This window comes from Micromonospora sp. PTRAS2 (assembly GCF_054052245.1).
The window spans coordinates 1-56,472 of record NZ_JBSWBU010000003.1 but is presented as its reverse complement, the minus strand read 5'-3'; the positions used below and the strand labels follow the sequence as shown (position 1 = coordinate 56,472).

The 56,472-nt window shown below is 73.2% G+C and carries 51 protein-coding genes and 1 tRNA gene (1 of these 52 only partly in view); 34 read left to right on the top strand and 18 right to left on the bottom strand.

Annotated elements, in window-relative coordinates; all coding sequences use genetic code 11:
* Positions 1 to 971, bottom strand: the 5' end (the start) of a protein-coding gene (locus ACVMYR_RS11025; protein ID WP_457121767.1) for an MMPL family transporter. 1,252 nt of this gene lie to the left of the window's left edge; 971 of the gene's 2,223 nt are visible here — the first part of the coding sequence; its start codon is at positions 969 to 971; the stop codon falls past the left edge of the window.
* A 39-nt stretch (positions 972 to 1,010) separates the two neighbouring features.
* Positions 1,011 to 1,610: a TetR/AcrR family transcriptional regulator gene (locus ACVMYR_RS11020; protein ID WP_457121766.1), complete on the bottom strand. Its 600-nt coding sequence runs from the start codon at positions 1,608 to 1,610 to the stop codon at positions 1,011 to 1,013.
* A gap of 213 nt (positions 1,611 to 1,823) precedes the next feature.
* Between ACVMYR_RS11020 and ACVMYR_RS11015 the strand changes: the two genes are divergently transcribed.
* Complete coding sequence (locus tag ACVMYR_RS11015) at positions 1,824 to 2,606, top strand: isocitrate lyase/PEP mutase family protein (RefSeq protein WP_091276833.1); 783 nt, start codon at positions 1,824 to 1,826, stop codon at positions 2,604 to 2,606.
* A gap of 77 nt (positions 2,607 to 2,683) precedes the next feature.
* Here the strand turns inward: ACVMYR_RS11015 and ACVMYR_RS11010 are convergent, their stop codons facing one another.
* On the bottom strand, positions 2,684 to 3,850 hold the full coding sequence (locus ACVMYR_RS11010; RefSeq protein WP_457121765.1) for an FAD-dependent oxidoreductase: 1,167 nt from the start codon (positions 3,848 to 3,850) through the stop codon (positions 2,684 to 2,686).
* Between the two features lie 103 nt (positions 3,851 to 3,953).
* The gene (locus ACVMYR_RS11005; protein WP_457121764.1) at positions 3,954 to 4,640 is read right to left on the bottom strand and encodes a TetR/AcrR family transcriptional regulator; all 687 of its coding nucleotides are present in this window, start codon (positions 4,638 to 4,640) and stop codon (positions 3,954 to 3,956) included.
* A 297-nt stretch (positions 4,641 to 4,937) separates the two neighbouring features.
* Between ACVMYR_RS11005 and ACVMYR_RS11000 the strand changes: the two genes are divergently transcribed.
* On the top strand, positions 4,938 to 6,518 hold the full coding sequence (locus tag ACVMYR_RS11000; protein ID WP_457121763.1) for a right-handed parallel beta-helix repeat-containing protein: 1,581 nt from the start codon (positions 4,938 to 4,940) through the stop codon (positions 6,516 to 6,518).
* Between the two features lie 83 nt (positions 6,519 to 6,601).
* Here ACVMYR_RS11000 and ACVMYR_RS10995 read toward each other — a convergent pair.
* The 4 genes from ACVMYR_RS10995 to ACVMYR_RS10980 all read right to left on the bottom strand — a co-directional run bounded on the left by ACVMYR_RS10995 (position 6,602) and on the right by ACVMYR_RS10980 (position 9,144).
* Positions 6,602 to 6,673 (bottom strand) — tRNA-Arg (locus ACVMYR_RS10995).
* Positions 6,674 to 6,738: 65 nt separating this feature from the next.
* The gene (locus ACVMYR_RS10990) at positions 6,739 to 7,431 is read right to left on the bottom strand and encodes a winged helix-turn-helix domain-containing protein (protein ID WP_457122038.1); all 693 of its coding nucleotides are present in this window, start codon (positions 7,429 to 7,431) and stop codon (positions 6,739 to 6,741) included.
* A gap of 191 nt (positions 7,432 to 7,622) precedes the next feature.
* On the bottom strand, positions 7,623 to 8,300 hold the full coding sequence (locus tag ACVMYR_RS10985; protein WP_077938518.1) for a DUF305 domain-containing protein: 678 nt from the start codon (positions 8,298 to 8,300) through the stop codon (positions 7,623 to 7,625).
* A 28-nt stretch (positions 8,301 to 8,328) separates the two neighbouring features.
* Complete coding sequence (locus ACVMYR_RS10980; protein WP_457121762.1) at positions 8,329 to 9,144, bottom strand: DUF3105 domain-containing protein; 816 nt, start codon at positions 9,142 to 9,144, stop codon at positions 8,329 to 8,331.
* 99 nt (positions 9,145 to 9,243) lie between these two features.
* Here ACVMYR_RS10980 and argS point away from each other — a divergent pair, with 99 nt between their 5' ends.
* The 7 genes from argS (at position 9,244) to ACVMYR_RS10945 (ending at position 20,465) form a co-directional block, all read left to right on the top strand.
* Positions 9,244 to 10,908: an arginine--tRNA ligase gene (argS, locus tag ACVMYR_RS10975; protein WP_077938520.1), complete on the top strand. Its 1,665-nt coding sequence runs from the start codon at positions 9,244 to 9,246 to the stop codon at positions 10,906 to 10,908.
* 1 nt (position 10,909) lies between these two features.
* Entirely contained in the window at positions 10,910 to 12,295 is a 1,386-nt protein-coding gene (lysA, locus tag ACVMYR_RS10970; protein ID WP_043966013.1) for a diaminopimelate decarboxylase, read from the top strand.
* A gap of 8 nt (positions 12,296 to 12,303) precedes the next feature.
* Positions 12,304 to 13,611 carry a homoserine dehydrogenase gene (locus ACVMYR_RS10965; protein ID WP_043966014.1) on the top strand — a complete coding sequence of 436 codons (1,308 nt, stop codon included), beginning with the start codon at positions 12,304 to 12,306 and terminating at the stop codon, positions 13,609 to 13,611.
* Positions 13,612 to 13,778: 167 nt separating this feature from the next.
* On the top strand, positions 13,779 to 14,828 hold the full coding sequence (gene thrC / locus ACVMYR_RS10960) for a threonine synthase (protein WP_077938522.1): 1,050 nt from the start codon (positions 13,779 to 13,781) through the stop codon (positions 14,826 to 14,828).
* 159 nt (positions 14,829 to 14,987) lie between these two features.
* Positions 14,988 to 18,233 carry an efflux RND transporter permease subunit gene (locus ACVMYR_RS10955; RefSeq protein WP_457121761.1) on the top strand — a complete coding sequence of 1,082 codons (3,246 nt, stop codon included), beginning with the start codon at positions 14,988 to 14,990 and terminating at the stop codon, positions 18,231 to 18,233.
* A 157-nt stretch (positions 18,234 to 18,390) separates the two neighbouring features.
* Positions 18,391 to 19,212 (top strand): polysaccharide deacetylase family protein, encoded by an 822-nt coding sequence (locus ACVMYR_RS10950; RefSeq protein ID WP_396729944.1) that lies wholly within the window; start codon positions 18,391 to 18,393, stop codon positions 19,210 to 19,212.
* An 11-nt stretch (positions 19,213 to 19,223) separates the two neighbouring features.
* Entirely contained in the window at positions 19,224 to 20,465 is a 1,242-nt protein-coding gene (locus ACVMYR_RS10945) for an MFS transporter (protein ID WP_091276816.1), read from the top strand.
* Here the strand turns inward: ACVMYR_RS10945 and ACVMYR_RS10940 are convergent.
* A complete protein-coding gene (locus ACVMYR_RS10940) occupies positions 20,384 to 20,800 on the bottom strand; it encodes a hypothetical protein (protein ID WP_457121760.1) in 417 nt (138 codons plus the stop codon). The genes ACVMYR_RS10945 and ACVMYR_RS10940 overlap by 82 nt on opposite strands.
* Positions 20,801 to 20,901: 101 nt before the next feature.
* On the opposite strand from ACVMYR_RS10940, the gene thrB reads away from it, so the two are divergent.
* The 4 genes from thrB (at position 20,902) to prfA (ending at position 26,082) form a co-directional block, all read left to right on the top strand.
* Positions 20,902 to 21,855, top strand: a complete 954-nt coding sequence (gene thrB / locus ACVMYR_RS10935; protein WP_457121759.1) for a homoserine kinase — start codon at positions 20,902 to 20,904, stop codon at positions 21,853 to 21,855.
* Between the two features lie 296 nt (positions 21,856 to 22,151).
* Positions 22,152 to 24,293, top strand: a complete 2,142-nt coding sequence (gene rho, locus ACVMYR_RS10930; protein WP_457121758.1) for a transcription termination factor Rho — start codon at positions 22,152 to 22,154, stop codon at positions 24,291 to 24,293.
* 362 nt (positions 24,294 to 24,655) lie between these two features.
* Positions 24,656 to 24,880 (top strand): 50S ribosomal protein L31, encoded by a 225-nt coding sequence (gene rpmE, locus ACVMYR_RS10925; RefSeq protein WP_043966028.1) that lies wholly within the window; start codon positions 24,656 to 24,658, stop codon positions 24,878 to 24,880.
* A gap of 113 nt (positions 24,881 to 24,993) precedes the next feature.
* Positions 24,994 to 26,082, top strand: a complete 1,089-nt coding sequence (prfA, locus tag ACVMYR_RS10920) for a peptide chain release factor 1 (protein WP_077938529.1) — start codon at positions 24,994 to 24,996, stop codon at positions 26,080 to 26,082.
* A 73-nt stretch (positions 26,083 to 26,155) separates the two neighbouring features.
* Here prfA and ACVMYR_RS10915 read toward each other — a convergent pair whose 3' ends face one another.
* A complete protein-coding gene (locus ACVMYR_RS10915) occupies positions 26,156 to 27,706 on the bottom strand; it encodes a GGDEF domain-containing protein (RefSeq protein WP_043966032.1) in 1,551 nt (516 codons plus the stop codon).
* Positions 27,707 to 27,783: 77 nt separating this feature from the next.
* Between ACVMYR_RS10915 and prmC the strand changes: the two genes are divergently transcribed.
* From prmC to ACVMYR_RS10890, 5 genes are all read left to right on the top strand, one after another.
* Positions 27,784 to 28,677 (top strand): peptide chain release factor N(5)-glutamine methyltransferase, encoded by an 894-nt coding sequence (gene prmC / locus ACVMYR_RS10910; protein WP_457121757.1) that lies wholly within the window; start codon positions 27,784 to 27,786, stop codon positions 28,675 to 28,677.
* Between the two features lie 142 nt (positions 28,678 to 28,819).
* On the top strand, positions 28,820 to 29,470 hold the full coding sequence (locus ACVMYR_RS10905) for an L-threonylcarbamoyladenylate synthase (protein ID WP_043966036.1): 651 nt from the start codon (positions 28,820 to 28,822) through the stop codon (positions 29,468 to 29,470).
* Complete coding sequence (locus ACVMYR_RS10900; protein WP_077938531.1) at positions 29,471 to 30,082, top strand: arsenate reductase/protein-tyrosine-phosphatase family protein; 612 nt, start codon at positions 29,471 to 29,473, stop codon at positions 30,080 to 30,082.
* 184 nt (positions 30,083 to 30,266) lie between these two features.
* Entirely contained in the window at positions 30,267 to 32,387 is a 2,121-nt protein-coding gene (locus ACVMYR_RS10895) for a transglycosylase domain-containing protein (RefSeq protein ID WP_077938532.1), read from the top strand.
* An 87-nt stretch (positions 32,388 to 32,474) separates the two neighbouring features.
* On the top strand, positions 32,475 to 33,104 hold the full coding sequence (locus ACVMYR_RS10890) for a dihydrofolate reductase family protein (protein WP_077938533.1): 630 nt from the start codon (positions 32,475 to 32,477) through the stop codon (positions 33,102 to 33,104).
* 106 nt (positions 33,105 to 33,210) lie between these two features.
* Here ACVMYR_RS10890 and ACVMYR_RS10885 read toward each other — a convergent pair whose 3' ends face one another.
* Entirely contained in the window at positions 33,211 to 34,710 is a 1,500-nt protein-coding gene (locus tag ACVMYR_RS10885; RefSeq protein ID WP_457121756.1) for an SDR family oxidoreductase, read from the bottom strand.
* 35 nt (positions 34,711 to 34,745) lie between these two features.
* Here ACVMYR_RS10885 and ACVMYR_RS10880 point away from each other — a divergent pair, with 35 nt between their 5' ends.
* The 13 genes from ACVMYR_RS10880 (at position 34,746) to ACVMYR_RS10820 (ending at position 45,710) form a co-directional block, all read left to right on the top strand.
* A complete protein-coding gene (locus tag ACVMYR_RS10880; protein WP_457121755.1) occupies positions 34,746 to 36,035 on the top strand; it encodes a serine hydroxymethyltransferase in 1,290 nt (429 codons plus the stop codon).
* On the top strand, positions 36,028 to 36,459 hold the full coding sequence (locus ACVMYR_RS10875) for a hypothetical protein (RefSeq protein ID WP_077938536.1): 432 nt from the start codon (positions 36,028 to 36,030) through the stop codon (positions 36,457 to 36,459). Before ACVMYR_RS10880 ends, ACVMYR_RS10875 begins: the two co-directional genes overlap by 8 nt.
* A gap of 181 nt (positions 36,460 to 36,640) precedes the next feature.
* Positions 36,641 to 36,877, top strand: a complete 237-nt coding sequence (locus ACVMYR_RS10870) for an AtpZ/AtpI family protein (protein ID WP_043966604.1) — start codon at positions 36,641 to 36,643, stop codon at positions 36,875 to 36,877.
* 11 nt (positions 36,878 to 36,888) lie between these two features.
* Complete coding sequence (atpB, locus tag ACVMYR_RS10865; protein ID WP_007072697.1) at positions 36,889 to 37,686, top strand: F0F1 ATP synthase subunit A; 798 nt, start codon at positions 36,889 to 36,891, stop codon at positions 37,684 to 37,686.
* Between the two features lie 67 nt (positions 37,687 to 37,753).
* A complete protein-coding gene (locus tag ACVMYR_RS10860) occupies positions 37,754 to 37,987 on the top strand; it encodes an ATP synthase F0 subunit C (protein ID WP_043966050.1) in 234 nt (77 codons plus the stop codon).
* A gap of 30 nt (positions 37,988 to 38,017) precedes the next feature.
* A complete protein-coding gene (locus ACVMYR_RS10855; protein WP_043966052.1) occupies positions 38,018 to 38,557 on the top strand; it encodes a F0F1 ATP synthase subunit B in 540 nt (179 codons plus the stop codon).
* The gene (locus ACVMYR_RS10850) at positions 38,557 to 39,378 is read left to right on the top strand and encodes a F0F1 ATP synthase subunit delta (RefSeq protein ID WP_077938537.1); all 822 of its coding nucleotides are present in this window, start codon (positions 38,557 to 38,559) and stop codon (positions 39,376 to 39,378) included. Before ACVMYR_RS10855 ends, ACVMYR_RS10850 begins: the two co-directional genes overlap by 1 nt.
* Positions 39,379 to 39,481: 103 nt before the next feature.
* Entirely contained in the window at positions 39,482 to 41,122 is a 1,641-nt protein-coding gene (gene atpA, locus ACVMYR_RS10845; RefSeq protein ID WP_077938538.1) for a F0F1 ATP synthase subunit alpha, read from the top strand.
* A gap of 9 nt (positions 41,123 to 41,131) precedes the next feature.
* Complete coding sequence (locus tag ACVMYR_RS10840) at positions 41,132 to 42,061, top strand: F0F1 ATP synthase subunit gamma (RefSeq protein ID WP_077938539.1); 930 nt, start codon at positions 41,132 to 41,134, stop codon at positions 42,059 to 42,061.
* A complete protein-coding gene (gene atpD / locus ACVMYR_RS10835) occupies positions 42,061 to 43,497 on the top strand; it encodes a F0F1 ATP synthase subunit beta (protein ID WP_077938540.1) in 1,437 nt (478 codons plus the stop codon). Before ACVMYR_RS10840 ends, atpD begins: the two co-directional genes overlap by 1 nt.
* Before the next feature lie 213 nt (positions 43,498 to 43,710).
* On the top strand, positions 43,711 to 44,856 hold the full coding sequence (locus ACVMYR_RS10830) for an LCP family protein (RefSeq protein ID WP_457121754.1): 1,146 nt from the start codon (positions 43,711 to 43,713) through the stop codon (positions 44,854 to 44,856).
* A gap of 101 nt (positions 44,857 to 44,957) precedes the next feature.
* Entirely contained in the window at positions 44,958 to 45,242 is a 285-nt protein-coding gene (locus tag ACVMYR_RS10825) for a F0F1 ATP synthase subunit epsilon (RefSeq protein ID WP_077938542.1), read from the top strand.
* Between the two features lie 12 nt (positions 45,243 to 45,254).
* On the top strand, positions 45,255 to 45,710 hold the full coding sequence (locus ACVMYR_RS10820) for a DUF2550 domain-containing protein (protein ID WP_043966062.1): 456 nt from the start codon (positions 45,255 to 45,257) through the stop codon (positions 45,708 to 45,710).
* A gap of 128 nt (positions 45,711 to 45,838) precedes the next feature.
* Here the strand turns inward: ACVMYR_RS10820 and ACVMYR_RS10815 are convergent, their stop codons facing one another.
* Together ACVMYR_RS10815 and ACVMYR_RS10810 are read right to left on the bottom strand one after the other, a co-directional pair.
* A complete protein-coding gene (locus tag ACVMYR_RS10815; RefSeq protein ID WP_396789071.1) occupies positions 45,839 to 46,267 on the bottom strand; it encodes a VOC family protein in 429 nt (142 codons plus the stop codon).
* Positions 46,243 to 46,815: a cob(I)yrinic acid a,c-diamide adenosyltransferase gene (locus tag ACVMYR_RS10810; protein ID WP_091276791.1), complete on the bottom strand. Its 573-nt coding sequence runs from the start codon at positions 46,813 to 46,815 to the stop codon at positions 46,243 to 46,245. The genes ACVMYR_RS10815 and ACVMYR_RS10810 overlap by 25 nt, the downstream gene beginning before the upstream one ends.
* Here ACVMYR_RS10810 and murA point away from each other — a divergent pair.
* Positions 46,814 to 48,250 (top strand): UDP-N-acetylglucosamine 1-carboxyvinyltransferase, encoded by a 1,437-nt coding sequence (gene murA, locus ACVMYR_RS10805; protein WP_043966067.1) that lies wholly within the window; start codon positions 46,814 to 46,816, stop codon positions 48,248 to 48,250. The two genes, ACVMYR_RS10810 and murA, sit on opposite strands and share 2 nt — an antisense overlap.
* Before the next feature lie 204 nt (positions 48,251 to 48,454).
* Complete coding sequence (locus ACVMYR_RS10800) at positions 48,455 to 49,303, top strand: 3-hydroxyacyl-CoA dehydrogenase family protein (protein WP_043966069.1); 849 nt, start codon at positions 48,455 to 48,457, stop codon at positions 49,301 to 49,303.
* A gap of 62 nt (positions 49,304 to 49,365) precedes the next feature.
* Here ACVMYR_RS10800 and ACVMYR_RS10795 read toward each other — a convergent pair whose 3' ends face one another.
* From ACVMYR_RS10795 to ACVMYR_RS10785, 3 genes are all read right to left on the bottom strand, one after another.
* The gene (locus ACVMYR_RS10795; RefSeq protein WP_457121753.1) at positions 49,366 to 50,169 is read right to left on the bottom strand and encodes an alpha/beta hydrolase; all 804 of its coding nucleotides are present in this window, start codon (positions 50,167 to 50,169) and stop codon (positions 49,366 to 49,368) included.
* Between the two features lie 125 nt (positions 50,170 to 50,294).
* Positions 50,295 to 51,143, bottom strand: a complete 849-nt coding sequence (locus tag ACVMYR_RS10790) for an ABC transporter permease (protein ID WP_043966072.1) — start codon at positions 51,141 to 51,143, stop codon at positions 50,295 to 50,297.
* Positions 51,140 to 51,988 (bottom strand): ABC transporter ATP-binding protein, encoded by an 849-nt coding sequence (locus tag ACVMYR_RS10785; protein ID WP_457121752.1) that lies wholly within the window; start codon positions 51,986 to 51,988, stop codon positions 51,140 to 51,142. The genes ACVMYR_RS10790 and ACVMYR_RS10785 overlap by 4 nt, the downstream gene beginning before the upstream one ends.
* A gap of 96 nt (positions 51,989 to 52,084) precedes the next feature.
* Between ACVMYR_RS10785 and ACVMYR_RS10780 the strand changes: the two genes are divergently transcribed.
* Positions 52,085 to 54,091: a protein meaA gene (locus ACVMYR_RS10780; protein WP_457121751.1), complete on the top strand. Its 2,007-nt coding sequence runs from the start codon at positions 52,085 to 52,087 to the stop codon at positions 54,089 to 54,091.
* A 95-nt stretch (positions 54,092 to 54,186) separates the two neighbouring features.
* On the opposite strand, the gene ACVMYR_RS10775 is transcribed toward ACVMYR_RS10780, so the two are convergent.
* Positions 54,187 to 54,483, bottom strand: coding sequence for a DUF1540 domain-containing protein (locus ACVMYR_RS10775; RefSeq protein ID WP_043966077.1), 297 nt, complete (start codon positions 54,481 to 54,483; stop codon positions 54,187 to 54,189).
* A gap of 174 nt (positions 54,484 to 54,657) precedes the next feature.
* Positions 54,658 to 55,329: a polysaccharide deacetylase family protein gene (locus ACVMYR_RS10770; RefSeq protein WP_457121750.1), complete on the bottom strand. Its 672-nt coding sequence runs from the start codon at positions 55,327 to 55,329 to the stop codon at positions 54,658 to 54,660.
* Positions 55,330 to 56,472 lie beyond the last annotated feature (1,143 nt).

Below are 56,472 nucleotides of genomic sequence, written 5' to 3'. Positions count from 1 at the left end.
AGCAGCGCGGGGGCGAGGGTGATGGCGACCAGCACGGCGACGGTCACGGTGCCGGCGGCGGCCAGGCCCATGACGGTGAGGAACGGGATGTCCACCACGGCGAGACCGGCCAGCGCGATGACCACGGTGGCCCCGGCGAACACCACGGCGGAGCCGGCGGTGCCGACGGCGCGGCCGACCGCCTCCTCGGGGGAGAGCCCCTCGATCAGGTGCTGGCGGTGGCGGGAGGTGATGAACAGCGAGTAGTCGATGCCGACCGCGAGGCCGAGCATCAGGGCCAGGATCGGCGCGGTGCTGGTCAGCTCGATGGTGCCGGAGAGCGCGAACAGGCCGGCCATGCCGACGCCGACGCCGATCAGCGCGTTGAGCATGGTCATCCCGGCCGCGACCAGTGACCCGAACGTGATGACCAGGACGATCGCCGCCACGAGGACGCCCAGTGCCTCGGTGGAGCCGACCTCCGGCTCGCCGCCGAGCACCTCGCCGCCCGGGGCGATCTGCCAGCCCTTCGCCTCGGCCTGCGCGCCCACCTTCTCGTACGCGTCGCGCTGGGCGTCGGTGACGTCGTCGGCGCGGCCGGCGAACTGCACCTGGATCAGCGCGTACCGGCCGTTGGGGGAGATCGCCTGGGACTGGTACGGGTCCACCGCGCCGACCACCCCGGGCAGGGTGGCCGCCTCCTGGGTCACCTGCTTGACCAGGGCCTGCCCCTCGGGCGTGGCGAGCTGACCGTCCGCCGGTGCCTTGACGGCGATGGTGCCGGTGGCCCCGCTGGCCGCCGGGAACCGCTCGGCGAGCAGGTCGATCGCGCGCTGGGACTCGGTGCCGGGCATGGTGAAGTTGCTCGCCGTCGGGCCGCGCAGCGTCGCCGCGGCGATGCCGAGGCCGACGAGCACGACGAGCCAGACGACGGCGACGAGCCGCCGGTGGCGTAGTGAGGCCCGGCCGAGCCGGTACAACAGGGTCGCCATCAGATCCTTGTCCTCGATCGTGGGTGGGGTCGTCGTGGGTCAAACCGTGGTGGTGGAGCCGTCCTGGGTGGAGCTGCTGCCGGGCGGCGGCGGGTCGGCCGGGGGCACCAGCGCGCGCCGGACGAGGCCGAGCAACGCCTCGCGCAGCTCGTCGTCGTCGAGGTCGTCGAACTCGCCGCAGGTCTCGGCGATCCCGGCGAGCACGACCAGGGCCGCGACCCGGGCGGCCGGGAGCGGCGAGTGGCCGGCGAACGCCGCGACCAGTCGTTCGGAGATCTGCTGCACGTGCGCGAAGGCCGGCTGCTGGAGCAGCACGGGGAACTCGCCGCGCAGCAGCGCGATCTGCCGGCGGAAGCGCACCGCGAGGTCGACGAAGCCCTCGGCGGCCACCCGCTGGGCCCGGTCGCCGCCGAGCCCCGCGATCCGCTCGTCGAGCTCGACCACCGCCGCCAGCTCCGGGGCCATCAGCTCGCTGAGCAGGGCCTCCTTGTTGGCGAAGTGGTAGAGCACGGTGGCCTTCGAGACGCCGACCTCGCGGGCGATGTCCTGCAGTGAGGTGCCCTTGTAGCCGGTGACGGCGAACCGCCGCCCCGCCGCCGCGAGGATCTCCGCGTGTGTCTCCGGTACCGCCCGTGCCATGCCCGGCCACCTCCCGCCCACCAGCATGCCTGACCGATCGGTCAGACCCTGACCGATCGGTCAGAGGAATCGGGTGGCGTTGGCCACAGCGCTGCCCGCCTTCGCGACAGGACCAGGAGCCGGCCGGGGCCGGACCAGGAACCGGCCGGCAGCGACGCCGGACACGGCCCGCTCGAAGAACCGGTACCGCCCCCCGGGTGCCATGATGCGGGGATGACCGAGAACCCATCGACCTCCGTCGAGCACGCGGACGCGCTGCGCGCCCTGCACAAGTCCGGCGACCCGCTGGTGCTGCCCAACGCCTGGGACGCCGGCTCCGCCCGGGCGGTCGTCGCGGCCGGCTTCGCGGCCGTCGCCACCAGCAGCGCCGCCGTCGCCGAGTCCCTCGGGTACGCCGACGGCGAGGCCACCCCGGTCGAGGAGATGTTCGCCGCCGTCGCCCGGATGGTGCGCGCGGTGCCCGTCCCGGTCACCGCCGACCTGGAGCGGGGGTACGGCCTGAGCCCCGCCGAGCTGGTCGAGCGGATGCTCGCCGCCGGGGTCGTCGGGTGCAACCTGGAGGACTCCGACCCGCGCACCGGCGCGCTGTACGACGCCGAGGAGCAGGCCGACCTGCTGGCCGCCGTGCGGGCGGCGGCCGACGCGGCCGGGGTGCCGCTGGTGCTCAACGCCCGCATCGACCTCTACCTGCGCGGTGCCGGCGACCCGGACGGCCGCACCGCCGAGGCGATCCGTCGGGGGCGGCTCTACCGGGCCGCGGGGGCGGACTGCGTCTACCCGATCTTCCTCGCCGAGCCGGAGCGGATCGCGGAACTCGTGTCAGCCGTGGACGCCCCGGTGAACGTCGGCTTCAAGCCGGGCGGGCCGAGCCTGGCCGAGCTGGCCGGGCTGGGCGTGGCCCGGGTCAGCTTCGGCCCCGGCCCGTACCGGGTCAGTCAGGCGCGGATCGCCGGCCTGCTCGACGCCGTCCGCTCCGGCGCCAACCCGTACGCGTAAGGAAGGGCCCCCTGTTAACGCTTTCGGTATAGGAAGGGCCCCTTCCTAACCGGCCGGCCGACTCGTTCCGGCAGCCGTCAGCGGGCCTCGGCGTACGCGGCGAAGCGGTCGACGAGGCCGTGCGGTGCGTCGTCGCGGAAGCAGATCTCCAGGTTCGCGGCGGCCTCCCGGGCGGCTTCCTCGGCGCGGGGGAACAGCGCCCGCTCGTACGCGGCCAGCGCGGTCTCGACGTCGTCGGGGTGGGCGGCGAGGGCCCGGCCGAGTTCGGCGCCGTCGAGCATGGCGAGGTTGGCGCCCTCCCCGGCGAAGGGCGACATGAGGTGGGCGGCGTCGCCGAGCAGGGTGACGCCGGGCACCCGGTCCCAGCGGTGCCCGACCGGCAGCGCGTGGATGGCACGCGGGACCAGGGGGCCGTCGGCGTCGGCGATCAGTGCCCGCAGCTCGGGCGCCCAGCCGGCGAACTGGTCGAGCAGGAAGGACCGGGCGGGGCCGTCGCCCGGCCGCTCGTGCCCCGGGACCGCGCCGGCGTGGTCGACGCTGGCGAGCCGGTCCTCGGACAGCCGCAGGGCGACGTAGACGTGCAGGCTGCCGTCGGGCTCCCGGTGGGCCAGGAAGCCCTTGCCGGGGCCGAGGGCGAACAGCATGCCGGACCCGACGAGCGTGGCCTGCGCGGGGTGCCGGCGGTCGGCGTCGTGCAGGGTGGCCTCGACGAACGACAACCCGGAGTACGTGGGCGCGGCGGCGGAGACCAGCGGTCGGATCCGGGACCAGGCGCCGTCGGCGCCCACGAGCAGATCGGTGGTGGCGGTCCCGCCGTCGGCGAGGGTCAGCTCGTGCCGCCCGTCGCCGAGGGGGCGGGCGGCCGTGACCCTGCCGCCCCAGCGGACGGTGCCCTCGGGCAGGGAGTCCAGCAGCAGCTGGCGCAGGTGGCCCCGGTTGACCTCGGGGCGGTCGCCGTCGCCCTCGTCGGCCTCGTCCAGGTGCGCGGTGCCGTGCCGGTCGAGCACCCGCACGGCCTGCCCGCCGGGGTGGACGAGGCGCAGGAACTGCTCGTGCAGGCCGGCGGCCCGCAGGGCGACCTGGCCGTTGTGCTGGTGGATGTCGAGCATGCCGCCCTGGGTGCGGGCGTCCGGTGCGGCATCCCGCTCGTAGACGGTGGCGGGGATGCCGTGGACGTGCAGGACGCGGGCGAGCGTGAGGCCGCCCAGTCCGCCGCCGACGATGCCGATCGCTGGTGTGCGCACGGGTCTCCTTCAGGTGTGGGTGCTGCCGGTTCGGGCCGACGAACGAGTTCTTGACGAACGCGTTCGACGCGGGCATGGAAAGCCGCCGTGCGGCCGGGGGAGGTCAGTCGCCGCCCCGGCCGGCGGCGAGGCCGTCGAGCAGGGTGCTGAACGCCCACCGCGCCCGCTGTTCGCCGGTGCCGGAGAACAGCTCGTCGCGGGCGCGGTGCAGGTGGGGGTGGTCGCCCGGATCGGCGTCGCGCACGGCCGACACCTGCTGGCGTACCTCGCCGTCGGCGTCGGCCGACCCGTCCCGGGTGCCCTGTTCGGCGGCCGTGGCCGTGGCGTGCTGCAGCAGCAGGTCGACGCCCCACGCCGCCTGCCGCACGGGGATGCCGCCCGCGTGCAGCAGGCCCAGCACCGCATCGACCAGCCGCAGGTAGTGCGGCCCGGAGGGGCGCAGCACCAGCGCCGACCGGGCCAGGCCCGGATGACCCATCAGGATCCGGGTGTACGCGTCGAGCAGGCCGATCACGTCCTCGCGCCAGCACCCGGCGTCGTCGCCGGACGGCAGCGGAAGGTCCGCGATCAGCGCGTCGAGCAGGGCGGCGTGCATCTCGGCCAGGTTGTCGACGTAGACGTACAGCGACGCCGGGCCGGTGTCGAGCTCCGCCGCCAGCCGGCGCATGGTGACCCGCTCCAGGCCCTCCTCGCGCATGACGCGCAGGGCGACGCTCACCACGCCGTCCCTGCTCAGTGGCGGCTTGGCGGGGCGGTCGCGGCGACTCACGGGAACGCGCCGAGGGCTCATGAACGCGATCGTAACGAACGTGTTCGTCGACTGGCAAGGGCGTCCCCGCGACGGGCCGTCCCGGCCGGTCCGCGACGGTGCGGGCGGTGCGGGCCGGAAGCCTTGCTTTCATTGATGAGCTTTGGCATCCTCCACGTGGAAAGCGCTTTCCAGTTCTGGTGTCTCCGGGCGACGCCGGCACCGGCCACGCCTGCGCCCCGGCCGCACGCTGTCGATCGACGGCGCGCCGGCCGTGCGCCCGGCCGGCCGACCCCGGGCATCCCGTCCCACGACCAGTTCGATCCCCTGGAGACCCCCATGCGCCTCAGCTCCATGATCGCCGCGACCGGCCTGCTGGCCGGCGCGCTCGTCGTGCTACCCCAGGCGGCGCAGGCCGCCCCCGTCCGGTACGAGGCCGAGACCTCCCCGGCGGTGTGCACCGGCACCGTCGACGCGGACTGGGCCGGCTACTCCGGCAGCGGCTTCTGCAACGCCACCAACGCCGTCGGCGCGTACGCCCAGTTCACGGTGACCGCCGCCGCTGCCGGCGCGGCGACGGTGCAGATCCGGTTCGCCAACGGCGCCACGACGGTCCGGTCGGCGGACCTGGTCGTCAACGGCGCGACCGTGCAGAACCTCGCGTTCGAGGGCACCGGCGCCTGGAGTACGTGGGTGACCAGGACGGTGTCGGTGAACCTGACCGCCGGCAGCAACACCGTCCGGCTCACCCCGACCGTCTCGGCCGGCCTGCCCAACGTGGACTACCTCGACGTCGACGCGGGCACCACGACGCCGCCCCCGGCGACGAACGCGCTCTACGTGGCCACCAACGGCGACGACGGCAACCCGGGCACCCTGGCCGCCCCGCTGCGCAGCATCCAGCGCGCGGTCGACCTCGCCCAACCCGGCCACACCATCTACCTGCGCGGCGGCACGTACGCCCCGAGCACCAACCTCCAGCTGCTCAAGAACGGCACGTCGAGCCAGCCGATCACCATGCGCAACTACGGCGCCGAGCGGGTGGTCATCGACGGCGAGAACATGCCGCACACCCCCGCGCCGGTGGGCGGCAGCATCCCCCGCGCCGAGCGGGGCGCGATCCACATCGAGGGCGACTGGTGGCGGCTCGTCGGGCTGGAGATCGTCCACGGCCCGTACGCGGTGTTCGCGCTCGACGTCAACAACGTCGTCTTCGACCGCCTGGTGACCCGGGACAACTACGAGTCGGGCATCCAGATCCAGGGCGCGTCGAGCAACAACCAGGTCGTCAATCTCGACTCGTACGGCAACCGTGACCCCCGTAAGAACGGGGAGAGCGCCGACGGCCTGGCCATCAAGGAGGGCTCCGGCACCGGCAACGTGGTGCGGGGCGCCCGGCTGTGGAACAACTCCGACGACGGGCTGGACTTCTGGATGTTCGAGTCGCCCATCCTGCTGGAGAACAGCCTGGCCTGGGGCAACGGCTTCAACCGCTGGAACCTGCCGGACTACACCGGCGACGGCAACGGCTTCAAGCTGGGCGGCAACGGCGTGGCGGCCAACCACACCGTGCGCAACAGCATGGCGTGGGGCAACGCCGTCGGCGGCTTCATCGACAACAACAACCCCGGCCGGCACACCATCGACCACTGCACCGCGTGGAACAACCCGGGGACCGGCTTCGACTTCAGCCGGTCCAGCAGCACGCTGACGAAGAACCTCGCCGTGGCCAACGGCACCGCCGCGTCGCTGGGCTCGACCTCCACCGGCAGCGGCAACTCGTGGAACATCGGCGGCACCTGGTCGCTGGCCAGCACCGACCCGGGCACGATCACCGGGCCGCGCACCTCCGACGGCTCGATCCCGTCGTCGACCTTCCTGCGCCCGGCCAACGGCGCCGACGTCGGCGCCCGCTTCTAGCCGACAGGAGAAGGCCGCAGACACGACGAAGGCCGCTGACCTGATCGATCCTGGTCAGCGGCCTTCGTGTTGCTCATCCGAGGTGCCCCCGGCAGGATTCGAACCTGCGCCCCCGCCTCCGGAGGGCGGTGCTCTATCCCCTGAGCTACGGGGGCTCAGCGACGGGAGAAGACTAGCAAACGTCCCCACCGAACGCCGAATCGGTATCCGGCCCGGCGGGTCAGGCCGCGATCGCCCGTCCGCAGCTCGGCAACGGGTGCAGCGCGATCCGCCGGGGCAGCCGGCGCGGCCACTCGTTCTTCGGCCAGGAGCCGTCGACGATGACGTGCACCGGGTTCTCCTCGGCCCCGCTGAGCCGCAGCACGAAGTCGCGGGGCAGCGGCGGGTCGACCGACGGGGTGGTGATCATGAAGCGGACCCGGCCCCGGGACGACACGGCGGAGACCACGTCGGCCGCCGGCATCGTGCCGCGCAGCCGCACCCGGCCCAGCCAGTAGACCTCGGCGAGGTGCTCCTGGGCGGCCCGGGTGATCGCCGGGTACTCCAGGCGTACCCAGCGCTCGACCGCGCCGACGCAGAGCCCGCAGGCGCGCTCGCGCGGCTCGCGCGGACCCAACCCCCAGGCCCGCAGGTACGCCCCGACGGCGCCCCCGTCGGCCCTGGGGTCGAAGCGGCGCTGGACGAGCGTGGTGAGGCTCTGCCGCGTCCACAGCTCCTCGTCCAGGCCGAACTCGTCGGGGTGGACGCCGCGCAGGACGTCGATCAGCTCCAGTTCCTGTTCGCGGCTGAGGGCTCCCGGCTCGCCCTGCCGCTGTCCGCGACGGACGGCTGCCACCGTCCCGTCACCGCCGATGGTGTGGCGTCGGCACCAGCTGGTGACCGAACGCCGTGCGTCTCTGAGTGCAACCCCCACGTCCTGCGCAACGAGCCCGAATCGCAACTGGTCACGATATGTGGGTAGAAAACTCTCTCAAGCTGGCCAAAGGGTCGGATGGCTTCTAAACGGACATGGCTGGCTGGCGGAACGTGAGCGGACACGGGAAAGGCCCGCGCCGTCGCCGGGTTCGGCGGGGCGCGGGCCTTCCGGTGCCGGGGCCCGGCGGGTCAGCCCTTCGCGAGCCGGTCGCGCGCGGCCGTGAGGTTGGTCAGGTCGGTCTGCTGCGTGTTCTTCATCGTCTGGGCCACCCGCACGACCTCGGGGTCGTCGCTGGCGTCCAGGATCCCGTCGATCATGTGGACCCCGCCCAGGTGGTGCTGGATCATCAGCTCCAGGAAGAGGACGTCCTTCTCCCGGCCCCGGGGGGTGTCCCGCAGCTTCGCCATCTGCTCCGGGGTGGCCATCCCCGGCATCAGGCCGTTCTTCATCGACGCCGTGCCGTCGGGCATCCACGCCATCCGCGGCTGCGACCCGGTCGGGTCGAGCCCCCAGGAGCGCAGCCACGTCTGCATGGTGCCGATCTCGCCCTGCTGGCCGGTGGCGATGTCGCCGCCGATGCTGACCACCTCGGCGTCGGTGCCCTGCTGGAACGCGATCAGCCCCATCTCCACCGCCTGGGCGTGGTGGGTGGTCATGTCCCGGGCGAAGCCCGCCTCCGCCGAGGCGTCGCCCGGCCGGGTGAGTTTCGGCGTGAGCAGGCCGCCCGCGTACCCGAGGAGGAGGCCGACCACGACGGCGGCGACCACCGCGAGCGTGCCGAACCGGCGCGCGGTCGTCGGCCCGCCGTCGCCATCGGCCGCCGGGGCCTCGGCCGTGTCGGGTTCCGTCGTCGTGGGTGCGGTCATCGGGGTCCTCGTCCCTGGCGGTGTCGGGTCACTGGGTGGGCATCGGGGTGCCGTCACGCGGCGTGGTGCCGGTGGCGGTGATGCCCGGCTCGCCGCAGTTGGCGGTGGGACCCTCGATCGACGCGTTCACCCGCAGCGTCTTGATGAACTCGTCGATCCGGCTGTCGTCGGCGTTGTCGACCTTGAGCTGGTAGCCCCACGCCTGGAGGGAGATCGGCTTGTCCTGCCCCTCGAACGGGCTGAGCATCAGCTTTTCCTGGCCCTCGACCTTGCTCTTGAGCTTGGCCACCTGGTCGGCCGGCAGGTCCGGGCGGTAGGTGATCCACACCGCGCCGTGCTCCAGGCTGTGCACCGCGTGCTCGTTGGCGATCGGGGCGTCGTAGACGTTGCCCATGCAGTTCTGCCAGGTCGCGTTGTGCGGGCCGGCCACCGGCGGGGACTGCGCGTACTTGATCGAGCCCTGCTGGTGGTTGCTGCCCTTGACCAGATCCGGGTCCGTCTTGCGGAAGTTGACGATGCCGCTGATGTCGGCGGCCCGGTCCTCCCACGGCTTGGAGCCCTGGAACGTCGCCCAGGCGCCGAAGCCGATGATGGCGACGGCGAGCACGCCGACCGCGGTGAACAGCGCGATCGGGCCCCACGAACGGCCCTGGCTCACCTTCACCGGTGCGATCGGCTTGCGGGGGCCCTTGCCCTTGCCGCCCGCCGAGGGGCGTGGGGCGTCGCCCGTCGACTTGCCGGCCCCGGCCTTGGCGCCGGCCGCCGGCCGGCCCGCCCCCGGCTTCTTGCCGGTGGTGACCACGGTCGGACGGCGCTCCGGGCCGCCCGGGGTGCTGATGCTCATCGTGCCTCGTCAGGTCGGTCGGTCAGAGTGGGTGGCGGACGGTGTTCACGCGCAGGGTGGCCGCCGAGTGACCGAGTCTACCCCCGATAACATGGTTCGGTGACTCCCGCAGAACTGGCCGAGGTCGTCCTCTCCGCAGCCCACGCAGTCTTCGCCGACCGGGGCCTGGACAGCTCCGCGCTCCCGGGGCGCACCGCCGTCGAGCGACCGCGCAACCCGGAGCACGGCGACTACGCCTCGACGCTCGCCCTCCAGCTGAGCAAGAAGGTGGGCGTGCCGCCGCGCGAGCTGGCCACGGCGCTGGCCGAGCAGCTCGGCCGGGCCCCCGGGGTCAAGTCGGTGGAGATCGCGGGGCCGGGCTTCCTCAACATCCGGCTCGACGCCGCCGCCGCCGGCCAGCTCGCCCGATCGATCGTCGAGGCCGGCCCGGCGTACGGCACCGGCACGGCCCTCGCCGGCCAGAAGATCAACCTGGAGTTCGTCTCGGCCAACCCGACCGGCCCGGTGCACATCGGCGGGGTCCGCTGGGCCGCCGTCGGCGACGCGTTGAGCCGGCTGCTGCGCGCGACCGGCGCCGACGTGGGCACGGAATACTACTTCAACGACGCCGGCTCCCAGATCGACCGGTTCGCCCGGTCCCTGCTGGCCGCCGCGAAGGGCGAGCCCGCCCCGGAGGACGGCTACGGCGGCGCGTACATCGCGGAGATCGCCACCGAGGTCCGCAGCCGCCGGCCCGACGTGCTGGAGCTGGGCGACGCCGCCGCGGAGGAGGTGTTCCGGGCCGAGGGCGTCGCGTTGATGTTCGAGGAGATCAAGTCCTCGCTGCGCGACTTCGGGGTGGAGTTCGACACCTACTTCAACGAGAAGGACCTGCACGACCGGGGCGAGCTGGACCACGCCCTGGCCCGGCTGCGCGAGCAGGGCCACCTCTACGAGGCCGACGGGGCCACCTGGCTGCGCACCACCGACTTCGGCGACGACAAGGACCGGGTGCTGCGCAAGTCCAACGGCGAGTGGACGTACTTCGCCGCCGACTGCGCGTACTACCTCGACAAGCGCGAGCGCGGCTTCGACCGCGTGGTGATCATGCTGGGCGCCGACCACCACGGCTACATCGGCCGGATGAAGGCCATGTCCGCCTGCTTCGGCGACGACCCCGCCGTCAACCTGGAGATCCTGATCGGCCAGCTCGTCAACCTGGTCCGCGACGGGCAGCCGGTGCGGATGAGCAAGCGGGCCGGCACCGTGGTCACCCTGGAGGACCTGGTCGACGCGATCGGCGTCGACGCCTCCCGGTACGTGCTGGCCCGCTACTCCAGCGACTCGCCGATCGACATCGACGTGGAGCTGTGGACCCGGGCGACCCGCGACAACCCGGTCTACTACGTGCAGTACGTGGCGGCGCGCACCGCCAGCGTGGGCCGCAACGCGGCCGAGGTGGGGCTGACCCGGGGCGACGGCGAGGCGTTCCGCCCCGAGCTGCTCTCCCACGACAAGGAGAACGACCTGCTCAAGGCGCTCGCCGAGTTTCCCGCCGTGGTGGCCACCGCCGCCGAGCTGCGGGAGCCGCACCGGGTGGCCCGCTACCTGGAGGAGCTGGCCGGGGCGTACCACCGGTTCTACGACAACTGCCGGATCCTGCCGCGCGGCGAGGAGGAGGTCACCGACCTGCACCGGGCCCGGCTCTGGCTCAATGACGCCACCCGCACGGTGATCGCCAACGGGCTGCGCCTGCTGGGCGTGTCCGCCCCCGAGAGGATGTGACATGCGGGCTCACGAGGCCGGTGCGCTGCACGGCGACATCGGCAGCCGGGGGCCGGCGTGGCTGCGTACCCCGGTCGACGTCAACGCCCTGGTGCCGCCGCTCTGGCCGCGCACGGTGACCCGGGCCGCCGACGGCGCGCTCGCCGTCGGCGGGCTCGGCGTGCGCGAGATCGCGGCCGAGTTCGGCACCCCGGTGTACGTGCTCGACGAGGACGACCTGCGCTCGCGCTGCCGCGACTTCCGGGCGGCCTTCCCCGACGCCGACGTCTACTACGCGGGCAAGGCGTTCCTGTGCCGGGCCGTGGTGCGGATGATCGCCGAGGAGGGGCTCTTCCTCGACGTGTGCACCGGCGGCGAGCTGGCCACCGCGCTGTCGGCCGGGATGCCGGCGGAGCGGATCGGCTTCCACGGCAACAACAAGTCGGTGGCGGAGCTGACCCGGGCGCTGGACGCGGGGGTGGGGCGGATCGTCCTCGACTCGTTCACCGAGATCGACCGGCTCACCGCGCTGGCCCGCGAGCGCGGGGTCCGCCCCGGCGTGCTGATCCGGGTCACCGTCGGCGTGGAGGCGCACACCCACGAGTTCATCGCCACCGCGCACGAGGACCAGAAGTTCGGCTTCTCGCTGGCCGGCGGGGCGGCTGCCGCCGCCGCGTTCAAGGTCATCGACGAGGGCGTGCTGGACCTGCGCGGCCTGCACTCGCACATCGGCTCGCAGATCTTCGACGCCAGCGGGTTCGAGGTCTCCGCCCGTCGGGTGCTCGCCCTGCAGGCGCAGATCCGCGACGCCCGGGGCGTCGAGCTGCCCGAGCTGGACCTGGGCGGCGGCTTCGGCATCGCGTACACGACCCAGGACGACCCGGCGACCCCGCAGGAACTGGCCAAGCGGCTGCGCAAGATCGTCGACGGGGAGTGCGCCGCCGAGCGGCTGGCCGTGCCGCGCCTGTCCATCGAGCCCGGCCGGGCCATCGTCGGCCCGGCGGTGTTCACGCTCTACGAGGTCGGCACGGTCAAGAACGTCGACGGCATCCGCACCTACGTGAGCGTGGACGGGGGGATGAGCGACAACATCCGCACCGCCCTCTACGACGCGTCGTACTCGGCGACGCTGGCCTCCCGGGCCTCGACCGCCGAGCCGCTGCTCGCCCGCGTGGTGGGAAAGCACTGTGAGTCCGGGGACATCGTGGTGAAGGATGAATTCCTGCCCGCTGACGTGCAGGCCGGAGATCTTGTCGCGGTGCCCGGGACGGGTGCCTACTGCCGGAGCATGGCCAGCAACTACAACCACGTGCCCCGCCCCGCGGTGGTGGCGGTGCGCGCCGGCCGGGCGCGACTGATCGTCCGGCGGGAGACGGAAGAGGACCTGCTCGCATTGGATGTCGGATGACCTCACCTGTGCGCTTGGCGCTGCTCGGCTGCGGAACGGTCGGCAGCGAGGTGGTGCGGCTGCTGCACGAGCAGTCGGCCGACCTCGCGGCCCGCATCGGCGCCCCCCTGGAGATCGCCGGCATCGCCGTGCGCCGGCTCGGCCGGGACCGGGGCGACCTGCCGGTCGACGAGGCGCTGTTCACGACCGACCCGCTCGGCCTGATCAAGCGGGACGACGTCGACGTGGTGATCGAGGTCGTCGGCGGCATCGAGCCGGCCCGGGGCTGGCTCGTCGAGGCGCTGCGGGCGGGCAAGAGCGTGGTCACCGCCAACAAGGCGCTGCTCGCCGAGGACGGCCCGGCCCTGCACGACGCGGCGGCCGAGGGCGGTGCCGACCTCTACTACGAGGCGTCGGTCGCCGGGGCCATCCCGCTGCTGCGCCCGCTGCGCGACTCGCTGCACGGCGACCGGGTCAACCGGGTCACCGGCATCGTCAACGGCACCACCAACTTCATCCTCTCCGCGATGGACGCCACCGGGGCCGGCTTCGCCGAGGCCCTGGAGGAGGCCACCGAGCTGGGCTACGCCGAGGCCGACCCGACGGCCGACGTGGAGGGCTTCGACGCGGCGGCCAAGGCGGCGATCCTCGCCTCGCTGGCGTTCCACACCCGGGTCACCGCCGCCGACGTGCACCGCGAGGGGATCACCGAGGTCACCGCCGCCGACGTGGCCAGCGCCAAGGCGATGGGCTGCACGATCAAGCTGCTCTGCATCGCCGCCCGGGGCCGCGACGCCGCCGGCCGGGAGACGGTCAGCGTGCGGGTGCACCCGGCGATGATCCCCCTGACCCACCCGCTGGCCAGCGTCGGCGACGCGTTCAACGCGGTCTTCGTCGAGGCCGAGGCGGCCGGGCAGCTCATGTTCTACGGCCGGGGCGCGGGTGGCGCGCCGACCGCCAGCGCCGTGCTCGGCGACGTGGTGGCGGTGGCCCGCAACCGCCTCGCCGGGGTGCGCGCGCCCAGCGAGTCGGCGTATGCGGATCTCGCGGTGCGGCCGATGGGGGAGGCCCTGACGCGCTACCACATCAGCCTCGACGTGGCCGACCGTCCGGGTGTGCTCGCGGCGGTGGCCGGGGTGTTCGCCCGGCACGACGTGTCCATCGCCACGGTCCGGCAGGGCTCGGCGGACGGCCCGGCCGGCTCCGGCGACGCCGAGCTGGTCATCGTCACCCACGTCGCGCCGGACGCCGCGCTCGCCGCCACCGTGGAGGAACTGCGCGGGCTGGACATCGTGCGGTCGGTGGCGAGCGTGCTGCGGGTCGAGGGCGGGGCCTGACGCGGCTGGTCCGCCGGCCCCCGCTCGGGCGGCGCACCCGCCACGGCGCGCGCGTCCGCGTCTCGCCTGGTGGTTACGCTCAGGTGCGGCGTGCGCCGGTCGGCGAGGCTGGTCCACGCTGGGTGTGCCCGGCCTGTCGGCGGGGCGGTAGAGGTGAGGAGAGCGACATGTGGCGGGGTCTGATCGAGACGTACCGGGACCGGCTGCCCGTCACCGACGCCACCCCGGTCGTCACCCTGCACGAGGGGAACACCCCGCTGCTGCCCGCGCCGGTGCTCTCCGCCCGGCTCGGCTGTGACGTCTACCTCAAGGTCGAGGGGGCCAACCCGACCGGCTCGTTCAAGGACCGGGGCATGACGGTCGCGGTCTCCAAGGCCGTCGAGCACGGCGACAAGGCGATCATCTGCGCCTCGACCGGCAACACGAGCGCCTCCGCCGCCGCGTACGCGGCCCGCGCCGGGATCACCTGCGCGGTGCTGGTGCCGCAGGGCAAGATCGCGCTGGGCAAGCTGGCCCAGGCGCTGGTGCACGGCGCGCGGCTGCTCCAGGTCACCGGCAACTTCGACGACTGCCTGGCGCTGGCCGCCAAGCTCGCCCAGGACTACCCGGTCGCGCTGGTCAACTCGGTCAACCCCGACCGCCTGCAGGGGCAGAAGACGGCCGCGTTCGAGATCGTCGAGGCGCTCGGCGACGCGCCCGACATCCACTGCCTGCCGGTCGGCAACGCCGGCAACATCTCCGCCTACTGGATGGGCTACTCGGAGGACCTGCGCGCCGGCAACGCCACGAAGGCCCCGAAGATGTACGGCTTCCAGGCCGCCGGGGCCGCCCCGATCGTCACCGGTCAGGTGGTGCATGAGCCGTCGACCATCGCCACCGCGATCCGGATCGGCAACCCGGCGAGCTGGACGAAGGCCGTCGACGCCCGGGACGCCTCCGGCGGCCTGATCGCCGCCGTCAGCGACCGGGAGATCCTGGCCGCCTACCGGCTGCTGGCCCGCGAGGTCGGCGCGTTCGTCGAGCTGGGCAGCGCGGCCAGCGTCGCCGGGCTGCTCCAGCAGGCCGCCGCCGGCAAGGTGCCGGCCGGTTCGACGGTCGTCTGCACGGTCACCGGGCACGGCCTGAAGGACCCGGAGTGGGCCATCTCCACGGCTCCCGCACCGATCACCATCGGCAACGACGCCCTCGCCGCCGCCCGCTCCCTCGACCTGGCCTGAGCCCGCGCCGGGCGGCGGCCCGCCCAGGTGCGGCGACGGGCGCGACACGCCGTCGGGGCGGGGCGGCGCGACCCCTGGCCCGGCCGGGATGATTGCGTCGGGCACACTCTTCGTTACCGAGCTGTCCCGCCCTTCTCTTCCCAGGAGTGAGCCACGCCGATGTCGCTGCTCGCCAGATTCAGCCTCGCCAACCGAGGGCTGGTCGCCCTCATCGCGGTGGTCACGACGCTGTTCGGTCTGTTCGCCGTCCCGTCGTTGAAGCAGCAACTCCTGCCGTCGCTGGAGTTCCCGGGCGCGTTCGTCGTGGCGGTCTACCCCGGCGCCGCGCCCGAGATCGTCGAGTCGCAGGTCACCGAGCCGATCGAGAACAGCATCCAGGGCATCCCCGGGCTGGAGAAGGTCACCTCCACCTCCCGCGAGGGCTCGGCCACCGTCCAGGTCGAGTTCACGTTCGGCACCGACCTGGACAACGTGGTCAACAAGATGGAGACCGCGCTGAACCGGATCGACAGCCAGCTCCCCGAGGGCGTCGACCCGCAGGTCCTCACCGGCACCACCGACGACCTCCCGGCCGTGGTGATCGCCGCGTCGGGCGGCGGCGACGAGCGGGCGCTGGCCGACCGGCTGCGCGACACCGTGGTGCCGGAGCTGGAGGGGATCGACGGGGTTCGCACCGTCGCCGTGACCGGCACCCGGGAGCAGGTCGTCACCGTCACCCCGGACCCGGCGAAGCTGGCCGCCGCGAAGCTCGCGCCGACCGCGATCGGCACGGCCCTGAAGACCAACGGCGTCGCCATTCCGGCCGGCGCGGTCAGCGACGGGTCGCGGGCCCTCACCGTCCAGGTGGGTACGCCGATCCGCTCCGTCGACGACCTCAAGGGCATCGTGCTCACCTCGACCGCGCCGAAGGCGGCCCCGGTGAAGCTCGGCGACGTGGCGGCCGTGGAGCAGCAGCTCGCCCCGGCCACCTCGTTCACCCGCACCAACGGCCGGGACAGCCTCGGCATCGCCGTCACGGCCGCACCGGACGGCAACGCCGTCGAGATCTCCCACGAGATCCGCGACCGCCTCGCCGACCTGCGCTCGGCCTCCGGCGCGGACCTGACCGTCGTGTTCGACCAGGCCCCGTTCGTGGAGAAGTCCATCGAGAGCCTCACCACCGAGGGCCTGCTGGGCCTGGTCATGGCGGTCGTGGTGATCCTGGTCTTCCTGCTGTCGGTGCGCTCCACCGTGGTCACCGCCGTGTCGATCCCGCTGTCGGTGCTGGTGGCGCTCATCGCGCTCTGGGCCGGCGACTACTCGCTCAACCTGCTCACCCTCGGCGCGTTGACCATCGCGGTCGGCCGGGTGGTCGACGACTCGATCGTCGTGCTGGAGAACATCAAACGCCACCTGGAATACGGCGAGCCGAAGCGGCAGGCGATCCTCACGGCGGTCCGCGAGGTGGCCGGCGCGGTGACCGCGTCGACGCTGACCACGGTGGCCGTGTTCGCCCCGATCGCGCTGGTCGGCGGCTTCGTCGGGCAGCTCTTCGCGCCGTTCGCGATCACCGTGACGGTGGCCCTGCTCGCCTCGCTGCTGGTCTCGCTCACGGTGATCCCGGTGCTGGCCTACTGGTTCCTCAAGCCCGGGCGGGTCGCCGACGAGGCCGCCCGCCGGGCCGCCGAGGAGAAGGAGCTGCGCAGCCCGCTCCAGCGGGGCTACCTGCCGGTGATCGGGTTCGCCACCCGCAGCCGGGGGACCCGCTGGATCACCGTCGGGCTGGGGCTGGTGGTGCTGCTCGGCACCTTCGTCCTGTCCGGCGCGCTCAAGACCAACTTCCTGGACGACTCCGGCCAGGACACCCTGACCATCACCCAGCAGCTCCCGGCGGGCAGTGGGCTGGCCGCCACGGACCAGGCGGCCCGCCAGGTCGAGTCGGTGCTCGACCGGGCCGAGGGCGTCGAGACGTACCAGGTCAGCGCCGGGGGCAGCGACCAGCCGTGGGCGGGCGGCGGCGGCAACAACGCCGCCACCTTCTCCGTGACGCTCGACGGCGAGACCGACGTGGCCGAGGTGAAGCGGGCGCTGCGCCGCGAGTTCGACTCCCTCGGCGCCTCCGTCGGCGAGCTGAGCTTCGGCGGCGCCGAGGCCGGCGGGTCGACCAACCAGCTCGAGGTCGTCGTGCAGGCGGCCGACACCGAGGTGCTGGCCCGGGCGGCCGAGCAGGCGCGGGCCGCCATGGCCGGCACGGCCGACGTCGAGGACGTCTCGACCAGCCTGGCCGAGCGGGTGCCGCGGGTGGACGTGACCGTGGACCGGCTGGCCGCGGCGAAGGCGGGGCTCACCGAGGCCGCCGTCGGGCAGCTCGTCGCCCAGGTCTACCGGGGCACCCCGCTGGGGCAGGTCACCTTCGACGGCGGCCAGCAGGACGTGGTGCTGCGCTCCGGCGCGCAGCCGCCGCTGACGGTGGAGGAGCTGCGGGCACTGCGGGTCGGCCCGGTCAAGCTGGACGACATCGCCGACATCACCCAGGCCGAGGGGCCGCAGCAGGTGACCCGCATCGACGGGGAGCGCAGCGTCACGGTCACCGGCACGGCGACCGGCGCCAACCTCGGCGCGACCACCGAGGAGCTCCAGCGGAAGCTGGACGACATCGACGTCCCCGGCGCGACCATCAGCATCGGCGGCGTCAGCGCCGACCAGGCGGACGCGTTCGCCGACCTGGGGCTGGCCGTGCTCGCGGCCATCGCGATCGTGTTCCTGATCATGGTGGCGACGTTCCGCAGCCTGACCCAGGCGCTGATCCTGCTGATCTCCGTGCCGTTCGCGGCGACCGGCGCGATCGGCCTGCTGCTGGTCACCGGCACCCCGCTGGGCGTGCCGGCGCTGATCGGCGTGCTCATGCTGGTCGGCATCGTGGTTACCAACGCCATCGTGCTGCTGGATCTGATCAACCAGTACCGGGCGCAGGGCATGGGCGTCGGCGAGGCGGTGGTCGAGGGCGGCCGGCGTCGGTTGCGCCCGATCCTGATGACCGCCGTCGCGACGATCTTCGCGCTGCTGCCGATGGCGTTCGGCCTGACCGGGGAGGGCGGCTTCATCTCCAAGCCGCTGGCGATCGTGGTGATCGGTGGCCTGCTCAGCTCCACCCTGCTCACCCTGATCCTGGTCCCGACCCTGTACACGATGGTGGAGAACACCAAGGAGTCGCTGCGGGCCCGCCGGCAGCGTCGCCGGGGCGTACCGCCGGCGGAGTCCACGGGCGCCGGCCCGGCGCCGGCCGACGAGCCCGTGCCCGCCGCCGCGCCGGCCGCTCCCGCCCGGCCCGCGCCGTCGGCGGCCCTGGTGGACGGCACCGACCAGTTCGAGGTGCTGCGCCTGCCGAAGAGCCGGCAGTCGCCGTTGCCGCCGCCGGCCGAGTAGCCGACGCGACCGCCCACGCCCCCGCCGGGTTCCACTCCGGCGGGGGCGTTCGCGTGTCCGGCCGCGTCGCGCATCCGACCGGGTACGGTGAGTCAGAGGTCGCATACTGACGGTATCGGGTCGCGCCGGGTGACCTGCTGTTGCGCGGGAGCGGGCCATGGCGGACGGCGCTGGCCGGTGGGGGCGACGGACGGTGCTGCGCCGTGCCGGGCTGCTCGCCGGGGGCGCGCTCGTCGGGGCCGGCGCCACGGTGCAGACCACCTGGATCGCCGACCGGCGGCTGCCCCTGGCCGGCGGCCCGGCCAGCGCCACCGTCGGCGGCGACCTGCAGCAGGTCGGCGACGGCGAGGTGTCGGTCGTCTGGGGGGCCCGCACCGGCCAGCGGCTGGTGGCGCTCACCTTCGACGACGGCCCCCGCCCACAGTGGACCCCGATGGTGCTCGACACCCTGGAGCGGTATGCCGTGCCGGCCACGTTCTTCCTGGTCGGGCAGCGCGTCCGGCAGCACGCGGACCTGTTGCGCGGCCGGCTCGGCCGGCACGAGGTGGGCAACCACAGCTGGGCGCACCACGACCTGGCCCGGCACGACGCCGCCGAGGTCCACGACGACCTGAGCCGGGCGCACGACGCGATCGCCGAGGGCGTCGGGGTCGCCCCCCGGCTGCTGCGCCCCCCGTACGGGCACCTCGGCGGGGCGGTGCTGCACGCCGCCGCCCGGCTCGACTACCGGCTCGTGCTGTGGTCGTTCCAGATGGCCGAGGCGCGCTTCCCGGACGACCCGGCCGGGCACGCCCGGCGGATCGTGGCCGGGGTGCGACCGGGCACGATCCTGCTCGCCCACGACGTCGGGGACGCCCGCCGGCTGGTCGCCCTGCGCGGCCTGCCCGACATGATCACCGGGCTGCGGGGCCGGGGGTTCACCTTTGTCACCGTCTCCGAGCTGCTGCGGCAGGCGGGCGCACCGCAGCCCGGCGGGTAGGCTTCCCGTACGTGTCTCCCACCCTCTCGGTCCTGGTCCGCAACCGCAGCTTCCGCAACCTCTTCCTCGCCGAGCTGGTGGTCTTCGGCGCGGACTGGTTCGTCATGGTGCCGCTGCTCGTCCTGCTGCCGAAGCTGACCGGCAGCGGGGTCTGGGGGGCCCTCGTGCTGGCCCTCGACACCGGCGTGGTGGCGCTGCTGCTGCCGTACACGGGGACGATCGCGGACCGGTTCGACCGCAAGAAGATCATGATGGCGGCCAACGTCGCCGCGCTGCTCGGCGTCCTGCTGCTGCTCGGCGTCCGGGGCGCGGGCACGGCCTGGCTGGCGATGGTGGCGATCGCCGTGGTGGCGGTGGCGAAGGCGTTCTACTCGCCGGCCGCCCAGGCCGCCCTGCCCAACGTCCTCGACCCAGAAGACCTGGCCGCCGGCAACGCGATCGCCGGCTCGGCCTGGGGCACCATGACCGTCGTCGGCGCGTCGCTGGGCGGCGTGCTCAGCGCCGCCGCCGGGCCGTACGCCTGCTTCTGGGTCGCCGCCGGCGGCCTGACGCTGGCGGCGGGCCTGGCCGGGCTGATCCGCCGCCCCCTGCAGGCCCCGCGCGACGCGGCCGTGCCGGCGCAGCGCACCTGGGCGGCCATCCGGGAGGCCCTCGGCTACATCGGGCACCGGCCCCGGGTGCTCGGCCTGGTCACGGTGAAGTCGGCGGTCGGCCTGGGCAACGGGGTGCTGACCGTCTTCCCGCTGCTCGCCGGCGTGTACGGGGTGGGCCCGATCGGCGTCGGCCTGCTCTTCGCGGTGCGCGGCGCGGGCGCACTGGTCGGACCGATCCTGATGCGACGGGTGCTGACCAACCGCGCCTGGCTGCTGCCCGGCCTCGCGCTGTCGATGTCGCTGTACGGCCTGGCCTACCTCGGCACGTCGGTGGCGAACTGGTTCCCGCTGGTGCTGGCGCTGGTGTTCGTGGCGCACTTCGCGGGCGGCAGCAACTGGGTGATGTCGAACTACGCCCTGCAGGGCGAGGTGCCGGACCGGCTGCGCGGGCGCGTCTTCGCCACCGACATGATGCTGGCCACCCTCGCGATCTCGGTGAGCCAGCTGGTGGTGGCCGGGGTGGTGGACCTGGTCGACGAGCGGGTGGTGCTGGCCGGCTGCGGCCTGGTCACCCTGGTCTACGCGCTGGGCTGGCGGGTCGCCACCCGGCGGCTGTCGCTGACCGACCCGGTCGCCGAGCCCACCCCGGCGGGGGCGTGAGGGGCGCGCCCGGTCAGCGCCCCGGCGATCACCAGGCCCAGCCCGGCGGGGTGCAGCAGGGAGAAGAGCAGGCCGACCGCCGCGCTGTAGCGGGCCACCGTGCCGGCGGGCAGCGACGACCACGCCGAGGAGTAGAGCCGGGGCAGGGCGACCAGCCAGGCGATGTTGAGCAGCGCGGTGACCAGCAGGATCCCGACGCCGACCAGCAGCAGGGCCCGGGAGGGGCCGCGGAAGCGGTGGCGGCTCACGGCGGCCAGGACGAGGCCGGTCACCAGCACCAGCACGGTGGGCAGTTGCGTGGCCGTCTGCACGGCCGCGTACCCCAGGAATTCCACGCCGTTCCCCTCCCTGTGGACCCGTCGGCCGTCAGGCTAGCGAAGGGGGTCACGTCCCACGGGCCGGGCGGGACGCCGCAGGGCCGCTCCGGCGGCCTAGCATGAGCGTCGTGCCGACGACATTCGTGGCCGGGCCGGTGAAGGTCCGGGTCCCCGCCACCAGCGCCAACCTCGGCCCGGGGTTCGACGCGCTGGGGCTGGCGCTCGGCCTGCACGACGACGTGGCCGCCGAGGTGGTGCCCGACGGTGTCCGGGTCACGGTGTCCGGGCAGGGCGCGGGCGAGCTGCCCGGCGACGAGACGCACCTGGTCGTCCAGGCCATGCGGGCCACCTTCGACGCGCTGGGCGGGCAGCCGCCGGGCCTCGCGGTGGAGTGCGTCAACCGGATCCCGCAGGCCCGCGGGCTGGGCTCCTCGTCGGCCGCCATCGTGGCCGGCGTGCAGCTGGCCCGGGCCCTGGTCGTCGACGGCGCGACCCGGTTGGACGACGCGGGCGCGCTGCGGCTGGCGGCCGAGATCGAGGGGCACCCCGACAACGTCGCGCCCTGCCTGCTCGGCGGCTTCACGATCGCCTGGACGGAGCCGACCGGCGCCCGGGCGGTCTCGCTGGCCGTGGCCGAGGCGGTGCGGCCGATTGTCTTCGTGCCCGCCGAGCGCGGGCTGACCGCCGTGGCCCGCGCCGCGTTGCCGGCGGCGGTCCCGCACGGCGACGCCGCGCTCAACGCCGGCCGGGCGGCGCTGCTGGTGCACGCCCTGACCGCCGAGCCCTCGCTGCTGCTGCCCGCCACGGTCGACCGGCTGCACCAGGACTACCGCGCCGCCGGCATGCCCGACTCGTCGGCCCTGGTGGAAGCGCTGCGTGCGGCCGGTGTGGCCGCCGTGATCAGTGGGGCCGGGCCCACCGTGCTGGCGCTGACCGAGCCCTCGGAACATTTCGCGCCCGGGGCCGGTTGGCAGGTGTGGTCGTTGGGTATAGACAGCCGCGGAGCGCGTGTCGCACGGGGTACACTTGAACACGCCGAGCGGGACCCTGTTGCCGCAGGTCGGAAGAGTTGATTACGCTCTAGACTTAGCACAGCCGCGAAGCATGCGATCCTCCTGCGGGTCGGCGCACCCCCGAAGCTGTCGGCGGTCAGCCCGTCACCCCTGCCTAAGGCCCACGCCGCACCGCAGTTTCCGCAGGTCGCCGCAGACGGCGAGACCTGCTCACCGAGGTTGGTGAGTCGGGGAAACCGACCGGCTGCTGTGTCACAGTCTCCCGCGACGCGTCATGCGAGGCGGGTGCACCGAGGCCGCCCGGCCACCTGCTTGTCGACTCCGGGCAGTCCCGGCCTATCGAGGGAAGGAATCCATTGAGCGACACCACCGACGTGACGTCGGATGTTTCCAACGTCGCTGGCGATGCCACCGCCGCTGCCCCCACCCGTCGTCGGCGTAGCGGCACCGGGCTGTCGGCGATGCTGCTGCCGGAGCTCCAGAGCCTGGCCGCGTCGCTCGGCATCTCCGGCACGGCTCGCATGCGCAAGGGCGAGCTGATCAGCGCGATCTCCGAGCGGCAGGGCGGCGCCGCCGCCGGGACCCCTCGTCCACGGGCCGAGGCCACGGCCGCCGCAGCTCCCGCCCGCGAGGAGGTGCGCGCCGAGGTCACCCAGGCCCCGTCGGGCGCCGACCAGAACCGGGCCCCGGCCGAGCCGGCCGCCGCCCCGGCAGAGAGCCGGACCCGGACCCGGCGCAGCAGGGCCGTCGCAGCGGCCGAGTCCCGGCCCGCCGAGGCCGAGACCCGGCCGGCGGAGACCCGGGCCGAGGAGCCGCCGGCCGCCGCCACTCCCGCCACCGGTGCCGCCGAGCCCGCCGAGCGGGTCGAGGGCCGCCGGGAGCGGGGCGGCCGGGAGCAGGCCGACCGTTCCGAGCGGGCCGAGCGCGGCGACCGTGCCGAGCGCACCGACCGGGCCGAGCGCACCGACCGGGCCGAGCGCACCGACCGGGCCGAGCGCGGCGAGCGGGCCGAGCGCACCGACCGTTCCGAGCGGGTCGACCGCGGCGGTGACCGCAACGAGCGGGGCGAGCGGGCCGACCGTTCCGAGCGGGGCGAGCGCGACCGCAACGACCGGGGCGAGCGGGCCGAGCGCGAGCGGGGCGACCGCAACGAGCGGGCCGACCGTGGCGACCGCAACGACCGCAACGACCGGGGTCAGCGCGCCGAGCGGGACAACGGCGACGACGACGACGAGGGCGGCGGCCGGCGGGGCCGGCGCAGCCGCTTCCGTGACCGCCGCCGGGGCCGTGGCGAGCGCGGTGAGGGCGACGGCGCCGCCGCTGGCGGTGGTGGCGGCGGCGGTCGCGAACCGCAGGTGAGCGAGGACGACGTGCTCGTCCCGGTCGCCGGCATCATCGACGTGCTCGACAACTACGCCTTCGTCCGGACCACCGGCTACCTGGCCGGCCCGAACGACGTCTACGTCTCGATGTCCCAGATCAAGAAGTACGGCCTGCGCCGGGGTGACGCGATCACCGGCGCGGTGCGGGCGGCCCGGGACGGCGAGCAGCGGCGGGACAAGTACAACCCGCTGGTGCGGCTCGACACGATCAACGGGATGGAGCCGGACGAGGCGCGGCGGCGGCCGGAGTTCTACAAGCTCACCCCGCTCTACCCGCAGGAGCGGCTGCGGCTGGAGACCGAGCCGCACATCCTGACGACGCGGGTGATCGACCTGGTCATGCCGCTCGGCAAGGGCCAGCGGGCGCTGATCGTCTCGCCGCCGAAGGCGGGCAAGACGATGGTGCTCCAGGCGATCGCGAACGCCATCACGCACAACAACCCGGAGTGCCACCTGATGGTGGTGCTGGTGGACGAGCGGCCCGAAGAGGTCACCGACATGCAGCGGTCGGTGAAGGGCGAGGTCATCGCGGCCACGTTCGACCGCCCGCCGCAGGACCACACGACGGTGGCGGAGCTGGCGATCGAGCGGGCGAAGCGGCTGGTCGAGCTGGGGCACGACGTGGTCGTGCTGCTCGACTCGGTGACCCGGCTCGGTCGGTCGTACAACCTGGCGGCGCCGGCCTCCGGCCGGATCATGTCGGGTGGTATCGACTCCACCGCGCTCTACCCGCCGAAGCGCTTCCTGGGTGCGGCCCGCAACATCGAGAACGGCGGCTCACTGACCATCCTCGCCACCGCGCTGGTGGAGACCGGTTCCATGGCGGACACGGTCATCTTCGAGGAGTTCAAGGGCACCGGCAACGCCGAGCTGAAGCTCGACCGGAAGATCGCCGACAAGCGCACCTTCCCGGCCGTGGACGTCAGCGCGTCCGGCACGCGCAAGGAGGAGATCCTGCTCGCGCCGGAGGAGCTGGCCATCATCCACAAGCTCCGCAAGGTGCTGCACTCGCTGGACTCGCAGGCGGCGCTCGACCTCCTGCTGGACCGGCTCAAGCAGTCCCGCACCAACATCGAGTTCCTGATGCAGATCGCGAAGTCCACACCGGGCGAGTGATCCGGTAGGCAGTACGCGCGGAAGGGCACGGCCGCTCACGGCCGTGCCCTTCCGCGCGGTGTGCGCCCCGCGCGCCCCGCGCCCCTCCGCGCCCCCCGCGCCCCTGACCGGGTGGTGAGAAGGGGACCCTTCTCTACCGGATGCGTTAACAAGGTGCCCTTCCTTGCACCCGGGGAATGCGGGAGGGGACCGGCACGTTGACGAAGCCGGACCTGCTGTGCGGCCCGCCCGAAGGGCCGGCTCACGCCCATGGCACACTGGTCAATCGGCCACCGGTTCCGGTTCACGCCCGATCCCGACACGCACGCGTCGGGGCCGCACGGGCGACCCGGCGACCACCAAGCGAGAGGACCGAAGGCGACATGAAGCCCAACATCCACCCGGAGTACACGACCACCGAGGTCACCTGCTCCTGCGGCAGCACCTTCACGACCCGCAGCACCGCCAAGGGCGGTTCCATCCACGTCGAGACCTGCAGCGCCTGCCACCCGTTCTACACCGGTAAGCAGCGCGTTCTCGACACGGCCGGCCGGGTCGCCAAGTTCCAGCAGAAGTACGCCAAGGTTCAGGCCAAGAAGGCCAAGTAGCTCCACGATCGGCGCCCGCGTCCGGCTTCCCGCCGGGCGCGGGCGCTGTCCGTATTGCCCCCTTCCGTCCGGATGTCGCCGGCCGGTAGTCGTCGTCGAAGGAGCACCCGAGCATGAGCAGCGAGCGGCTGGCGGCCCTCCTCGACGAGTACGCCCAGCTGGAGAAGCGCCTCGCGGACCCGGCGATCCACGCGGACCAGAGCGTCGCCCGCCGGGTCGGCCGCCGCTACGCCGAGCTGTCGCCCCTGCACAAGGCGGCCGACGAGCTGGAGCAGGCCCGCGCCGACCTGGCCGCGGCCCGGGAGCTGGCCGCCGAGGACCCGTCCTTCGCCGGCGAGGCGGAGTCGATCGCCGCCGGGCTGCCCGCCCTGGAGGAGCGCCTCGCCGAGCTGCTGATCCCGCGCGACCCGCACGACGCCAAGGACGTGATCGTCGAGATCAAGGCCGGCGAGGGCGGCGAGGAGTCCGCCCTGTTCGCCGGGGACCTGCTGCGGATGTACACCCGGTACGCCGAGCGCCGCGGCTGGCTCACCGAGGTCATCGACGCGCAGGACTCCGACCTGGGCGGTGTCAAGGACGTCTCGCTGGCGATCAAGACCAAGGGCGTCCCGGAGGGCGGCAACGGGGTGTGGTCGCGGCTCAAGTGGGAGGGCGGGGTGCACCGGGTGCAGCGCGTACCCGTCACCGAGTCGCAGGGGCGCATCCACACCAGCGCCGCCGGCGTGCTGGTGCTGCCCGAGGCCGAGGACGTCGACGTCACCATCGACCCCAACGACCTGCGGATCGACGTGTTCCGCTCGTCGGGCCCGGGCGGCCAGTCGGTGAACACCACCGACTCGGCGGTGCGGATCACCCACGTGCCGACCGGGATCGTCGTCTCCTGCCAGAACGAGAAGTCGCAGCTGCAGAACCGGGAGCAGGCGATGCGCATCCTGCGGGCGCGGCTGCTGGCCGCCGCCCAGGAGCAGGCCGACGCCGCCGCCTCGGACGCCCGCAAGGCCCAGGTGCGCACCGTGGACCGCTCGGAGCGCATCCGCACGTACAACTTCCCGCAGAACCGGATCACCGACCACCGGATCGGCTACACGGCGTACAACCTCGACCTGGCCCTCGCCGGCGAGCTGGACGGCGTGCTCGACGCCCTGGCCGACGCGGACCGCGCGGCGCGGCTGGCCGGCGACCCGGAGCTGACCCGCCGCTGAGGCGGGCCGGCGGGGCTGCCGCCGCTCGCGGCCCCGGGCCGTGCCGTCGGCGCGGGGCGGCCCGGACAGGGGCTCAGCCGGCGCGGAGGCGGTTCTTCGCGGCGAGCATCTCCCGGTCGGCGGTCTCGAACGCCGCGCCGATCGCGCCGCGCAGCCCCGGGCCGTTGGCCTCGACCTCGGCGAAGCCGATGGTCACCCCGACCGGGGTGCCGGGCACCAGCGCCTCCCAGTCCTCCGTGCGCACCGCCGCCTCGATCCGGCGGGCCACGTCGGCCGCCTCGGCCATGCCCGCGCCGGACAGCACCACCACGAACTCGTCGCCGCCGTAGCGGGCCACGAAGTCGCCCCGGCGCATGACCCGGTTGATCACCCCGGCGATGCGCTGGAGGACCAGGTCGCCCGAGTGGTGGCCGTGGCGGGTGTTGACCGCCTTGAAGCCGTCGAGGTCGCACACCCCGATCACCACCCGCTCCCCGCCGGCCACGACGGCCGCGATGTAGCGCTCCAGCCGGCGGCGGTTGGGCAGGCCGGTCAGCGGGTCGGTGAGCGCCTCGCCCTCGAACCGGGCCGCCTCCCGCCGCATCTCCTCGTGGTCGATCCGGGCGGCGATGCCGTCGATGTAGACGTCCCGCAGCCGGTCGTTGCGCTGGGCGGCGAGGCGGAACGCGTGCCGGTCGGCCCGGTGGGCCGCCGCGTGGTCGCCCGCCCGGGCGTACGCGATGCTGCGCAGCCGGGCCGGCTCCGCCGCGCCGAGGGTCTCGTTGGAGACGCGGGCGGTGTCGAGCCGGGTGATCGCCTCGATCGGGTTGCCCGCCGCGATGGCCAGGCAGACCTGGCCGAGCTGGCGCATGTCCCGGGCACGGGCGCTGTCCGCGCCGTGACCGAGCAGCCGGTTCGGGTCGGCGTCGGGGGCGGCCTCCACCCGGTCGCCGAGGGCGGCCCGGCGGGCGGCGGCGTAGCCGTACGCGGCCAGGCTGCTCGGGCGCAGCTCCTCGGCGCGCCCGCCGCGCAGGAACCGGCCCAGGTCGGCGGCGACGTCCCGCAGCACCCGCAGGCAGCCGTCGCTGTCGCCGTTGTGGTCGAGGGCGACCGCGTTGCGCAGCCGGATGCCGGGCGCGGCGAACGTCTCCTCGGGGATGCCGGCGGCCAGCCCGAGCTGGCGGGCGCGCTCGATCGCGCCGAGCGCGTACCCGTGGAAGCTGAGGTAGGAGTAGGCCATCGCCAGGTCGTGCCAGCCCCAGGCCGTGTCCCGGTCCGGGTCCTCGACCGCGCCCAGCGCCCGGGCCGCCTTCACCAGGTGGGTGACGCACCGGTCGAGCGCCCCCTGGTGGTGGGCGGCGAGCGCGGCCAGCGCGTTGAGGTGCCCGTGCAGGTAGGGCTCGGCGAGGTCCCGTACGGCGGCGGACGCCTCCTCGATGGCCCGCGTGTATTCGGCGGTGCGCCCGAGATTGATCAATGCGGAGAGGCGCTGCACGAGGGCGTCGGCCCGGGCGTACGGGTCGTCCGTGCTGCGGATCACGCCGTCGAGCAGGAGACACGACTCGGCGGAGCGACTCACCTCCTGCAGGGCGCGCGCCCGTGTCAGGACGTCAACCTGGTCGTTGACCCGGTTGAGCCACCCCACGCGCGACCTCCCTGTCGGTGTGTGCACACGGAGGCACCAACTCGTGGCGCGGGCCCGCGACGCTTCATGATTATGTCGTGACCTCCCTTCCGCAACACCCGTCCGAAGGGTCAGAACGCCTCAGGCCCACGGTGGCGGTGGCCCGCGCCGCCCGCGTCCTCGCCGCGGCGGGGATCGATGCCCCGCGCGTCGAGGCCGAGCTGCTCGCCGTCCACGTGCTGGGTGTGCCCCGGGGGCGGCTGGCGCTGGCCGACGGCCTCACCCCCGACCAGCTCGACCGGTACGACGCCCTGGTCGCCCGGCGGGCCGACCGGGAGCCGTTGCAGCACCTCACCGGCTCGGCCGCCTTCCGGCACCTGGAGCTGGCGGTCGGCCCGGGTGTCTTCGTGCCCCGCCCGGAGACGGAACTGCTCGCCGGCTGGGGCGTCGACCAGGCCCGTGCCGGTGGTCCCCTGGTCGTCGACCTGTGCAGCGGCTCGGGGGCGATCGCCCTCGCCGTGGCCCAGGAGGCGCCCGCCGCCCGGGTGGTGGCCGTGGAGCGGTCCCCGGCGGCGCTGGCGTGGCTGCGGCGCAACGCCGCCGACCGGGCCGCCGCCGGGGACCGGCCGGTGGAGGTGGTCGCCGCCGACGTCACCGACCCGGGCCTGCTGAGCGACCTGGAAGGGCGGGTGGACGTGCTGCTGTGCAACCCGCCGTACGTGCCCAGGGCCGTCGAGGTGCCCCCGGAGGTGGCGGCACACGACCCGGACGAGGCGGTCTTCGGCGGGGCGGACGGGCTGGACGTGATCCGCCCGGTGCTCGCCCGGGCCGCGCGGCTGCTCCGCCCCGGCGGGGTGCTCGGCGTCGAGCACGACGACACGCACGGCGCGGCGGTGCCCGCCCTGCTGGTCGCCGACGGCCGGTACGAGGCGGTCGAGGAGCACCGGGACCTGGCCGGGCGGCCCCGGTTCGCCACCGCCCGCCGCTGCTGACCAGCCGCCCGTCGGTGACCCTCCGCCGCCGGTGACCGCCCGCCCGCCGCGCCCCGCCGGAGGCGGCCGCATCCGGACCTGTGGGACCCGCTCACGCCGAGGACGCCGACCGGGCCGGGGCGTGGCAGACTGACTTCTCGTGATGCTCTACGACTGTCGGTCGCTCGCCGACCGGGACCGCGGCATCGCCGCTGCCATCGAGGCCGTCAAGAACGGCGAGTTGGTCGTCCTGCCGACGGACACGGTCTACGGGATCGGCGCGGACGCGTTCACCCCGTACGCGGTGAAGGCGCTCTCGGACGCCAAGGGTGGCACCCGGCAGGCGCCCCCGGTGCTGATCGGGTCCCGGCACACCCTCGACGGCCTGGTCTTCACGCTGCCCCGGTCGGCCCGCGACCTGGTCGAGGCGTTCTGGCCGGGCGCGCTCACGATCATCGTGGAGCACTCGCCGAGCCTGTCGTGGGACCTCGGCGACGAGACCGGCAGCGGCGTGGTCGCGGTGCGGATGCCGCTGCACCCGGTCGCCCTGGAGGTGCTGCGCGAGACCGGCCCGATGGCGGTGGCGTCGGCCAACAAGGTGGGCCAGCCGGCGGCGGTGACCGCCGAGGCGGCCCGGGAGCAGCTCGGCTACACGGTGCGCGCCTACCTGGAGGCGGGGGAGTGCCCCGATCCGGTGCCGAGCACCATCGTCGACCTCACCGGCGAGGCGCCGACGCTGGTGCGGGCCGGGGCGATCCCGGTGGAGCAGTTGCGCGACGTCGTGCCGGACCTCGTCGAGAGCCGGGTGGGCTGAGTGCCGCCGTTCACCGTCCTGCACGTCTGCATGGGAAACATCTGCCGCTCGCCGATGGCGGAGCGGCTGCTGGCGCTGGCCGTCCGCGAGCGGCTGACGCGGCGCGGCGGCGACCCGGCCGACGCCGACGCGCTGCTGCACAGCCACAGCGCCGGCACCGGCGGCTGGCACGCGGGGGAGGAGATGAACCCGCCCGCCGCCCGTCAGGTGACCGCCCGGGGCGGCGACGTGGCCGGCTTCGCCGCCCGCAAGCTGCGTTCCGACCTCATCGACGCGGCCGACCTGGTGCTCACCGCCACCGCCGACCAGCAGGAGTACGTGGTGGCGCTGCGCCCCGACGCCGCGTCCCGCACGTTCGTGCTCGGTGAGTTCGGCCGGCTGCTGGCGGCCGTGGACGCCGCCGGGCTGCCCCCGGCCGACGCCACCGGCGACGCCGTGTACGCCCGGGGCGTGGCCCTGGTCGCCGCCGTGCACGCCGCCCGGGAGGGCGCGACCCCGCTGCACACCGACGACCTCGACGACCCGTGGGGCCGTGGCGACCAGTGCTTCAGCCGCGTCGCCGACGAGATCGAGGAGACCGTCCACCCGCTGGCCGCCGCGCTGCTGCCCTGAGGCGGCTGCGGGGGAGCCTGCGGCCCTGAGGCGGCGCGGCCGTCGTCGGCCAGCCGCCGGCGACGGCGCGTCGCGTGTCTTTCTCGCGAAATTCGTACCCCTTTGGGGAAAAGCGGCGGGGTTCGCCGCCGTCCGGGTCATTCTGAACGGGTCCGCACCTGACCGGCTCCTGCGGGGAGAGCTGATGATCCGGGCCCGTCGTCTCCACAAGCTCATGACCATCGTGCTCGCCGGCGTGCTCGCCGGGCTGGCGCTCGCCGTGGCGGCGCTGCCGGCCGCCCTGGTCTTCGGGATCGGCGTCCGGGGGATCACCGAGCCGTGGTCGGAGCTGCCGGCGTCGCTGCTCACGCCGCCCACGGCGCAACGGTCCACCCTCTACGCCAACGACGGCCGCACCCTGATCACGTCCTTCTACACCGAGGACCGGGTCGACGTGCCGCTGGCCCAGGTGGCGCCGGCCATGCGCCAGGCCGTCGTCGCCGCCGAGGACGTCCGCTTCTACGAGCACAAGGGCGTGGACCCACGCGGTGTCATCCGGGCGTTCACCGCCAACCGGCGCGACGGCGCGCCCCGGCAGGGCGCGTCGACCCTGACCATGCAGTACGTGCGCAACGTGCTCGCCGGCGACCCCAACCTCACCGAGGAGCAGCGGGCCAAGGCCACCGAGGTCACCCTCACCCGCAAGGTCAAGGAAATGCGGTACGCCCTGGCGGTCGAGCGCGAGCTGAGCAAGGACCAGATCCTCGCCGGCTACCTCAACATCGCCTACTTCGGTGCCGGCGCGTACGGGGTGGGCGCCGCCAGCAAGCGCTACTTCTCGAAGTCGCCGGCGAAGCTCACCCTGGCCGAGTCGGCCCTGCTGGCCGGGCTGGTCCGCTCGCCGGACACCGACGACCCGATCAACGGCGACGCCGACGCGGCGCTGGCCCGCCGGGCGTACGTGCTGGACCGGATGGTCGAGACCGGTCAGGTCACCCCCGAGGCGGCCGAGGCGGCGAAGGCCGAGCCGCTCAAGCTGAAGCCCAGCGCCACGCCGAACGACTGCACGGCGGTCCCGCAGGAACACAACGACTGGGGCTTCTTCTGCGACTGGTTCACCCGCTGGTGGAGCGAGCAGCCGGCGTTCGGCGCCACCGCCGACGAGCGGCAGCGCACCCTGCGCCGGGGCGGTTTCCGGATCGTCACCTCGCTCGACCCGGCCGTGCAGCGGACCGCCACCGAGCAGGTGCTCGACGTCTACGACGTCGACGACCCCCGTGCCGCGCCGACCGCCGTGGTGCAGCCCGGCACGGGCCGCGTGCTCGCCCTCGCGGTGAACCGCAACTACAGCGTCGAGGAGAACCCGCAGGGGTGGCGCAACCGGCCGAACACCGTCAACCAGCTCGTCGCCGGGGGCGGGGCCATCACCGGGTACCAGGCCGGGTCGACGTTCAAGATCTTCGCGGTGCTCGCCGCGCTGGAGGCGGGCCTGCCCCTGGACACCCTCTTCGACGCCCCGCCCCGCATCGTCACCCGTTTCCCCGTGACGGGCGGCCCCGCCGACTGCCGGGGCCGCTGGTGCCCGGTCAACGCCGACCCCGTCGGGATGGACGGCTACCGGACCATGTGGGACGCGTTCGGCCGGTCGGTGAACACCTACTTCGCCTGGCTGACCGAGCGGGTCGGCGCGGACCGGGTGGTGGAGATGGCCGAGCGGCTCGGCATCCGGCTGCGCGCCGAGTCCGACGCGAAGATGGCCCGCTACGGCGCGCGGGACTGGGGCCCGTTCACGCTGGGCGTCGCCGCCACCACCCCGCTCGACCTCGCCGGGGCGTACGCGGCGGTGGCCGCCGAGGGGATGTGGTGCGCGCCCACGCCGGTGGTGCGGATCCTCGACGCCGCCGGGCGGGAGGTCGCCGCCGGCCGCCCGGACTGCCGCCAGGTGGTCGACACGGACGTGGCCCGGGGCGCGGCCGACGCGGCCCGGTGCCCCGTCGGCGACCAGTCGATGTACGGCGGCTGCGCCGGCGGCACCGCCCAGGACCTGCGCGGCCGGCTGGGTCGACCGGTGGCCGGCAAGACCGGCAGCTCGGAGGGGAACGGCACGGAGACCGTCGTCGCGTTCACCCCGCAGCTCGCCGTCGCCTCGATCGCCGCGAACCCGGACGATCCCCGCGACGCGGTGGGCCGGGAGGTCCAGGCCCGACTGGTCGACCTGGTGGGCCGCACCCTCTACGACACCCTCCAGGGCCAGCCGGTGCGCGACTTCGTCCCGCCGAGCGAGTCGGTGGCCCGGCACGCCACGGCCCCCCGCGCCGGCAACTGACCGCCCGCCGCCCGGCAACCGATGAGTCTGCCGGTCGCCGCAGGTCTATCGGCCGACCGCGACAACCGGCATCGTCAGGAGTTGAGCATGGGCGTCATCCACCTTGAGCTGTTCGTGACGCTGGACCTCGTCGGGCAGGCACCCGGCGGCCCCGGCGAGGACCCGGAGAGGTTCCCGTTCGGCGGCTGGCAGGCACCCCTGCTGGACGAGGTCACCGGGGCGCAGGTCCTCGCCGCGTACGAGGGCACGGACGCCCTCCTGCTCGGCCGGCGCACGTACGACATCTTTGCCGCGTACTGGCCGCACCAGGCAGGCGGCGCGGACAACGAGATCGCGGCGCTCTTCAACAGCGTCCCGAAGTACGTGGCCTCCCGTGGCCGGCCCGAACTCTCCTGGGCCGGGTCCACCCAGCTCGGCCCGGACCTCGCCGACGCCGTACGCGAGGTCCGGGACCGGCACGAGCACGTGAAGGTCGTCGGGAGCCTCAACCTGGTGCAGACCCTCCTGCGCGAGAAGCTCTTCGACCGGCTCGACCTCTGGGTGTATCCGATCACGCTCGGCGTCGGAAAGAAGGTGTTCGACGGCGGCGCGGTGCCCACCAACGTCACCCTCCTCGAACCGCCGGTGGCCAATCCGAAGGGCACCGTCTACCTGCGCTACGGGCTCGCCGAAGGCACGCCGGCAACGGGCGACATGAGCGCACCCGATCGCGGCTGAAGCAGTCCCCTTGATCGTTTGCTGCCTACCGGCGCGACATGCCGGGCGGGATGCCGGTAGGCGACAAACGATCTTCCTGCGTCGGCCGTACGACGTAGCCCACCGTTCAGCTGCCCACAGCGCGCGAGGGGGCGGCGGCCGCCGACGGGAGGGCTTCCGCGCCGCGGGCGATGTTCCTCGCCATGCCGCCGAAGACGATCGCGTGGAAGGGCAACACCGCGCCCCAGTACGCGTGCCCGGGCAGGCCCCTCGGCAGGAAGACCGCGCGCTGGACGTACCGGCTGGTGCCGTCCCCGGTTGGCTCGGCGCGCATCTCCAGCCAGGCCCGGCCGGGCAGCCGCATCTCGGCGCGCAGCCGCAGCAGTTCGCCCGGGACGATCTCCTCGACCCGCCAGAAGTCCAGCGCCTCGCCGACGCGCAACCGGTGCGGGTCGCGCCGGCCCCGGCGCAGCCCCACCCCGCCGGCCAGCCGGTCCAGCCAGCCGCGCACCGCCCAGGCCAGCGGGAACGAGTACCAGCCGTTCTCGCCGCCGACGCCCTCGATCACCCGCCACAGCGCGTCGGCCGGGGCGCGTACGGCCCGCTCCCGCACGTCCGTGTAGGCGGTGCCGCCGGACCACTTCGGGTCGCTGGGCAGCGGCTCGGCCGGGGCGTCCGGCCCGCTCGCGGTGGACCAGCGGGTCTCCACCTGCGCGTCGCGGACCCGCGCGAGCGCCAGCTCGACCGCCCGGTCGAAGCCGGTCAGCCCGCCGGGCGGGTCCGGCACGTACGCCGCGATGTCGTGCTCGTGGGCGACCGCCTCGTGGACCAGGCTCTCGACCAGCGGCCGGGCGATCGCGTTGGGCACGGGGGTGATCAGGCCGACCCAGTGCGACGACAGCGACGGGGTCAGCGGCCGGACCGGCAGGATGAGCCGCCGGCGCAGCCCGGCGACCCGGGCGTAGCGCTGCATCATGTCGCCGAAGGTGAGCACGTCGGGGCCGCCGATGTCGAACGCCCGGTTGACCTGCGGCGGCAGCGCGGCGCAGCCGACCAGGTAGTGCAGCACGTCCCGCACGGCGATCGGCTGGATCCGGTTGCGCACCCAGCGCGGGGTGACCATGGCGGGCAGCCGCTCGGTGAGGTGGCGCAGCATCTCGAACGACGCCGAGCCGGACCCGATGATGATCGCCGCGCGGAGCACCGCCGTGGGCACCCCGCTGTCGAGCAGGATCCGGCCGACCTCGGCCCGGGACCGCAGGTGCGCCGACGGGAGGCCGTCGTCGCCCTTCGGTTCGGGGCCGCCGAGGTAGACGATCCGGCGTACGCCCGCGGCGCGCGCCGCGTCGGCGAAGGCGACCGCCGCCTCCCGGTCGGCGGCCTCGAAGCCGGCCTGCCCGAGCGAGTGCACCAGGTAGTAGGCGACGTCCACGCCCGCGAACGCGGCCGGCAGGGTCTCCGGCCGGCGCAGGTCGCCCTCGGCGATCTCGGCCCGCGCCGCCCACGGCACGTCGCGCAGCCGACCGGCGTGCCGGGCCAGGCAGCGCACCTGGTGTCCCTCGGCGAGCAGCAGGGGCGCGAGCCGTCCGCCGATGTATCCGGTCGCGCCGGTGACGAGGCATCTCACGGCCTCCAGTGTGCGGCTCCGTAGACTCGTTCGCTGTGGAGAACGCGAGGAGCACCTTCTGGGGGCCGGACTTCGAGCAGCTCAGCGCCACCGATCCGGAGATCGCCGGGGTGGTGCTCGGCGAGCTGGACCGGCTGCGCGGCGGCCTGCAACTGATCGCCAGCGAGAACCTGACCTCCCCGGCGGTGCTGGCGGCGCTCGGCTCGACGCTGACCAACAAGTACGCCGAGGGGTATCCGGGCCGGCGCTACTACGGCGGCTGCGCCGAGGTGGACCGGGCCGAGGAGATCGGCGTCGCCCGGGCGAAGGAGCTGTTCGACGCCGAGCACGCCAACCTCCAGCCGCACTCGGGGGCGAGCGCCAACCTGGCCGCGTACGCCGCGCTGGTGCAGCCGGGGGACACGGTGCTGGCGATGGACCTGCCGCACGGCGGTCACCTGACCCATGGCAGCCGGGTGAACTTCTCGGGCAAGTGGTTCCACACGGTCGGCTACCGCGTGCGTAAGGACACCGAGCTGATCGACTACGACGAGGTGCGGGACCTCGCCCGCGCCCACCGGCCCAAGATGATCATCTGCGGGGCGACGGCGTACCCCCGTCTGATCGACTTCGCCCGGTTTCGGGAGATCGCCGACGAGGTGGGCGCGTACCTGATGGTGGACGCCGCGCACTTCATCGGCCTGGTCGCCGGCCGGGCCGTGCCCTCGCCGGTGCCCCACGCCGACGTCGTCTGCGCCACCACCCACAAGGTGCTGCGCGGCCCGCGCGGCGGCATGATCCTGTGCCGGGAGTCGCTGGCCCAGCGCATCGACAAGGCCGTCTTCCCGTTCACCCAGGGCGGGCCGCTGATGCACGCCGTCGCGGCCAAGGCGGTGGCCCTGCGCGAGGCCGCCCAGCCCGAGTTCCGGGCGTACGCCGCGCAGGTGGTCGCCAACGCCCGCGCGCTCGCCGCCGGGCTCGCGGCCGAGGGGATGCGGCCGGTCTCCGGCGGCACCGACACCCACCTCGCGCTGCTCGACCTGCGCGCCGCCGGGGTGAGCGGGGCCGAGGCCGAGGCGCGCTGCGACGCCGCCGCCGTCACCCTGAACAAGAACGCCATCCCGTACGACCCGCAGCCGCCGATGGTCGCGTCGGGCATCCGGGTGGGCACGCCCAGCGTCACCACGCAGGGCATGGGCGAGGAGGAGATGCGCCGGGTCGCGGCGCTGATCGCCCGCGCGGTGCGCACCGATCCGGGCGAGCCCGGGGGAGCCGAAGCCCTCACCCGCGTCGCCGCCGACGTGGCCGAGCTGGTCGCCGCCTTCCCGGCGTACCCCCGTGGCTGAGCCCGGGGTGGCCGCGGAGCCGGCGGCGGACGACCGGGGCTGGCGGCTGCGCCACCTGCCGGTGCTGGTGGCCGTCTCCGCCGGGGTGGCGGCGCTGGGCGCGGCGGCCGGCGGGGTCCTCGGCGGGGCCGACGCGGCGCTCGGCGTGGCGGCCGGTGTCGCCGTCACCGTGGCCAGCTACGTCCTCACCACCGTGGTTCTGGCCTGGGCGGACGCGCGCAACCCGCAGCTCGTGCTGCCGTTCGGGGTGGGTCTGTACGTCGCGAAGTTCACCCTCCTGGGTGGCGTGATGGTGGCGGTCGCCTCGACGGGCTGGGCGGGGGTCGTCCCGCTGTGCCTCGGCATCGCCGTCGGCGTGGTCGTCTGGACCGGCGCGCACATCTGGTGGCTCAGCACGGTGCACGCGCGCCGGACCAGGGGCTGAGCCCCCAGCGTCCCACGTTTCGGTACGACGCGCGATTGTGTCCGACACCGGTCATTCATTCGGTGGCGCGAGGGGAGTAGCGTGCCCACAGACGACGCGCCCGCCCGACGCCCACACAACCACGGTTGTGCGGGGGGTGAGGCACAGCCTCGTTTCTCCGACTGATATCGTTCGCCCCGTCATGGCTGGTGACCAAACCCCCCGACCCAGCGGCGGCCCGGACGACAACCCGACCGGTGCCGGCCAGGGTTGGACCGCGCTCTCGTATCTCATCGGGGGCATGCTCGTCTGGGGTTTCATCGGCTGGCTGGTCGACCAGTGGCTCGACACCGGCGGCATCGCCACCGGGATCGGCGTCGTGCTCGGCATGGCCGGGGGGATCATCCTGGTCGTCCGCCGACTCGGCACGCCTACTTAGGAAGGGACGCGGTGTTCGGACAGGCGAACGTCCTGGCAGCGGGCCAGGCGGCATTCCCACCCAGCGTGGAGGACTTTTACCTGCCCAGCATCCTGCCCTGGGGTGCGCACGACTCCTACTGGTTCACCAAGATCACGGCCATGGTCTGGATCGCCGTCGGCGTCCTGATCATCTTCTTCCTGGCGACCTACCGGAAGCCGCAGCTGGTGCCGACGAAGAAGCAGTGGCTCGCCGAGTCCATCTACGGCTTCGTCCGCAACAACATCGCCGTCGAGATGATCGGGCATGCGGGGGTGCGGTTCGCGCCGTACTTCACGACGCTGTTCTGCTTCATCCTGCTGACCAACTTCTTCGCGATCGTGCCGCTGTTCCAGATCTCGCCGAACTCGCACATCGCCTTCCCGGCCTTCCTCGCCGTGATCAGCTACGTGATGTTCATCTGGGTGGGCATCCGGCACCACGGGTTCGGCAAGTTCGTCAAGAACTCCCTGATCCCGCCGGCGCCGTGGTACATCCTGCCGCTGCTGATCCCGATCGAGTTCTTCTCGACCTTCCTGGTCCGGCCGTTCTCGCTGGCCGTCCGTCTCTTCGCGAACATGTTCGCCGGCCACATGCTCCTGCTGGTCTTCACGCTCGGCGGGTTCGCGATGCTCAGCGCCAACGCCTGGCTGGCCCCGGTCTCGGTGCTGTCCTGGGTGATGACCATCGCGCTCACCTTCCTCGAGTTCCTGGTCATCTGCCTGCAGGCATACGTCTTCACGGTGCTCACCGCCAGCTACGTCCAGGGCGCGCTCGCCGACGAGCACTGATCCACCTCGTACCACCCGTTGTCGTCCCGCGTGAGAGTCACGCGTGATAACCAGGAGGAACCCACTAATGGACATCTACGCCGCGGTAGAGGGCAGCACCGCCGCCATCGGCTACGGTCTCGCGGCCATCGGCCCGGGCATCGGTGTCGGCCTGGTCTTCGCCGCCTACATCCAGTCGACCGCCCGGCAGCCGGAGTCGTCCCGGATGACCCTGCCGTACGTCTGGATCGGCTTCGCCGTCATCGAGGCGCTCGCGCTGCTCGGCATCGCCTTCGGCTTCATCTGGCAGGGCCAGCTCTAAACCCGCCCCCCTTTGACCGGGAGGTCTCCCATGTACCTGCTCGCCGCAGAGGGTGGTGAGTCGACGCACAACCCGATCATCCCGATCTGGCAGGAGATCGTGGTCGGTGGCATCGCCTTCATCCTGCTCTGCATCGTGCTGATGAAGTTCGTCTTCCCCCGCATGGAGCAGACGTTCCAGGCCCGGGTCGACGCGATCGAGGGTGGCATCAAGCGCGCCGAGGCCGCCCAGGCCGAGGCCAACCAGCTCCTCGAGCAATACCGCGCGCAGCTCGCCGAGGCGCGCACCGACGCCGCGAAGATCCGGGACGACGCTCGGGCCGACGCGGAGGGCATCCGGCAGGACATCCTCGCCAAGGCGCGGGAGGAGTCCGACCGCATCATCGCGGCCGGCAAGGAGCAGCTCGCCGCCGAGCGGGCCACCATCGTGCGCGAGCTGCGCACGGAGGTCGGCACGATCGCGGTCGACCTGGCCAGCAAGATCGTCGGTGAGTCGCTGGCCGACGAGGCCCGCCGCAAGGGCACCGTCGACCGCTTCCTCAGCGACCTCGAGAGCGCGGGGGCCCGCTGATGCAGGCCGCCAGCCGGGAGTCGTACCAGGCCGCGACCGAGCGCCTGGCGGCGTACGCGCGGGGTGCGGAGCCGTCGGCGGTGGCCGCCACCGCCGACGACCTGCTCGCCGTCGCCGGCCTGCTGCGGCGCGAGCCGCGGCTGCGCCGGGCGCTGTCCGACCCGGCCCGGCCGGGCGCGGACCGCGCCGGGCTGCTGGGGGACATGCTCCGGGGCAAGGTCGGCGCGGACGCGCTCGACCTGCTCACCGGGCTGGTCTCCGGCCGGTGGTCGGCGCCGTCGGAGCTGCTCGACGGTGCCGAGCGTCTCGGCGTGGAGGCGCTGCTGGCCAGCGCCGACGCCGCCGGTGACCTGGGCGAGGTCGAGGACGAGCTGTTCCGCTTCGGCCAGGTGGTCGCCGGCCAGCCCGCGCTGTCGGCGGCGCTGTCCGACCCGGTCGGCCCGGCCGAGCGGCGGGCCGAGCTGGCCCGCGAGCTGCTCGCCGGCAAGGCCCGCCCGGTCACCGTCCGCCTCGTCGAGGTGGCGCTGAACGGGTTCGGTGGGCGCTCCTTCACCGGCTCGCTGACCCGGCTGGTCGAGCTGACCGCCGACCGGCGGGACCGGCAGGTCGCGTACGTGACCGTGGCGGCCCCGTTGAGCGACGAGGACGAGCGCCGGCTCGGTGCCCGCCTCTCCGCGATGTACGGTCGGGAGGTCTCCGTCAAGCAGACGGTCGACCCCTCGGTCCTCGGCGGCGTCAGCGTCCGGGTCGGGTCCGACCTGTACGACGGCACCGTCCTGCGCCGCCTCAACGAGACCCGCAACGCGCTCGTGACGCGCTGACCGGCATCCCGCTGGCGCACCGCGAACGCCTGGATTGACAGACGCCATTCGGACCGGTCGGTACTAGGTATCCCCGGGCCCCTGATACTTAAGGAAGCAGAGGATGGCCGAGCTGACCATCTCGACGGAGGAGATCCGCGGCGCGCTGGAGCGCTACGTCTCCTCCTACTCGCCCGACGTCTCCCGCGAGGAGGTCGGCACCGTCGCCGACACCGGCGACGGCATCGCCCACGTCGAGGGCCTGCCCTCGACCATGACCAACGAGCTCCTGGAGTTCGAGGACGGCACGCTCGGCCTGGCGCTGAACCTCGACGTCCGGGAGATCGGCGTCGTCGTTCTCGGTGACTCCGCCAAGCTCGAAGAGGGCCAGCGCGTCAAGCGCACCGGCCGGGTGCTCTCGGTGCCGGTCGGCGACGCCTTCCTCGGCCGCGTGGTCAACCCGCTCGGCCAGCCGATCGACGGCCTCGGCGACATCGCCAACGAGGGCTTCCGCGAGCTGGAGCTCCAGGCCCCGAACGTGATGTCCCGGCAGTCCGTCGACGAGCCGCTGCAGACCGGTATCAAGGCGATCGACGCCATGACCCCGGTCGGCCGGGGCCAGCGGCAGCTGATCATCGGCGACCGCAAGACCGGCAAGACCACGGTCGCGCTGGACACCATCCTCAACCAGCGGGACAACTGGCGCTCCGGCGACCCGAAGAAGCAGGTCCGCTGCATCTACGTCGCCATCGGCCAGAAGGCCTCCACGATCGCCTCGATCAAGGGCATCCTGGAGGAGGCGGGCGCGATGGAGTACACCACCATCGTGGCCTCGCCGGCGTCCGACCCGGCCGGCTTCAAGTACCTGGCGCCCTACACCGGCTCGTCCATCGGTCAGCACTGGATGTACGGCGGCAAGCACGTCCTCATCGTCTTCGACGACCTGAGCAAGCAGGCCGAGGCGTACCGGGCCGTGTCGCTGCTGCTGCGCCGCCCGCCGGGCCGCGAGGCGTACCCGGGTGACGTCTTCTACCTGCACTCCCGCCTGCTGGAGCGCTGCGCGAAGCTCTCCGACGAGCTGGGCGGCGGCTCGATGACCGGCCTGCCGATCATCGAGACGAAGGCCAACGACATCTCGGCCTTCATCCCGACGAACGTCATCTCCATCACCGACGGCCAGATCTTCCTGGAGACGGACCTGTTCAACCAGGGCGTCCGGCCGGCCATCAACGTCGGCACCTCGGTCTCCCGGGTCGGCGGCGCCGCCCAGATGAAGCCGATGAAGAAGGTCGCCGGCTCGCTCCGGCTCAACCTGGCCCAGTTCCGCGAGCTGGAGGCGTTCGCCGCCTTCGCCTCCGACCTGGACAAGGCCTCCCGGGCCCAGCTGGAGCGCGGCTCCCGCCTGGTCGAGCTGCTCAAGCAGCCGAACTACTCGCCGTTCCCGGTGCAGGAGCAGACCGTGTCCGTCTGGGCCGGCACCGAGGGCAAGCTCGACGACATCCCCGTCGGCGAGATCCGCCGGTTCGAGGCCGAGTTCCTCCAGTACCTGCGGCACAAGCACGAGGGCACCCTCGCGGCGATCGCCGACAACAAGTGGAACGACGAGGTGATTTCCTCCCTCGACCAGGCCATCGCGAGCTTCAAGCAGACGTTCCTGGGCAAGGAGGACGCGCCCCGGATCAACGAGGCCCCCGCCGCCCCGCTGGAGGGCGACGAGAACCGCGAGACGGTGACCCGCTACCGCGACAACGCCGAGAAGCAGTAGGGCTGACTCATGGCGGCCCAGGTACGCGTTCTTCGTCAACGGATTCGCTCGGCGAAGGGGATGAAGAAGATCACCAAGGCGATGGAGCTCGTGGCGACGAGCCGGATCGCCAAGGCCCAGGCCCGGGTGCAGGCGTCCCTGCCGTACGCCCAGGCCATCACCGGCGTGCTCACCGCGCTGGCGTCCAACGCCCGGATCGACCACCCGCTGCTCACCCCGCGCGAGCGGGTGCGCCGGGCCGGCGTCCTGCTGGTAACCGCCGACCGGGGCCTGGCCGGCGGTTACAGCTCCAACGCGATCAAGACCGCGCAGTCGCTGATCGCCCGGCTGCGGGACGAGGGCAAGGAGCCCGTGCTCTACGTCATCGGCCGCAAGGGCGTCGGGTTCTACCGGTTCCGGGACTGGCCGATCGAGGCGAACTGGACGGGCTTCTCGGAGCAGCCGACGTTCGCCGACGCCCGCGAGGTCGGTGAGACGCTGATCAAGGCGTTCACCGCCGGCGCGGACGACACGGACGGCTCCGCCGGGCCGGACGGCGTGCGCGGGATCGACGAGCTGCACATCGTCTACACCGAGTTCCACTCCCTGATGACCCAGACCCCGGTGGCGAAGGTCATCGGCCCGATGCAGGTCGAGGACCGGCCCAAGTCCGAGGGCCTGCTCCCGGCGTACGAGTTCGAGCCGGAGGCGGAGGCGCTGCTCGACGCGCTCCTGCCGAAGTACATCAACACGCGGATCTACGCGGCGTTGCTGGAGTCGGCGGCGAGCGAGTCGGCGTCGCGTCGGCGGGCGATGAAGAGCGCCACCGACAACGCCGAAGAGATGATCGAGAAGTACACGCGTGAGATGAACTCGGCCCGCCAGGCCGGGATCACCCAGGAGATCAGCGAGATCGTCGGCGGCGCGAACGCGCTCGCCGCGTCGGGAAGTGAAGTGTGATGACTGCCCCAGTACAGACCAAGACGGCCACCGGTCGCGTGGTCCGGGTCATCGGCCCGGTCGTCGACGCCGAGTTCCCGCGCGACGCCATGCCGACCCTGTTCAACGCCCTGAACGTCGAGGTGAGCCTCTCCGGCGGCGAGAAGACGCTGACCCTGGAGGTCGCCCAGCACCTGGGCGACAACCTGATCCGCGCCATCTCGATGCAGCCGACCGACGGCCTGGTGCGCGGCGCCGAGGTGCGCGACACCGGCTCGCCGATCACCGTGCCGGTGGGCGACACCGTCAAGGGCCACGTCTTCAACGCCATCGGCGAGTGCCTCAACCTCACCGAGGGTGAGTCGCTCAGCCCCGACGACCACTGGGGCATCCACCGCAAGGCCCCGGCCTTCGCGGACCTGGAGCCGAAGACCGAGATGCTGGAGACCGGCATCAAGGTCATCGACCTGCTCGCCCCGTACGTCAAGGGCGGCAAGATCGGCCTGTTCGGCGGCGCGGGCGTGGGCAAGACGGTGCTCATCCAGGAGATGATCACCCGGGTGGCCCGGAACTTCGGTGGTACGTCGGTGTTCGCCGGCGTGGGTGAGCGCACCCGTGAGGGCAACGACCTCATCGCCGAGATGACCGAGTCCGGCGTCATCGACAAGACCGCGCTGGTCTACGGCCAGATGGACGAGCCGCCGGGCACCCGGCTGCGCGTCGCCCTGTCCGCGCTGACCATGGCGGAGTACTTCCGCGACGTGAAGAAGCAGGAGGTGCTGCTCTTCATCGACAACATCTTCCGCTTCACCCAGGCCGGTTCCGAGGTGTCCACCCTGCTGGGCCGGATGCCGAGCGCCGTGGGTTACCAGCCGACCCTGGCCGACGAGATGGGCGAGCTCCAGGAGCGGATCACCTCCGTCCGGGGCCAGGCCATCACCTCGCTCCAGGCGATCTACGTGCCGGCGGACGACTACACCGACCCCGCCCCGGCCACCACGTTCGCCCACCTCGACGCGACCACCAACCTGGAGCGGTCGATCTCCGACAAGGGCATCTACCCGGCCGTGGACCCGCTGGCGTCCTCGTCCCGGATCCTCGCCCCGGAGTTCGTCGGCGCCGAGCACTTCGCGGTGGCCACCGAGGTCAAGCGGATCCTGCAGAAGTACAAGGACCTGCAGGACATCATCGCCATCCTCGGCATCGAGGAGCTCTCCGAGGAAGACAAGATCACCGTGCAGCGCGCGCGGCGCATCGAGCGCTTCCTGTCGCAGAACACCTACGCCGCCGAGCAGTTCACCGGCGTGCCGGGCTCGACGGTTCCGATCGCCGAGACCATCGAGGCGTTCAAGAAGATCAGCGAGGGTGAGTACGACCACTTCCCCGAGCAGGCCTTCTTCATGTGCGGTGGCCTGGAGGACCTGGAGCGCAAGGCCGCGGAGCTGATGAAGAGCTAGACGCACGTCACACTGTCGAGGGCCGTCCCGGAAACATCCGGGGCGGCCCTCGTTCATCTACAGGCCCTATGATCTCCGCTGTCCGGTTGCTGATCGGCGGCTCCGTCGAACGCGAGGTACCGTCGATTCACGCCGTCCCCCGGACGAGTGAACATCGTTGCAACTTTTCGGCTGCGTACGCCCGTCTCCAAGTCGTGGGCGTGACGAACGGAGATGCTCGTGGGTAAGGCCGGCAAGGGCGGCAGGAAGAAACCGTCGGCGTGGTCGCGGGTCCCCCGCTGGGCCCGGGTGTGCACCGTCTTCGGGTCGGTGCTCATGCTGCTCAGCGGCGCGGTGCTGGTCGGCTACGAGGCGCTGATGGCCCGCTACGAGGGCGCGGTGGGCAAGGGCGACCTGTTCGGCGACCAGGCCGCCGGCGCCCAGGAGCGCAAGAGCGACATCAAGGGCCCGCTCAACATCCTGCTGGTCGGCATCGACCCGCGCGACGTGAAGACCCCGCCGCTGGCCGACTCGATCATGGTGCTGCACATCCCGGCCGAGCTGGACCGGGCGTACCTCTTCTCCCTGCCCCGGGACCTGCGGGTCGAGATCCCGAGGTTCAGCAAGGCGGACTTCAACGGCGGCACCGACAAGCTCAACGCCGCCATGTCGTACGGCAGCCGGGTGCCGGGGCAGAATCCCGACGCGGCCCGGGGCTTCGAGCTGCTGGCCAAGACCGTGCAGCAGGTCACCGGGATCGACCGCTTCGACGCGGGCGCGATCATCAACTTCACCGGCTTCCAAAAGATCGTCGACGCGATGGGCGGCGTCGACATGTACATCGAGCGCGAGGTGCGCTCCGAGCACCGCGAGCCGAGCGGGGTGCACCGCAAGGGCAACCCGTACGGCGAGGGCTACATCGGCCCGCAGGCGGTCTACAAGAAGGGCAGCCAGCACCTCAGCGGTTGGCAGGCGCTGGACTACGTCCGGCAGCGGTACCCGAAGAACGGCGTCCCGGACGCCGACTACGGCCGGCAGCGGCACCAGCAGCAGTTCATCAAGGCGATGGTCGACCAGGCGTTCAGCGCCGACGTGGTGACCAACCCGATCAAGCTGGACCGGGTGATCCGGGCCGCCGGGCAGTCGCTGATCTTCAACGGCCGGGGCAGCAGCGTGGTCGACTTCGCGATCGCCCTCAAGGGCATCCGCTCGAACAACGTCGAGCTGATCAAGTTGCCGGGGGAGAACATCGGCACCGGGTCGGCGTACCGGGGGGAGCGGCTGCGGCCCGAGGCCGAGGACTTCTTCACCGCCCTGAAGAAGGAACAGCTCGACGCCTTCCTGCTGGAGCATCCGGACTTCCGGAACAAGACGAAGTAGCGTTTCCCCGGCGGGTGGCGCAGCTTACGCCACCCGCGTTGGGGGCCCGCGACGGGCGCGACTAGACTTTCGGCAATCCGCCGCCGCAGCAAGGAGACAGCGTGGCACAGCAGCTTCACGTCGAGCTCGTAGCCGTCGAGGAGAAGGTCTGGTCCGGCGAGGCCGAGATGGTCGTCGCCCGCACGACCGAGGGTGAGCTGGGTGTGCTGCCGGGGCACGCGCCCCTGCTGGGGCAGCTCGCCGAGCCCGGCCAGGTCCGCATCAAGCTTCCCGGCGGCGAGCAGGTCTCGTACGAGGTGGCCGGTGGCTTCCTCTCGGTGAGCCGCGAGGGCGTCACCGTACTGGCCGAGAGCGCCACTCCGGTTTCCGCCGCACAGAGCCGCTGAGCCGTCCCGCCGATGGAGATCGTGGAAGGGATCGGAATCGGCGTCGCCGCGGTGCTCGTGGCCCTGTTCGTCCTCTTCCTCCGGCGCGCGCTGGTCACCCGCAGCGGCGGGATCATCCGGCTCAGCGTCCGGGTGACCACCGTGCTCGACGGGCGGGGCTGGTCGCCCGGTTTCGGCCGGTTCGCCGGTGACGAACTCCGGTGGTACCGGATGTTCAGCTTCGCCCTGCGCCCCAAGCGGGTGCTCTCCCGCAAGACGCTGGTCGTGGAACGCCGCCGGCTGCCCGAGGGGCAGGAACGCCTCTCCATGCCCGCCGACTGGGTGATCCTGCGCTGTGCCAGTCGCCACGTGCCGGTGGAGATCGCCATGGCCCGCTCCACCGTCACGGGATTCCTGTCCTGGCTAGAGGCCGCCCCGCCCGGGGCGGCCTCGCCGCGTCTGGCCCCCCAGGACTGGCCCGCCGCCTGACGCGTCCCGCTCTCCGGGGTTTCCGGGGAGCCCACCCGCTCCGGGCGGTCAGGCTTGATCCCTCCGCGGGCGGGCTCCCCGGAAACCCCTCACGAGGCCGGGCACGTCGTCAGGGCTTCTGCCCTTCGTCAGCCTTTGGTTGAGGCGATCAGTTCGACCTCGTACCCCTGGGTGTTGGTGAGGTAGGCCGCGTAGGTGTCCGCGCCGCCGGCGTGGGGATGGCGGTCCGCGAAGAGCAGGGACCAGCCGTGGGCCGGTGCTGCCGCGACCAGCCGATCCACGTCGGCTGGCTGGCCCGCGTGGAATGCCAGGTGGTTCAGGCCGGGGGCGAGCCGGTCGTGGTTTCGTCCGGTCATTGCCGGGGACTCCTCCACCACGACATACGTCGGGCCGAGCCGCCAGGACCGGCCGGCGGGCCAGTCCTGGAACGGCTGCCAGCCCAGCTCGCCCAGCAGCCAGCCCCAGCAGCGCACCGCCTCGGCCAGCTCCGGCACCCAGACCTCGACGTGGTGCAGGGTGCCGACGGGGACGGTCAGCGTTGGCCGCCCGGGACCCATAGCACGTCGCCCCCCGGATTCGCCGTTCTTGACAGGATGAAGAGCAGATCGGAGAGCCGGTTGAGATACTTTGCCGGGAGGGTGCTGGTCCGGTCGGGGTCGTGTGCGACCAGCGCCCACGCCGCCCGCTCGGCCCGCCGGGCGATCGTCCGTGCCACGTGCAGCAGCGCCGCTCCCGCGGTGCCGCCGGGGAGGATGAAGGAGTCGAGCTTGCCCAGGCGTGCGTTGAACTCGTCGCACCATCCTTCGAGGCGCTCCACGTACTCCTCGGTGACCCGCAGCGGCGGATACTTCGGGTCCGGCTCCACCGGCGTGGACAGGTCGGCGCCCACGTCGAACATGTCGTTCTGGATCGACCCGAGCACCGCCCGCAGCTCGTCGTCGAGCTGGCCGAGGGCGAGCGCGACGCCGATCGCGGCGTTGCACTCGTCCACGTCCGCGTACGCGGCGATCCGCGGATCGGTCTTTGGCACCTGCTCGTTGTTGCTCAGCCTGGTCATGCCGGCGTCGCCGGCCTTGGTGTAGATGCGCGTGAGGTGGACGGCCATGACGCACAGCCTACGGATACCGGACCTGACGATCCCCGCCCGACCGGCCCCGGCGCGCCCCGCCGGGCTCGGCCCCGGTGATGCCGGCGACCCGGCGGTCAACGACGTCGACGTCATCCGCGTCGCCGGCGACGCCCGCCTCGCCGGCACGGTGCACGTGGTCGGGGCGAAGAACTCGGCCCTCAAGCTGATGGCCGCCGCGCTGCTCGCCCCCGGCCGCAGCGTGATCACCAACGTCCCGCGCATCACCGACATCGCCATCATGGGCGAGGTGCTGCGCCGGCTGGGCTGCGGCGTCCGCTTCGACGCCGACGAACCGGTCGACCCGATGGTGGCCCGGGGCGGCGTGGCCCGGTCCCGGTCGGTCACCATCGACGTGCCCGAGCGGCCCGGCGCGGAGGCCGACTACGACCTGGTCCGCCGGCTGCGCGCCTCCATCTGCGTGCTGGGCCCGCTGCTGGCCCGCCGGGGATACGTCCGGGTGGCCCACCCCGGCGGCGACGCCATCGGCTCCCGGGGGCTGGACATGCACATCGCCGGGCTGACCCGGATGGGCGCGGACATCTCCGGCGAGCACGGCTTCGTCATCGCCGCCGCCCCGGACGGCCTGCACGGCGCGGACATCGTCCTCGACTTCCCCAGCGTCGGTGCCACCGAGAACCTGGTGATGGCCGCCGTGCTGGCCCAGGGCACGACGGTGATCGACAACGCGGCCCGGGAGCCGGAGATCGTCGACATCTGCTCGATGCTGATCCGGATGGGCGCGCGCATCGAGGGGGAGGGCACCTCCACCCTGCACATCGACGGGGTGCCCGAGCTGCGGCCGGTGCGGCACGCCACGGTGGGGGACCGCATCGTCGCCGGGACCTGGGCGTTCGCCGCCGCGATGACCCGCGGGGACGTCACCGTCACCGGCATCGACCCGGGCTTCCTGGAGGTCGCGCTGGACAAGCTGGTCTGCGCGGGCGGCCTGGTGGAGACCCGGGGCGACGCCTTCCGGGTACGGATGGCCGACCGGCCCACGTCCGTCGACGTGGTCACCCTGCCCTACCCGGGCTTCGCCACGGACCTGCTGCCGATGGCGATCGGCCTCGCGGCGGTGAGCGACGGCGCATCCCTGATCACCGAGAACATCTTCGACGGCCGGTTCATGTTCGCCAACGAGATGATGCGGCTCGGCGCGGACATCAAGACCGACGGGCACCACGCCGTCGTGCGGGGCCGGGACCGGCTCTCCGGCGCACCCGTACGGGCCACGGACATCCGGGCCGGCGCGGGGCTGATCATCGCCGGGCTCTGCGCGGACGGGGTCACCGAGGTCTCCCACGTGCACCACGTCGACCGTGGCTACCCGGACTTCGTCGCCGACCTGCGGGCGCTCGGCGTGGAGGTCGAGCGGGGCAGCGTACCGGAGGAACCGGCCCTGGAGATCTGAGCGCGCGCGGGCGGTCCCGGCGCGCGCCGCGCGGCCGGTGCCCGCGCCCCCGGCCCGGCGCAGCGCCTCGGTGCCGGCGCCGTGCCCCCGGTGGGGCGGGTGGCCCTCGTCCCAGCCTGTGCATTGCGCGGCCCTCGGCTTAGTCTTCGTTCAGTCTCGCCGCTAGGGTGCTGACAGACACTCAAACAGGCGAGGGAGAAGCAGATGGCGGGTCGACTCGCGGTCGTCGGGGCCGGGCTGATGGGCTCGGGCATCGCCCAGGTGGCGGCGCAGGCAGGCTGGCAGGTGACGCTGCGGGACCTGGACGACGCGGCCACCGGGCGCGGACTGGCCGGCATCCGGAAGTCGCTGGAGAAGTTCGCCGAGAAGGGCAAGATCGAGCCGGGCGAGGTGGACGCCGCGCTGGGCCGGATCACCCCGACGACGGACCTGGAGGCGGTGGCCGACGCGGACATCGTCGTCGAGGCGGTCTTCGAGCGGCTGGAGATCAAGCAGGAGGTCTTCCGGGCCCTGGACAAGCTCTGTAGGGCCGACGCGGTGCTCGCCACCAACACCTCGGCCATCCCGGTCACCCAGATCGCCGCCGTCACCGAGCGCCCCGAGTCGGTCGTCGGCACGCACTTCTTCTCGCCGGTGCCGATGATGAAGCTGTGCGAGCTGGTCCGGGGCTACAAGACCAGCGACGAGACCCTGGCCACCGCGAGGGCGTTCGCCGAGGAGATCGGCAAGACCGTCGTCGTGGTGAACCGGGACATCGCCGGCTTCGTCACCACCCGGCTGATCGCCGCGCTGGTCGTCGAGGCCGTCAAGCTGGTCGAGTCCGGCGTGGTGTCGGCCGAGGACCTGGACACCGCCTGCAAGCTCGGCTTCGGCCACGCGATGGGGCCGCTGGCGACCACCGACCTGACCGGCGTCGACGTGCTCATGCACGCCTCGAAGAACATCTACACCGACACGGCCGACGAGAAGTTCTTCCCGCCGGAGCTGCTCCAGCGGATGGTCACCGCCGGCGACCTGGGCCGCAAGACGGGCAAGGGCTTCTACACGTACTGACGGGCGTGCCGCGGCCCGCAGGTGCGCTCGCCTGCGGGCCGCGCTGCCGTGGCCAGGCGGCGTCAGGGCCCGGCGAGGGCGGCGCCGAGCAGGGCGAAGGCGTCCGGGACGACGCGCCCCCAGTAGGTGAAGTCGTGCCGGCCGTCGGCGTACTCGGCCCGGACCGGGGGCTCGGGCAGGGCGCGGGCCAGCGCCTGCACCTCGTCCAGCAGCCCGTCCTGCCGGCCGCACCAGAGCCCGACCGGGGTGCCGCGCAGCCGGGCCGCGCCGGTGAAGACGGCGTCCCCTGCGCGTACGGCGGGGGAGAACGCGGCCACCGCGCGCAGCCAGCCGGGGAAGGTCTCGGCGAGCAGCAGCGACCCGAAGCCGCCCATCGACCAGCCCCAGGCGGCGACCCGGCCGGCGTCGAAGCCGCGCTCGGCGCACCAGGCCGGCACCTCCTCGCGCACCATCCGCTGCGGGTCGTCGGCTCCCGCCGGCCGCCAGGAGAGCCGGCCGCCGGTCGCCCCGGCGAGGACGAACGGCGGCGCGCCCCGGCGCACGGCGTCGGTGAGGAACCGGGCGAGACCGAAGCGCGCGTAGTCGCGCGGGGTGGCCGACGCGCCGTGCAACACCAGGCAGACCGGCAGCCCTCGTCCGTCGCCGTGGCCGGCGGGCACGGCCGTCCAGAAGTCGACGGTACGGCCCCGGGCCGCCGACTCCCGCCGCAGCAGCCGCTCGTCGCCGGGCGGGGCGTCCGGCAGCTCGGGGGCCGGCCCCTGACGGGGGCGGGTCGCCTCCCGGGCCGCCACGGCACCGCCCACGGCGAGCACCGCCGCGCCGGCCCCGGCCAGCAGCACCCCGCGCCGGCTCAGTCGCGCCACCACCGGCACAGTCTCCCAGCCCCGCCCCGCATCGGCTGCCCCGCGCCCGCGCCCGCGCGCGGGTCGGCGGTGAGAGGGGTGCCCCTCTCTACCGAATGCGTTAACAGGGGGCCCTTCCTTGCACCGCCTCAGCCGTCGCGCTTCGTCGTCCAGCGGAAGGTGGTCAGGCACAGGACCAGGCCGATCACGCACCACAGGCCCAGCACGAGGGCGACCCGGCCCAGCTCGAACGAGCCGCCCGGTTCCTGCGCGCCGAAGCCGTCCGGCAGGAAGACCGAGCGCAGGCCCTGGCACATCCACTTCAGCGGGAACAGCGCCGCCACCTGCTGCATCCAGGTCGGCAGGTTGGTGAAGACGAAGAAGACGCCGGAGATGAACTGGAGGACGAGGGCGACCGGAGTGACCACGGCCGAGCCGCTGCGCGCTGTGCGGGCCAGCGACGAGATGGCGATGCCGCACAGGGTGCACGCGGTGACCCCGAGGACGGAGACCCACCCGAAGGTGAGCCACCTGCCGGCCGTCCCGGGCAGCTCCAGATCGAACAGGGCGACCGAGACGGCGAGCAGCAGGGCGGTCTCGGCGACGCCGACCGCCACCACCATGATCACCTTGCCGGCGAACCACACCCACTTCGGCATCGGCGTGCCCCGGTAGCGCTTCAGCACCCCCCGGTCCCGCTCGATCGGGATCCAGATGCCCAGGTTCTGGAAGCTGACCGTCATCAGGCCGGTCGCGATCATGCCGGTGATGAAGTACTGCGTGTAGCTCACCCCGGGGGCGATCTCGTCGCTGAAGATCGCCGCGAAGATGAGGATCATGATGATCGGGAAGCCCATCGTGAACACGACGGACTCCCGGCTGCGCAGGAACTGGGTGATCTCCAGCCGGCCCTGCCGCAGGGCGAGCGCGCCCGCGCCCGGCCGGCGGGCCGGTGCGGCGGCGGTGGCCGGGGCCGCCGGCTTCGTCGTGGTCGTCATCGGTGTCCGATCATGGTCAGGTAGACGTCTTCCAGGGTCGGCCGGGTCACCGTGAGGCCGGGGACCTCGCCGCCGTGGCGCGCGGCCAGCTCGGCGACCAGGGCCGTCGGCGTCGCGCTCTGCGCGCTCTCCAGCACCCCCTCGGGGGTACGCCAGGAGACCGTCGCCAGGGACTCCTGGCGGTTGCCCAGCAGCTTCGGCGGGGCCACCTCGATCACCCGGCCGGCGGCGATCACCCCGACCCGGTCGGCGAGCGCCTCGGCCTCGTCGAGGTAGTGGGTGGTCAGCACGATCGTGGTGCCGGCGGCGGCCAGGTCCCGGATCAGCTCCCAGAACTCGCGCCGCGCCTCCGGGTCGAAGCCGGTGGTCGGCTCGTCGAGGAAGAGCAGCTCGGGGCGGCCGATGATGCCCAGCGCCACGTCGAGGCGGCGCTTCTGCCCGCCGGAGAGGGTGTGCGTGCGGGCCTTCGCCTTCGCGCCGAGGCCGACCCGTTCGACCACCTTCGCCGGGTCGTCGGCGTCGGGATAGAAGCCCGAGAAGTGCCGGACCACCTCGCCGACGGTCAGCTCGTCGAACTCGCCGGTGCCCTGGAGCACGATGCCGACCCGGGAGCGCCAGTCCGGGTCGGGGTCGGCGGGGTCGCTGCCCAGCACCCGGACCTCGCCGGAGTCGCGTCGCCGGTAGCCCTCCAGGATCTCCACCGTGGTGGTCTTGCCCGCCCCGTTCGGGCCGAGCAGCGCGAACACCTCGCCCCGCCGGACGTCGAGGTCCACGCCCGCCACCGCGACGTTGTCGCCGTACGCCTTGCGCAGCCCCCGGACGGAGATCGCCAGCTCGTCATCCATGCCGTCAAGTGTGCGACCTGGGCGGGGCCGATGCGGAGGCGGGGCTGTGTGGTTTTGCACAGCCCGATGTACTGAACGGTAACTTAAACTCCGGAAATGGACGAGAAGGCCCCCGCCGGCCGGCTGCCCGAGCGCGACCGCCCCTGGGTGATGCGCACCTACGCCGGCCACTCCTCGGCCGCCGCGAGCAACGCCCTGTTCCGCCGCAACCTGGCCAAGGGGCAGACCGGCCTGTCGGTCGCCTTCGACCTGCCCACCCAGACCGGGTACGACCCCGACCACGAGCTGGCGGCCGGCGAGGTCGGCCGGGTCGGGGTGCCCGTGGCCCACCTCGGCGACATGCGGGCCCTCTTCGACGGCATCCCGCTGGCCGACATGAACACGTCCATGACGATCAACGCGCCGGCCATGTGGCTGCTCGCCCTCTACGGCACGGTCGCCGCCGAGCAGGGGGCGGAGCTGGCCCGCTGCGCCGGCACCACGCAGAACGACATCATCAAGGAGTACCTGTCCCGGGGGACGTACATCTTCCCGCCGGCGGCGTCGCTGCGGCTCACCGCCGACCTCGTCGCGTACACGCTGCTCCGGATGCCCCGGTGGAACCCGGTGAACGTCTGCTCGTACCACCTCCAGGAGGCCGGGGCGACGCCCGTGCAGGAGGTCGGCTTCGCCCTCGCCACCGCCGTCGCCGTCCTCGACGCGGTGCGCGACTGCGGCCAGGTGCCGCCCGGGCGGATGGGTGACGTCGTCGCCCGGATCTCGTTCTTCGTCAACGCCGGGGTGCGGTTCGTCGAGGAGACCGCCAAGATGCGCGCGTTCGGCGTGCTCTGGGACGAGATCACCCGCGACCGGTACGGCGTGACCGACCCCAGGCAGCGCCGCTTCCGGTACGGGGTGCAGGTCAACTCGCTCGGGCTGACCGAGGCCCAACCGGAGAACAACATCCAGCGCATCGTGCTGGAGATGCTCGGCGTCACCCTGTCCCGGGACGCCCGCGCCCGCGCCGTGCAGCTCCCGGCCTGGAACGAGGCGCTGGGCCTGCCCCGCCCCTTCGACCAGCAGTGGTCGCTGCGCATGCAGCAGGTCCTCGCGTACGAGTCGGACCTGCTGGAATATCCCGACCTGTTCGCCGGCTCGCACGTGATGACCGCGCTGGTCGACGGGATCGTCACCGGGGCGCGGGCCGAACTGGAGAAGGTGCTGGAGATGGGCGGCGTGGTGGCCGCCGTCGAGTCCGGGTACCTCAAGAGCGCGCTGGTCGCCTCGCTGGCCGAGCGCCGCCGCCGGCTGGAGTCCGGCGCGGACACGGTGGTGGGCGTCAACCGGTTCACCGAGACCGAGCCGTCGCCGCTGACCGCGGCCGGCGCCGGGTCGATCGAGCAGGTCGACCCGGCGGTGGAGGCGACGGCCGTGACCGCCGTACGCGAATGGCGGGCCGGACGCGACGGCGCGGCGGTCGACGCGGCACTGGAGCGGCTACGCGCGGACGCCGCGACCACCGCGAACCTGATGCCGGCGACCCTGGAGTGCGTGCGGGCCGGGGTGACCACCGGCGAGTGGGCCGGCGCGTTGCGGCGGGTCTTCGGCGAGTACCGGGCGCCGACCGGCCTGGCCGGTGGTGCCGGGGCGGGCGGCGACGCGACCCTGGCCGCCGTGCGGCAGCGCGTCGCCGCGACCGCCCGGGAGCTGGGCAGTGGCCGGCTGCGGCTGCTGGTCGGCAAGCCCGGCCTCGACGGGCACTCCAACGGGGCCGAGCAGATCGCCGTGCGCGCCCGCGACGCCGGCTTCGAGGTGATCTATCAGGGGATCCGGCTGACCGCCGGCCAGATCGTCGCCGCCGCCGTGGAGGAGGACGTCGACCTCGTCGGCCTGTCGGTGCTCTCCGGCTCGCACCTGGCCGTCGTGCCGGCTGTGCTGGACGGCCTGCGCGCCGCCGGCCGGGGCGACCTGCCGGTGGTGGTCGGCGGCATCATCCCGGCCGGCGACGCCGACGCGCTGCGGGCGGCGGGCGTCGCCCGGGTCTTCACGCCGAAGGACTTCGCCCTCACCGGCATCGTCGACGATCTGGTGACGGTGGTCCGCCACGCCAACGGCCTGGGGTAAGGAAGGGCCCCCTGTTAACGCATTCCGTTGTACAGGGGGCCCCTGTTAACACCTGGTGCGGCGGCCGCCGCCGCGGACCAGTTACCGGACGGTGGTCAGCGGCTGGCGTAGGTCATGCAGTCGGCCATGTCGTTGTCCGGCCCGACGCGGATCGCCGGGGCGTGACACTCCAGGTCGGCGTTGTGCCGACAGTCCGAGCGCTGACAGGCGCCGACCTGGGCGATCATCGTGTCGATGCCGCCCCGGACGGGCATCTCGACGAACGTGTGGCAGTGCGCGTGATCGGTGCTGCCGATCGTGATGGCGAACGCGTGGCAGTCGCCGGTGTGGTTGTAGGCGCAGGCCGCGACCACGCATTCCTGGACGCGGGGCATCTCCATCGCCGTAGTCATGACGACCTCCTCTGGGTTCTCGAATCTCCTCCCATATTAGGTTTTTGTCGGTTTTGTTGTCGGCGATCGGCCATCCCTGGCCGGTCGGCGTCCCCGCTTGGTTGGCATCCCGGTCGGTCGGCGTCCCCGGTCGGGCGGCAGGGATCGGGCTGCCGGTCGTGATCGGGCACCGGGTCACCCGACCGGTCCCGCCCCCAGCACCTCGGAGAGCGTGGCCGGCCGCAGGCCCAGCTCGGCGAGTCCGGCCAGGATGCGCGGCAGCGCCTCGTCGGTCATCGGGGCGTTCGCCTCGGTGACGTGCAGGACGACGACCGAGCCGGGGCGTACCCGGGACAGCACCGCGTCGACGACCGGCCGCCAGGACTTCGCGAACGGGTCGCCGCTGATGACGTCCCCGTCCACCACGGTCACGCCCAGCGGGGCGAGCTCGGTCAACGCGGTGCGGTCGTGGCACAGCCCGGGGAAGCGGAAGTAGCGGGTCTGCCTGCCGCCGTAGGGGGCGATCACGTCGAACGTCCGGGCCACGTCGGCGGCCATCCGCTGCGGGGGGATCGTCGGCAGCTGATAGCAGTCGGTGGTGAAGGCGAGATGGCCGTACGTGTGGTTGGCCAACTCGAAGCGGGGATTGGCGGCCAAGCGGCGGGTCACCCCGGGATACTCCTCGACCCACTTGCCGGTCAGGAAGAAGGTGGCCGGCACCCGCTCCCGTTCCAGCAGGTCGATGATCGCCAGGTTCGCGTACGACCGCACCGCCCCGCTGCGCAGTTGATACCGCATGGCGTCCGTCATGTCCGCGTCGAAGGTCAGCGCCACCAGGTCACCGGTGCGGGGTCCGTGGTCGACCACCGGGGGCCGTCGGTCGGTGCGGCTCGCGCCGGGGAGGGCCGTGGTCGGGGGCCCCGCGCTGGGCTCGTCGGTCCGTCCGCCCTGGCCGGGCCGTGACGGTGCCCCGGGTCGCCCGGACGCGGACGCCGGCGAGGTCGGGCGGTTCGTCCCCTGCTGCGTTCCATCCTCCCCGCTGGCGGGCGGCGTCACGGCCGTGGGCACCCGTCCGATTGCGGCGCGGCCGGGCGCGTCCGACGGCGCGGGCGCGACGAGAAGGACGGCGACGCCCGCCAGGGCGGCGACCGTCGCGATCAGGGGTACGCGAGAGTTCTTTGCGGGCACCGGGAGATGATCTCTTGGCGGGTGCCCGCCCGGCTGCCCCGCCCCACGCGGGATCTTCCGGCGGGATGCCGGGAAGATGGCGGTATCCCGCGCTACTGATACCCCCACCTGCCCGACATCCCGTGACCCGTCCGCCCGAGCCTGGGGGGTGTGGGCGGGTTTGGCGTGGGTGGCCCGGCGATCATCGGCGAGCCCGGGCCCGGGAATGGCGGCCGGGTCGGGCCGAGGTGGGCGGGCCGGCCTGGGTCGGGGTGGGTCTGGCTGGATCGGAGTGGGCCGGTCGGGTCTGGGGTGGGTCGGGCTGGATCGGGGTGGGTCGGCCGGGCTGGGGCGGGCCGAGGCGGGCGTGGGGCGGACGCCGGGCGGGCCGGGCTGGGCGTGGCTGGGTTGATCGACTTCATGTCGGGCAGATGGGGGTATCCCGCGCCGTTGATACCCCCACCTGCCCGGCATGCCGTCACCCCTCCGCCGGAATGGGCGGATTGTCCGACCCGGCGGGGTGGCGTGGGGCGGGGTGGAGGCGGAGGTGGGCCGGGTCAGGCCGGGCTCGGGGTGGTGACCGGCGGCACCTCCGGGCCGGAATCCCGGCCGGGGCGGGGGCGTTACACCTGACGGACGACCGCAGCAGCACCCCGGATCCCCCCGGATCTCCCCGGATCTGGCAGGACCCGCCCCCGCCACCCGAGTCATCCCCCCGGGGAATGGGGGCCGGTCGCCGGTCGTTACACCTGGACCCGGCGCCGCAAGGCAGCCGAACCCCCTCCTCTTCTTCCCCCGTTGTTCGTTGTTCGGGCGCCTCGACGTGGTGCTCGCACACCCCCC

Excerpts from the sequence above, each read along its gene's own strand:
- ACVMYR_RS11020 (WP_457121766.1), bottom strand. The coding sequence starts at position 1,610 with ATGGCACGGGCGGTACCGGAGACACACGCGGAGATCCTCGCGGCGGCG.
- ACVMYR_RS11015 (WP_091276833.1), top strand. The coding sequence starts at position 1,824 with ATGACCGAGAACCCATCGACCTCCGTCGAGCACGCGGACGCGCTGCGC.
- ACVMYR_RS11005 (WP_457121764.1), bottom strand. The coding sequence starts at position 4,640 with ATGAGCCCTCGGCGCGTTCCCGTGAGTCGCCGCGACCGCCCCGCCAAG.
- ACVMYR_RS11000 (WP_457121763.1), top strand. The coding sequence starts at position 4,938 with ATGCGCCTCAGCTCCATGATCGCCGCGACCGGCCTGCTGGCCGGCGCG.
- ACVMYR_RS10985 (WP_077938518.1), bottom strand. The coding sequence starts at position 8,300 with ATGACCGCACCCACGACGACGGAACCCGACACGGCCGAGGCCCCGGCG.
- ACVMYR_RS10980 (WP_457121762.1), bottom strand. The coding sequence starts at position 9,144 with ATGAGCATCAGCACCCCGGGCGGCCCGGAGCGCCGTCCGACCGTGGTC.
- lysA (WP_043966013.1), top strand. The coding sequence starts at position 10,910 with ATGCGGGCTCACGAGGCCGGTGCGCTGCACGGCGACATCGGCAGCCGG.
- thrC (WP_077938522.1), top strand. The coding sequence starts at position 13,779 with ATGTGGCGGGGTCTGATCGAGACGTACCGGGACCGGCTGCCCGTCACC.
- ACVMYR_RS10955 (WP_457121761.1), top strand. The coding sequence starts at position 14,988 with ATGTCGCTGCTCGCCAGATTCAGCCTCGCCAACCGAGGGCTGGTCGCC.
- ACVMYR_RS10950 (WP_396729944.1), top strand. The coding sequence starts at position 18,391 with ATGGCGGACGGCGCTGGCCGGTGGGGGCGACGGACGGTGCTGCGCCGT.
- thrB (WP_457121759.1), top strand. The coding sequence starts at position 20,902 with ATGAGCGTCGTGCCGACGACATTCGTGGCCGGGCCGGTGAAGGTCCGG.
- rpmE (WP_043966028.1), top strand. The coding sequence starts at position 24,656 with ATGAAGCCCAACATCCACCCGGAGTACACGACCACCGAGGTCACCTGC.
- prfA (WP_077938529.1), top strand. The coding sequence starts at position 24,994 with ATGAGCAGCGAGCGGCTGGCGGCCCTCCTCGACGAGTACGCCCAGCTG.
- ACVMYR_RS10905 (WP_043966036.1), top strand. The coding sequence starts at position 28,820 with ATGCTCTACGACTGTCGGTCGCTCGCCGACCGGGACCGCGGCATCGCC.
- ACVMYR_RS10895 (WP_077938532.1), top strand. The coding sequence starts at position 30,267 with ATGATCCGGGCCCGTCGTCTCCACAAGCTCATGACCATCGTGCTCGCC.
- ACVMYR_RS10890 (WP_077938533.1), top strand. The coding sequence starts at position 32,475 with ATGGGCGTCATCCACCTTGAGCTGTTCGTGACGCTGGACCTCGTCGGG.
- ACVMYR_RS10870 (WP_043966604.1), top strand. The coding sequence starts at position 36,641 with ATGGCTGGTGACCAAACCCCCCGACCCAGCGGCGGCCCGGACGACAAC.
- ACVMYR_RS10860 (WP_043966050.1), top strand. The coding sequence starts at position 37,754 with ATGGACATCTACGCCGCGGTAGAGGGCAGCACCGCCGCCATCGGCTAC.
- ACVMYR_RS10855 (WP_043966052.1), top strand. The coding sequence starts at position 38,018 with ATGTACCTGCTCGCCGCAGAGGGTGGTGAGTCGACGCACAACCCGATC.
- ACVMYR_RS10850 (WP_077938537.1), top strand. The coding sequence starts at position 38,557 with ATGCAGGCCGCCAGCCGGGAGTCGTACCAGGCCGCGACCGAGCGCCTG.
- atpA (WP_077938538.1), top strand. The coding sequence starts at position 39,482 with ATGGCCGAGCTGACCATCTCGACGGAGGAGATCCGCGGCGCGCTGGAG.
- ACVMYR_RS10840 (WP_077938539.1), top strand. The coding sequence starts at position 41,132 with ATGGCGGCCCAGGTACGCGTTCTTCGTCAACGGATTCGCTCGGCGAAG.
- atpD (WP_077938540.1), top strand. The coding sequence starts at position 42,061 with ATGACTGCCCCAGTACAGACCAAGACGGCCACCGGTCGCGTGGTCCGG.
- ACVMYR_RS10830 (WP_457121754.1), top strand. The coding sequence starts at position 43,711 with ATGCTCGTGGGTAAGGCCGGCAAGGGCGGCAGGAAGAAACCGTCGGCG.
- ACVMYR_RS10820 (WP_043966062.1), top strand. The coding sequence starts at position 45,255 with ATGGAGATCGTGGAAGGGATCGGAATCGGCGTCGCCGCGGTGCTCGTG.
- ACVMYR_RS10815 (WP_396789071.1), bottom strand. The coding sequence starts at position 46,267 with ATGGGTCCCGGGCGGCCAACGCTGACCGTCCCCGTCGGCACCCTGCAC.
- murA (WP_043966067.1), top strand. The coding sequence starts at position 46,814 with ATGACGCACAGCCTACGGATACCGGACCTGACGATCCCCGCCCGACCG.
- ACVMYR_RS10810 (WP_091276791.1), bottom strand. The coding sequence starts at position 46,815 with ATGGCCGTCCACCTCACGCGCATCTACACCAAGGCCGGCGACGCCGGC.
- ACVMYR_RS10800 (WP_043966069.1), top strand. The coding sequence starts at position 48,455 with ATGGCGGGTCGACTCGCGGTCGTCGGGGCCGGGCTGATGGGCTCGGGC.
- ACVMYR_RS10790 (WP_043966072.1), bottom strand. The coding sequence starts at position 51,143 with ATGACGACCACGACGAAGCCGGCGGCCCCGGCCACCGCCGCCGCACCG.
- ACVMYR_RS10785 (WP_457121752.1), bottom strand. The coding sequence starts at position 51,988 with ATGGATGACGAGCTGGCGATCTCCGTCCGGGGGCTGCGCAAGGCGTAC.
- ACVMYR_RS10780 (WP_457121751.1), top strand. The coding sequence starts at position 52,085 with ATGGACGAGAAGGCCCCCGCCGGCCGGCTGCCCGAGCGCGACCGCCCC.
- ACVMYR_RS10775 (WP_043966077.1), bottom strand. The coding sequence starts at position 54,483 with ATGACTACGGCGATGGAGATGCCCCGCGTCCAGGAATGCGTGGTCGCG.